A 56,659-nucleotide genomic window follows, 5' to 3' on the forward strand; every position below is an offset into this window, starting at 1 on the left:
ACATCCGCCGCCACCGTGCGCAGCAGGGCGTCGCGGCCGTCTGTGAGGGCCTCGCGGGCGGTGCGGAAGCGCAGGCCCGAGCGCTGGCACGCCAGGTCGCACAGGCGCAGGAGACGCGCGACGCCCTCCGCGTCCAGCCGCTCGCGGGTGCTGGTGAGCGGGGGCGCTTCGGCGGCGCCGGCGGCGTGCGCCTCCAGCAGCGCCTGCGTGCGCGAGAGGACGGCGGCGCGCACGTACAGCTCGATCCCCATGTCCGCGATGCGCGTGACCACGAACTGCCGGTCGACGATCTCGCGACCGTGGCGGCGGATCATCCGCTCGGTGGCAACGCGCAGGTCGCGGGTGTGGTCCACCAGGTAGTCGAAGTGGCGGCGAAGCGAGGGGTGCACCTCGCGCGCGATTTCCGGCTCGCCGCCGCCGAGAGCAAGCTTCACCCGCTCGGTGGCGAATTCGCTGAGGAGGCCGAACTGCTTCACCGGCTCGCGCAGCGCCTTGCCGATCGCCTTGAGGTACTCCCCCGGCTCCTGCATTCCGCTCAGGCCCACGAAGAGGCGCAGGATCTCGTTGGTTCCCTCGAAGATGCGGGTGATGCGCGCGTCGCGGTACATGCGCTCGTAGGGGTACGGCTTCACGAAGCCGCGCCCGCCGGTGATCTGCACCAGCTCGTCCACGGCGCGGTCCAGGGCGTCGCTGTTCCACACCTTGGCGGCCGCCGATTCCAGCGCGTAGTCCACGTCGCCGCGGTCGGCGAGGCCGGTGGTGAGAAAGGCCACGCTCTCGGCCGAGTAGGCGTCGGCGGCGATGGCGGCGAGCTTCCCCTGGATCAGCTCGTACTCGGCGATGGCCTTGCCGAACTGGCGGCGCTCCTTTGCGAACTCGGTGGCCATGCGCAGGCACTGCTTGATCCCGCCCGCCGCGCCCGCGCTCAGCCCCTGGCGGCCGGAGTTGAGGATGCGCATCGCCAGCTTGAACCCGTCGCCCACCTCGCCCAGGACGTTCTCCACCGGCACGTGCACGTCGCGGAAGTGGAGCTCGGTCTGGTTGGAGCCGCGCGCACCCATCTTGCGCAGCACCTTGCCCCGCTCGTAGCCAGGCATGTCCGGGCGCAGGATGAAGGCGGTCACGCGATCCACCGTCTTCCCGTTCCTCTCCACCGGCGTCTGCGCGAAGGCGACGATCACCTCGCTGAACGACCCGTTGCCGATCCAGATCTTGTCGCCGTTCAGCACCCAGTGCCTGCCGTCGTCCGACAGGACCGCGCGGGTGCGGATGCCGTTGGCGTCGCTCCCCGCCTCCGGCTCGGTGAGCGCGAAGGAGGCGAACCATTCCCCCGTCGCAGCTTTCGGCAGGTAGAGGCGCTTCTGCTCGTCCGTCCCCGCGAGCTGGATCCCCTTGATGCCGATCGAAAGGTGCACGCCCAGCACGATGGCGAGCCCCACGTCGTAGCCGGTGACGAACTCGAAGACGCGGCAGTACGCGCTCTGCGACAGCCCCATCCCACCGTACTCCGTGGGGAGCGAGATGCCGAAGAGGCCGATACGCTTGAGCCCCTCCATCACCTCGGCGGGGATCTGCTCGTTCTCGTCGATCCATTCGCGGTCGAGGTTGGCGTCCAGGTACGCGCGCAGCTCGTCGAGGAAGGCGGTGACCCGCCGGTCCTCGTCGTCGGTGATGCGGGGGTAGGGGAAGAGGATCGATTCGTCGATCGTTCCGGTGAAGAGCTGCCGGGTGAGCGAGGGCATTGCATCGGGCATCAGCGTCCTTCCGTGCGATGGATTCCAGCCGGGTCGGGGTTGAGTGTATCAGGCGCCGCCGCTCGGGGGAATGGACGCCGCTCTACGCCCGCTTCTTGCGTAAGCTCCGGGCGCACCCCCCTACGACCTGAAGCTACGCGCTCTCCCCCTTGATGTGACCATGGCATTACCGACCATTCTCCTGGTTGAGGACAACCCGGACAACCGCGCCATCTACGGCACGATCCTGCGCCACTTCGGCTACCAGGTGGCCGAGGCGGAGACGGGCGAGGACGGCATCCGCGTGGCGCGCGAGATCGGCCCTTCGCTGATCCTGATGGACGTGGCGATGCCGGGGATGGACGGCTGGGAGGCGACCCGCATCCTCAAGAGCGACCCGGCGACCGCATCGATCCCCGTGATCGCCCTGACCGCCCACGCCATGTCCGAGGACCGCAAGCGCGCCGAAGAGGTCGGCTGCGACGGCTACCTGAGCAAGCCCGTGGAGCCCCGCCGCGTGGTGCAGGAGGTGGAGCGGCTGCTGGCTGCCTCGGCATCGGCATCGAGCCCGGGCGAGTAAACTCGCGGCAACAAAAGCACAAAGTCCGCCTTCGCGGACTCGTGGTCGAATGCCCGTTTGCACGAGCCCACTTCAGTGGGCTTCGCGTGGTTCCAGCCGGGGGCTTCAGCCCCCGGTGATCCGGCGCCGGTGCCCGCCCCCGCAACCCGCGAAGGCGGGTTTCCCGCGTTTGTTGCAGCGGTTTCAACCGCCGGAGCCCGCCTCACCCCCTCACGGCAGCGCGAACACGAACAGCGCGCTCCCCCGCGGCGCGCCGTACATCTCCGGCGCGTAACCCTCCAGCCAGCCGCCCCATCCTGTGGGGACGGCGATGTACTGCTTGCCGCGCACGCTGTAGGTGACCGGGTTGCTGTGGATACCGTTGCCCGTCTGGTAGCTCCACACCAGGGCGCCGGTGCGCGCGTCCCAGGCGTTGAAGCGGCCGTTGGGCTCGCCCGTGAACACCAGCCCGCCCGCCGTGCTCAGCATCGACGCCACCATGGGATGCTCGCCGCGCCACGACCACACCTCGCGGCCGTTGACGTCGATCGCCTTCACGTACCCCGTCTGCTCGTAGCTGCGCACGTCCGCCTCGCCGCCGAGGTAGTACATGCTCTCGCGGAAGTGGACGGGGCCGCGCTTGAAGCGGGCGCACACGTCGATCACGGGGACGTAGAAGAGCCCAGTCTGGGGGCTGTACGAGGCGTGCGGCCACTCCTTCGCCCCCGCCGGCCCAGGGCAGATCTCCGTGCCCTCGGGCGTGGGGATCAGGCGCGGGGTGACGCGTCCCGTGGTGCCGTCGATGGTGCCCCAGGTGGCGCGGGCAAAGGGTGCGGCGCGCACGAGCTGGCCGTTGGTGCGGTCCAGGACGAAGAAGTAGCCGTTGCGGTCGAAGTGCCCCAGCAGCCGCCGCCCGCCCTGCTCGAAGAGGATGTTCTCGTTGACGCCGTCGTAGTCCCACACGTCGTGCGGCGTCCACTGGTAGTGCCAGCGCAGGGCGCCATCGTCCGGATCGATGGCGACGACCGAGCTGGTGTACAGGTTGTTGCCGGGACGCGGGCCGCCGTCGAACACCGGGCCCGGGTTGCCCGTGCCCCAGTAGAGGAGGTCGAGCTCGGGATCGTAGGTGCCGGTGACCCATGCCGTGCCGCCGCCGCGCGCCCACGCCTCCGCCGGCCACGACTCCGAGCCCGGCTCGCCTGGCTTCGGGACGTTGTACCGGCGCCACACGCGGTTGCCGGTGGCCTGGTCAAAGGCGTCGATGTGGCCGCGCACCCCGTACTCCGCGCCCGAGCTCCCCACGACCACCAGGTTCTTGACGACGAGCGGCGCCAGCGTCGCGCTCTCCCCCGCCCGAACGTCGGCGAACGCCTTCTGCCAGACGAGGCGGCCGCTGGTGGCATCGAGCGCCACCAGGTAGCCGTTGGTGGTTGCGTAGTAGACGCGCCCGCCGGCCACCGCCACGCCGCGGTTCACGTTGCCGCAGCAGAGGGGCACGTCGAGCGGGATCTCGTGCTTGTACTGCCAGAGCAGCTCGCCCGTGGCCGCGTCCAGCGCCCACACGTAGCCGTCGTAGCCGGAGATGAACATCACGCCGTCCACCACGATGGGCGCCGCCTCCCACGAGTAGGTGGCGGGGGTGGCCATCAGCCCGACCGGCGCGAACTGGAAGTTCCAGGCGGGGCGCAGGCCACGCACGTTGGAGGTGTTGATCTGGTCGAGGCTGCTGAAGCGCTGGCCGTCGTACGCGCCGTAGTACGTGAGCCAGTTCTGCGGCTCGGCGCGCGCGCGGCGGATGCGCTCGCCGTCCACTCCCTGCGTGACGGGTGGGGCCGAGCCGCGCATCGCCTCGTTGAAGGCCGTCATCGGCTTGCTGGTCTCCGTCACCGGCCAGTTGGGCGGCCTGCTGGCGCACGCGGCGGCGGCGGCGAGGGCGAGGAGCGCGGAGGCGCGTCGGAGGGTTCGGATCATGGTTCTCGCCTCAGTGCCGGGGCTGCCGGGGACGATCCAGCTTCGCTTCCGCGGGGACTTCGCCGCTCACCATGATCAGCCCCAGCATGCCGCGCGGCGCGTGGTTGGCCACGGGGCACCCGAACCAGTAGAGCCCCGGCTGGTCCAGCCGGATGCGCGCGCGCCCGTGCGAGCCCACGGGCAGGAAGAGCGCGTGGCGGTTTCCCGCGTTGGGGAGGAAGGCGGCGTGGTACGAGAAGGGGTCCTCGTTGTAGAAGTCCAGCTCCAGCTCGCCCCCGCGCGGCATCACCACGATGGCGGGGTACCAGATGTACTCGCCCTTGGGCACGCGCACGGTGGCGCGCATCACCCCGTCGCTCCCCACCTTTGCGCGGTCCAGCCCCCCATGCGCAAAGAGCCGCGCGACGGTCTCCTCGTTGGGGTCGTCCACCCGCGGAAGCTCGTTGACCAGCCGCACCACGCGCGGGTTGAGCTGCTTCAGCACGCTGGGCCTCAGCAGCTTGACGTACTCGCAGGACGAGAGGGCCGCAGCCGCCAGCAGGGGCAGCAGCGCGCGGTGAAGGCGTTTGCGCGGCATGGCGCGGCCTCGCGGTGCGCAGGATGGGATACGACGCAGCGCCGGAGCGCCCGTCCATTTTGGACCTTAATCGACGCGCATTTCACGTGCCGCAACATCAGGCGAGTTTGCCGCAGGTCCCAGCATTTTGCCGGCGCTGTAGCGCCCCCCACTAACCTCGCCGCCCCCGCCACCAAAACCCGTAGGGCGCAGCCCCGCGTGGCTGCCCGTGCCCCGCCACGCGCCGAACCCCGCCTCCTCAATCCACCGCGACCGCGATGTTGGACTGGATGTTCCAGCGGATGGTGCTCGCGCCGCTGAAGCTGAAGGGGTTGGAGAGGATGTCGCGTCCGCCATTGGGTCGGGCGAGCAGGCGGTACTGCCCGCCAACCATCGGGCCGCGGTACTGGAGGGACGCGTTCCGGTTGGGCGCCACGCTGCCGAGGAGCTGCCGCGTGCCGCTCACCCCGACCACGTACACGGTGAGGTCGCCCGACAGCGTGCCAGTGTTCTCGATCTCGATCGTCACTCCGCGCTGGCGTTCGCCCGCCGCGCCCGACTGCCCGCCGCCCGAGGTGCTGGCACACGCGCCCGCCACAACGATCATCGCGAAGGCCAGCAGGAAGCGGGGATCAAGGTACTTCTTCATCGTGCCCTCCTCGAAGCGGATGTGGATCGGTTCCAAACACGGCCGGTGCGAAACGCGCGCCAGCCTCATCGCGCGGCGCCCAGCGCCACCGCGACCCCGGTGTACAGCGCGCGCCCCGGCCCCGGCTCGTAGAAGCGCCGCCCGAACGCGTTGACCACCACCGAGGCGTTGTAGCGCACGTCGAACAGGTTGGTAACCCCCGCCGAGGGCGTCACGCGCGCCCGGCCCACGCGCAGCGCCTCCCACCCGGCGCGCACGTCCAGCAGCGAGTACGCGGGCGAGCGGAAGGCGCCCGCGCGGTCGTCGTCGCGCACGGGGATCGAGGAGACGCGGCGCGCGTCCAGCCCGGCAAAGGGACCGCGGGGGGTCGCCACGTTCAGCGTCCCCTCCCAGCGGTGCGGCGCGATGCCAGGAACGCGGATGCCCTCCAGGTCCACCGCCGCGCTGCCGGTCCCGACGACGTACTCGGTGAAGCGCGCGTCGGTGTAGCTGTACGCCGCGCGCGCCGTGACGCCGGGGCGCGGCGAGAGGGCGGCGCTCACCTCCGCTCCACGGCGCCGCGAGCGGCCGGCGTTGCGGAAGAAGGTGCGGTCCGGCGCCTCGGGAACCTGGAAGCCGATCAGCTCGTCCCGGATCCGCGCGTCGTACACGGCGGCCTCCACCCGCAGCGGCCCCGCCTGCGCCTTGCTTCCCAACTCGTACGAATCCGTCACCTGCGGCTCAAGTTCGGGGTTGAAGCCTCCCGCGCCGCCCGGCCGGTTCGCCAGCTCGGTGGTCGTGGGGGTCTCGAAGGCGTGCGCGTAGTTGGCGTACACGTTCACCCCGCGCAGCGCGGTCACGGACACCCCCAGCGTCGGGCTCCAGTGGCCGAGCGTGCGCGAACCGGAGTCGTCGGGGTTGGTGGCGCTCACCAGCCGGTCGTCGGCCGAGAAGCGGAAGCCGTCGTGGCGGAGGGCGCCCAGCACGTCCACCCGTCCGCCGAGCGAGACGGTGGCGAGCGCGAAGGCGGCGCGCGACCGCACCCGCTCCCTCTGGTCCAGGAGGAGGGCGCCGCGTGCGCCGGCCTGGTTGGCGTGGTTGCGGCGGTCGTCGCGCTGCAGCTCCGTCTCGGCGCCGGCCGTCCAGCGCAGCGACGCGGCCCCGCTCCCCGTGCGCCCCGAGAGCGACGCGCGGATGCCGCCCACGCGCCGGTCCAGGTCGATGATGCGGTCGGGGATGGGGTTGTCAAGCGAGCGTGTAAGCCCGTATGCCGCCACCTCGAGCGCACCCGCGCCCAGCGCATGCTCCCAGGTTGCGCCCACCTGGCCGTGGCGCCCCTCCTCGCCGGTGCGCTGCGCCACGTTGCGCGCGAAGGCCTGCGTGCGGTCCACGCGCAGGAGTGAGTCGCTAAGCGAGCCGGGGTTCAGCGCGTCGTAGCGCACGAAGCGCCCGGTGACGCGCAGCTCGTCGCCGCCGCGGCGGTACGACACGACGCCGCCGCCCAGCACGTTCTCCGCCGACGCGTGGGTGCGATAGCCGTCGTAGGCGAGCCGCGATGCGTCGGCCTGGTAGCGGAAGTGCCCGGCGGCGCCCCCCACGCTCCCCTGCGTGCGCAGGAGGCCGTCGCTCCCGGCCACGACGCGCCCCTCGGCCACCAGCGGCCCATCGACGGGGCGGAGCGTCGAGAGGCGGATCACGCCGCCGGACGCGTTGCCGTACAGCGCAGCCGCCGGCCCGCGGATCACCTCGGCGGAGCCCAGCGTCGCGGGGTCGACGTGGTTGAGGGTCGTCTGGCCGTCCGGCATTGTGGCGGGGACGCCGTCCACCAGCACGCGCACGCCGCGCACCCCGAACTGCGCCCGCGCGCCGAAGCCGCGGATGGAGATGCGCTCGCCGAGCGCGTAGTTGAACCGATTGTCGACCTGCACGCCCGGGATCGCCACCAGCGTCTCGTTGAGCGCCAGCCCCGGCCGCGCGCGTGTCAGCTCGGGGCCGCCCACCGCGCTCACCGCGTACGGCGCGCGGACCAGAGGGAGCGGCACGCGCAGCACCCGCACCGCCAGCGTGTCGAGCGCCACCGGCACCGTGTCGCGCCGCACCTCCTGCGCGTGCAGCGTGGAGCAAGCCAGCGCGCCCGCCAGCGGCAGCGCGCGGCGAATCATCGAGAGCATCTTTGCCTGTACGAGGGGAGGACGCAGCATCGTGCGTCCATCCCCCCGCAAGCTTCGGGCAAAGTCAGGTGTCCGGACGTATCAACGACGCCTTACTCGCGCGCCGCACTACCGGTCTGATGCTGACTGCTGAGCGCCGAGACGGTGATGCCTTAGGGGCAGAGAGACGTACGTCCGGACAAAGTCCATTTCTGCCCGCGTCAGCGGCGGTCGACGGTGCATCCCACGGCGATTTCCGTGAGATAACTTGCGAATGGCGGCTCCGCGCCCGGTGTTGGATCAGGGCCACCCGTAAGTACGAGAATTCGCCCATCCTTCAGCGGGACCGCCTTCGTAACGAAGTTCATCAGGGGCACGGCCACGGTACCGGCATCCCGGACACGGGTGTCCGCCGCAGCGTACACTCTCAGCCGTTCGCGTGAGTCCGCATCGCGCGTCAGCCACACCATTGTTCGATCACCGAGCCCGACGATCGCCGGTATGTCCCCCGGTTCCATCTGTGTAAATACTGATCGCTGACTGGTACCTTCGTCGTCAAGCGCCTCCCAAACGAGGCGTCTTTTCTCGGGCCCCCGAGCCGCTTTGAGCCACGATACCCCGCGTGCGTTTTCGCCGCCTGCGGTCTTCAAGACCTCGGGCACGTACTCTGGCGCGGGGTCGTCGACTAGGCGTGGGGTTCCCCAGCCATCGTTGTAATCGGCAGCAAATAGAGCGGGACCGTGCGGACGCCCGCCCGTGAAGTATGACTGCGCGATGAACGCACGTATGCGCCCGTTGATCACGGTGAGATGGACTGACTCTGGTGCTTCCCAGGTCCGCAGGGTATCGGCCGCCCAACCGCTCGGACGTCTGACCAACATGACCAGGCCCTGATTGCCCTCCGCGTTGGAGCGCAGCTCGGAGGAGCGGTCATAGATATAGGCGAAGGCGAGCCCCTGATCTGTTTCTATCGGACCGCTGGCGAGCCGGGGCGAAATCATCGCGGAGCGAGCTCGGGCGACACGCTGGGTTCCAGTCCACCTCCGGCCGTCATAGTGCGCGTACCAGATATCGACCGTCCCGTATGCAAAGAGGCTCCACTTAGTGCCGCGCGTGCCCGTAGCGAATAGCACATGCCAGCCACCCCCTTTTGCGGCAATCGCTTGAGCATCACGCACGCTGTCGGTGGATATCGGGGACGGAACGGTCGAGATCCTCCCGTGTCCGTTCCGCACGATCCCGATCACAGTAGCGCCCGTCGTGTTACTCGGACCATTGAATACGTAAGCAGGGGAGCCGAGAATCAACACGGAGTTCCCCTGGACAGCCATGCTGCTCGCATCAACCAGGATGCGGGAACCGTCAGGTAGCCTGACTGGGCGGGGCGGCCCCGCAGACACCCTGCACTCCTGCCCTCCCGGGTTTGGTCCCTGATTTTGCGCCGGTGCTCGCCCGCACGCTGCTCCCCCACACACCAGGAGTAGGAACGTCGCACGGAGGCGAGCGGCTAGCCCGCGCCCGCTCTTGTGCATCACTTCCCCCTCGCGTGAATAAGCGGCCAATGAACTGCCGGAGGATTGTAATGGTTGGGAACTACGGCTACCGGCATGGAACCCGGGTGGGGTAGTTCTCCTTTTCGACCACAACGTGGCTACCGCTCCGCACAGACTCACACGGGCCCGGCGATCCGCGCCCAACGATTCTCAGCGCGTCGGGCACCGATTGTAATCGGCCGGAACCAAACGGCCAAGGTTGGAGGGAAACACATGTAGTCGGCGAAACACACGTGTGACGCCCTCATTTTCGGCGCGCGGACCGTCTAAGGAGCGTGCGATGATGCGAGTGCGCAGGCGCCGATGCTACGGCGACAGTCCGTGCCGTTCTCCAGAAGCGCGGCGCGAAATCGAACGGAAGTAGCCTGGAAACGAGAAACGGCCGGACGACACGTCGTTGTCCGGCCGCACTCCGCACTCTAGGCGCAACGTTCGTCTACAGCAGGGCATTCGCCAGGCGGCATCAGAGGTCGAACGGTCGCGCGAGCAGGGCGTCGATGGCGGCGCTGGCGGCGGCGAGGCGCGATTCGAGCGGGCCGCGCAGCCGCACCACGGGTGTGGGGAGCGCGGCGAGCTGCTCCACGAACCGCCCGTGCATCCAGTCACGGATTGACTGGCCGTCGCGCCAGCCATCCTGCACGAACGGGAAATCGGGCTCCGCCAGCAGGTACAGGTCCACGCGGTCGCGGCGGCCGATGGCATCCACCTCCTCGTCGCGCCGGCCCAGATAGCGCTCGTGCCAGGTGCCCGTCGCGAACGCGTTGGTGTCGCAGAGCAGCACGCGGTTGGCGGTGCGCGCCAGCCGGTTCTCCCGCTCCTGCTGCCGGGCCGCGATGTCCCGGAACTCTTCGCTCGCCCAGTCCAGCGGCTCCGCGGGCGGCATGGGAAGCACGCCCCCGGCGCCCACCTTCGCCTGCCAGTACTCGCGCCCGAACTCCTCCACCCACGCCGTTTCGTAACGCTCGGCGAGCATCCGGGCCAGCGTGGTCTTGCCGGTGGATTCGGCGCCGATCAGCACCACTCGCCGCACCAGGTACGCGCGGACGCAGGGCTCCACCCACTCCAGGTTCTCCAGCGGCGCCGAGCGCACGGCCGTACCCGAGATGGGGAACGCGGCCCGGTCGCGGTCCACCATCACGTGCCGGCAACCCAGGAGCGCGGCGAAGCGCGGGCCGTAGTCCTCGCTGCTGAACACCACGTCCGGGGCGCGCCCGAGATGCTCCGTCGCGAAGCGCGCCCACTCCCCCAGGTCCTCGCCCAGCTCGTCGGGAACGAGGTGGATCTCGCAGTCCGGATGGATCTCCTCCAGCCAGGCCCTGCGCAGCTCGCCCGGGATCTTTTGCGACGGGTGGTGGGGGAGCAGCACTACGAGCCGGTCGCAGGCGCGGCGCGCCGTCTCTATGAGGTGCCTGTGGCCCCGGTGCGGCGGATAGAACTTGCCGACGACGAACCCCAGCGTCACGCGGCCGCCACCGGCAGCGCCCGCCAGCTCCCCCGCCAGTGAAAGAGGCCCATCGTCGCCATCACCAGGAAGACGGCGTAGAGACCGGCCGTGAGGTACAGCTCCTTGTAGGCGTAGAGCGGGATGTAGATGAGGTCGGCCGCGATCCATGCGTACCAGCTCTCGACGTACTTGCGATTCAGCATCCACTGCGCGCAGAGCGAGATGCTGGTGGTGAGCGCGTCGAAGAACGATGCGCTGCCGCCCGCGAGGCGCAGCGTGATCCAGAGCACGGCGGTCAGCGTGGCGCCCACGGCGGCCAGCCACGCCGCCTGGCGCGCGCCGATGCGGGAGATGCGGAGCGCCGTGCCCCGCTCGCCGCCGTGCAGCCACAGGTACCAGCCGATGATGGAGAGCGCGAAGTACACCACCTGCAGCCCTGCATCCGCGTACAGCTTCGCGCCGACGAAGAGGACGCAGAACAGCGACACGTTGGCGAGGCTCAAGGGAAAGTTCCAGACGCTCTCCCGCACGGTGAGCCACACGCACACGGCGCCGGTCGCCACGCCCGCCGCCTCCAGCGGGCTCGAAAGCCCCAGCCGCACGCCCACGAACGCCAGCACCGTCACGGCCGCCGTGAGCGATGCCAGCAGGGCCTGCTGTCTCGCGTTGGTGAACATGCGCGCACACGGTTGTGAGGATTCCGCCGGCTCCCGACTCTATCCTGAGACGCGAACTCCGGCAACCCGTCGGCACTCCAACGGCAGTCACTCGCGCCCGCCGCGCCGCGCCAGCATCTTGGGTGCTCGAAATCACCTGAACACGGTCGAAGATGAACAGGGAAGCAGACGCGCGGCCGCTCGTGATGGACCGGGTGTACGGGATCGTGGCGGCGGTGCTGGCGATGATGGCGCTGTTCTTTCTCCTGCGGGGCGGGCCAGCGGACGCGGGGGCGGGCAGGCCGGCCGCCGCGCCGGCCATCACGCTGATCGAGCCGCGCGAGGGGGCGGAGGTGGCGCTGCCGGTGGCGGTGGTGTTCGATGCGGGGACGCGCCTGGAGGCGGGGCCCTTGGGGTGGAACGCGGCGGGGCGGCACCTTCATCTGCGCGCGGGCGAAGCCGAGCTCATGGCCGCCCCCGGCGACGTGCAGCCGCTGGGCGGCAACCGCTACCGCTGGACCGTGCCGGCCCTCCCTGGCGGCGAGCAGACGCTCCAGCTCACCTGGTCCGACGAGCGGCACCGCCCCGTGGCCGAGGGGGCGTCGCGGCCGGTGCGGGTGCGGGTGCGCTGACATCCATCCGTTTCCGCCGAGGTTGACACCCGGCACGCGAATGGCCTAGAATGGGCGTCCTCCTGCCCTCTTACCCGCGCCCTCCCCCTCCATGAGCACGTCGCACCTCCGCCCCCTGTCTTTCGGGGAGATCCTGGACAGCGCCTTCAGCCTGTACCGCCGCCATTTCGTGCTGCTGGTGAGCGCGGCGCTGCTCCCCCTCATCCCCAGCATGCTGATGACGGGCGTCTTCACCCGCTCGGCGCTGAGCGCCAAGCCGGCGGACGCGGCCGCCGCCGTCGGCGCGGCGATGATCCCGCTCATCCTGCTGGGCTTCATCGTCCAGCTCGTGATGTGGTCCGCGCTCACGCGCATGGTGGGCGAGGCGTGGACCGGCGGCGAGGTCTCGGTGGGCGACGGCTACCGCCGCGGGCTGCGGGCCTTCTTCCCGCTCCTGCTCTCCATGATCGTGGCGTACCTGATCCTGGTCGTGAGCATGTTCATCGTCATCCTGATCGGCGCGGTGGTCGGGGGGATCTTCGCGGCGATCGGGGTGGGCATCGGGAGCCCGACCGCCACGGTGGTGCTCATGGTGCCGGTGATGATCCTGGCGATGGGGGCCATGATCGCCGCCATGTCCACCCTGTTCGCCGTGCTGCCCGCCATCGTGATCGAGAGAAAGGGGCCGATCGAGGCGATCGGGCGCTCCATCCGGCTGGCGCGGGGAGCCCTCCCGCGGGTGGCGGGGATCGTGTTCGTCACCTTCCTCATCATCGCGCTGCCCATGATCGTCGTGATGGCGGTTACGGGCGGCTTCGCGGCGTTCACCAACCCCGGGGCGGTCCCCAGCGCGGGGAGCTTCTGGACCCAGCAGGTGGCGAACTCGGTGGTGGGCGCGCTCACCACCCCCTTCATGATCGCATCGATCGTCATCCTGTACTTCGACCGCCGCGTCCGCACGGAGGCGTTCGACGTGCAGCTCGCCACCGACCAGCTCGCGGCCGACACCTTCGCGGCCCGGTGATGGAACTCGCCACGCAGGCCGGGGCCGGGGAGCTTCCCCGCCCGGCCGGCTCCACGTACCAGCCACACCTTCGGCCGCTGGGGTTCGGGGAGATCCTGGACGGCGCGTTCGTCCTGTACCGCCGCAACTTCGCCGCCTTCCTCAAGTTGTCCGCCCTTCCGCTGGCGCCCGTGCTGGCGTGCCAGCTCCTGCTGCTGGCGGCCGGCGTGAAGCAGTCCGGCGCGTGGCTGCTGCTCGCGGTCGTGGGCGGGCTCCCGGGCCTCCTGGCGTCCGGCGCGCTCATCTGCGCCACGGCGGACGCGTACGACGGGCTGCCGGTGGACGTCCGCCGCGCGTTCGCCACGTCGCGCGCACGCTACTGGACACTGCTGCGCGCGGCGATGGTGGCCGGGCTCGCGATCGCGGCTGCCCTCTTCCTGTTCATCATTCCGGGAATCATCGTCGCCGTCCGCTACTTCGCGGTGTCGCAGACGGCGGTTCTCGAAGACACCACGCCGCGTGAGGCGCGGCATCGCTCCACGCACCTGTCGCGCGGGGCGGGGTGGCTGATCCTGGGGATGATGGTGGTGCTGACCGTGATCGGGCGGCTCCCCGTCCTGGCGCAGCTCGTGTTCGGGCAGTGGCTTGGGGGCGGGTACGCGCAATCGGGGCTGCGGCCGGTCGCCGAGCAACTGATCCTGATCCTGACGCTGCCGCTGACCACCGCCGCGCAGACGCTGCTGTACTTCGACCGACGCGTGCGCGTCGACGCCATGGACGTGCAGGCGGCGGTGCAGCGGATGGCGCTGGAGGGGTGACGATGCAGCTACCCGGCGTCGAGCAGGTGGACCGCGCGCTGCGCGAGGTGTACGCGCAGCCGGACTTCGTGGCGCAGACGAAGCCGCCGGGGCTGATGGACATGATCCGCGAGCAGATCCGCAAGGCGCTCGGCTGGATCATGGACCGGCTGAGCGGCATCGCCGCCGTCGAGAAGGCGGGGCCCGTCGTCTTCTACATCATGGCCGTGCTCCTGGCCGCGGCCGCCATCGGCCTCCTGGCGCACCTCTTCTACACCAGCGGCGTCGCCTTCTCGAGCGAGCGCGGCCCCGGCCCCGGTGAGGACGGCGAGGCGCTGGGGGGCCCGCGCACCGCGGCGGACTGGGAGGGCGCGGCCCGGCGCGCCGCTGGCGAGGGGCGCCTGCGCGAAGCGTCGCTGGCTCTCTACAATGCGCTGGTGCTGCGGCTGGACGCCCGCGGCGCGCTGCGCTTCGACCCGGCCAAGACGCCGGGCGACTACCGCCGCGAGGTGAGGGCAAACCCCGAGGTGGCGCGCCCCTTCGCCGCGTTCGTGCGCGGCTTCGAGCCGGTGGTCTTCGGCGGGCGGGCGCTGGACCCGGACGGCTATGAGCGGCTCCGCGCCGCCGCCGGCGAGGCGGGCGCGCGTGGGTAGCCGCCGCGACATGCTGGTGCTGGGGCTGCTCTTCCTGGTGGTCGCCCTCCTCTCCACCCTGGCCACGCCGCAGCGGCAGGAGTCGGCCGATCCGCGCCCCTCCTCCTTCCACTCCACACGGTGGGGTACGCGGGCGCTGCACGACCTGCTGGGCCGCCTGAAGATGAAGACGGGCCGCCGCCTGACGCCCTACGTGGACGCGGACTCGCTCGCGGGGACGCTGGTGCTGGTGGATCCCAGCGAGGGCGTCTCCCCCGCCGAGATCCACGCACTGGCGCAGTGGGTGCGCGCCGGCGGCACCCTGATCTACGTCGCGGGACGGCGGGACGACGTGGCCGACTCGCTCGGGCTGCAGCTCCGCGATCTCAAGGGCGATACGCTGCGGATGTGGGGCGCGGAGACCGAGGTGCGCACGGCCCTCGCCGCGCGCCACGCGTGGACTGCCGGAGTGGTCAAAGTGGACGGATTCCGCCGCACCTTCGCGCCCCGCTCCCCCGCGCTGGCGCGGGCCGGCGCGGCGCGGCTGCTGGCGGTGGGCGAGCGGCCGGTTGCGGCCACCTTCCCTCTGGGACGCGGGCGGGTGGTGGCGTGGAGCGATCCGCGCCCGCTCGTCAACGACACGTTGCGCGGGAGCGGCGCCGCGCCGGTCTTCGCGCGGGCGGCGGCGGAGCTGGCGCGCGGCGGGCGCACGGTGTACTTCGACGAGTACCACCACGGCTACCGGGGCGGCGGCAGCGCCGTGGCGGGCACGCTGCGCTTTCTTCGCGACCGCCCGTGGGGGCACGCGGCGCTGCAGTGGTTCGCGGCGGCGCTGGGGCTGCTCCTGCTGGCGGGGCGGCGCTTCGGCGCTCCCCTGGCGCCCGCGCCCGCACTGCGGCGCTCGCCGCTGGAGCACGTGGAGGCGCTGGCCGGCGCGTACCGGCAGGGCGGCGCACGGCGCACCGCGCGCCGCCTGCTGCTGGCCGGGCTGGCGCGCCGCATGGGCCGCCGCCCGCCGCGCGAAGGCACGGGCGAGCGCGAGACGCTGGAGAAGCTGACCTCGTTCGCCTCCGCGGGTCCTGCCGCGGCGGCGCTGAGGGAAGAATGGAAGAAGGGTGACGCCGCCGACCTGGTGGCGCTCTCACGCGACGTGGACCGACTCCTGGAAGAGGCGAAACGAACGTGACGATCCTGGAAACGCCGGCCGCCCCCGGCGACCGCGCGCAGGCCGTGCTGGACCGGCTGGGCACCGTGGTGCTGGGGCAGGAAGACGTGCTCCGCCAGATGATGGTGGCGCTGCTGGCCGGCGGGCACGCCCTGATGGAAGGAGTCCCCGGCACCGCCAAGACGCTCTCCATCCGCTCGCTGGCGCTGGCGCTGGAGCTGCGCTTCGGGCGGGTGCAGTTCACCCCGGACCTGATGCCCACCGACCTGGTGGGCGTCAACATGCTGGACGAGCTCAAGCGCGAGTTCGTCTACCATCCCGGCCCCATCTTCACCGACCTGCTGCTGGCGGACGAGATCAACCGCGCCCCCGCCAAGACGCAGGCCGCCCTGCTGGAGGCGATGGCCGAGCGGCAGGTGACGGTGGACGGCAGGACGCGCGTCCTCCCCGCCTCCTTCACCGTCTTCGCGTCGCAGAACCCGGTGGAGTACGAGGGGACGTACCCGCTCCCCGAGGCGCAGCTCGACCGCTTCCTTCTCAAGATCGTCATCGGCTACCCGGGCCACGACGCCGAGCGCGCCATCCTGGACCGCTACGCCGAGGGCTTCAGCGCCGACCGTGTGGAGAGCTACGGCCTGGCGCCCATGATGTCGGCCGCGGAGCTGATCGGGCTGCGGCAGGCGGTGGCGGCGGTACACGTGGAGCCGGCGGTGCGCGACTACGTCACCCGCATCGTGCGCGCGACCCGCGAGGAGCCGACGCTGGCGCTGGGCGCGTCGCCGCGGGCGAGCGTGGCCCTCTTTCTGGCCTCGCGCGCCGAAGCCTTCCTCTCCGGCCGCGACTTCGTGACGCCGGACGACGTGAAGGCGCTCGTCCTTCCCGTCCTGCGCCACCGCGTGATCCTGACCCCCGAGGCTGAGGTGGAGGGGCAGACGGTGGACGAGCGGCTGAACGGGCTCCTGCAGACGCTTCCGGCGCCCATCCGGTGAGCCGCAAGCCCCGCCGGGAGTGGGCGCCCGGCGTCCTTCCGTCGCACCGCTTCCTCATCGTGCTGGCGGGCGCGGCGCTCCTCCACCCGCTGAGCACCGCGGGCGCGCTGGCGGCGGACGCCCTCCTCCTGGTCCTCTTCGCCGTGGATGCCATCCTGGCGCCCCGCGCGCTGCGGGTGGAGCGGCGCGCGCCCCGCCGCGTCTCGCTCAACGCCGAGGCGGAGGTCACGCTCTCGGTCCAGAACAACGGCCCCCGCCCGACCCACCTGCGCATCACCGACGACCTCCCGCCGATCCTTACCAGGCTGGACGGCGACGTGCGCGAGCTCACCATCCGCCCCGGCCACACCGAGCGCGCCACCTACCGCGTCCGCGCCGCGCGCCGCGGCGACGCGCAGTTCGGTGACGTTCACCTGCGCGTCTTGGGCCCGCTCGGCCTCGCGTGGAGGCAGCGCCGCGTCACGCGCGAGGACGCCGTGCGCGTGCAGCCGGGAGTGGCCGAGCTGCGCCGCTACCGCCTGCTGGGCCTCCACAACCGCCTGCGCGACGCCGGCTTCCGCGCCGTCCGCCAGCGCGGCGAGGGCGGCTCCTTCGAGAGCCTGCGCGAGTACGTGCGCGGCGACGACCCGCGCAGCATGGACTGGAAGGCGAGCGCGCGCCGCGGGCAGATGATCGTGCGTCAGTTCCAGGTGGAGAAGCGGCAGAACGTGATGATCGCCATCGACGCCGGCCGCCTGATGACGCAGAAGATCGGCGGCCAGGAGCGCCTCGACTATGCCCTGACCGCCGCCCTGCTGCTGGCCGACGTGGCCGCGCTGCACGGCGACCTCGTCGGGCTCCTCGTCTTCAGCGACCGCGTCACGCAGTACCTGCCGCCGAGCAAGGCCTCCCTCTCGCGCATGGCGGACGCGCTGGGCGACGTGCACGCGAAGATGGTGGAGCCCAACTACCCGGCGGCGTTCACCTACCTGGCGCACCAGCTCCGCCGCCGCTCTCTGCTGGTGATGTTCACGGACATCATCGACGCGCGAGCCTCTTCCGCGCTGGTGGCGCACCTGGGCCGCGCGGCGGAGCGGCACCTCCCCATCGCCGTCGCCATCCGCAACCCCGAGCTGGAAGCCGCCGCCACCCTCGCCGCCAAAGACGAGGCCGACGTCTTCCGCCGCGCCGCCGCCGAGGAGCTACTCCAGGCCCGCGCCGCCGCGCTCGCCGCCATGCAGCGCGCCGGCGTGTTGGTCGCGGACACCCGCCCCACGGACGCCGTGCCCTCGGCGGTGAACCGCTACCTGGACGTGAAGCGGCGGGGGTTGTTGTAGGGCCCTCACCCCCCCGGCCCCCCTCTCTCGATAACAGGAGAGGCTGGCGCCTCTGTTATCGAGAGAGGGGGGAGATCGTCCAGTCCCGGAACGCGTAGGGGCGCGATTCATCGCGCCCGTGCCCGCCCCCGCTCCGTCCGCCGCCCCACGCGCACGAATCCCGTAGGGGCAGACCTGCGTGTCTGCCCGCCCTCGCCGCCGCACCTCCCCCCGCCCCTCGCACCCCGAAACCCGTAGGGGCCGCCCCGCGTGGCTGCCCGTGCCCGCCCGCGCCCCGTCCCCGATAGCCCTGCACCAATGCACGCCAACACCCCCACCCCCAAGGCAGGTTTTGGGGGAGGGGGATGCGTCGCGGAGCGACGCTGGGGGTGGGGCCTCACGCCGCCGGCTTCCGCTCCTTCCTCTCCACCCGCTCCGTGCGCGGCCCTGTCCTCGCGGCAGCACTCACCCCCCGCCCCAGCTCCGCCACCCCCTCCACCGCACCCACGTCCTCGTCCTCCTCGGGCGGGGCGATCTGGTGGGCGACGTCGATGACCTCGTCGGCCATGCCGCGGCGGTGCGGGTCGGCGATCCAGGCGGCGAGGCGCTGCATGAACTTCCACACCCCGCCGCCCGCCGGCCGCATGTAGTCGGGCGACGTCGGGTCGGTTCCCATGCGGTGGAAGACCTGCGTCAGCCACTCCGGCCCGTGCCCACCCACCTCCAGCTCGGGCAGCCAGTTCTCCAGCTCCCCCACCGGCACCACGAAGAGGCCGTATTCCGCCAGCCCGGCCAGCAGCGCGTCCGCCTGCTGGCGTGCACCGCGCGGGAGCGTGTAGATGCCGCCCGACTTGTAGTCCTCGTTGCGCATCTCCTGGTGGAGGCGCTTGCGGCGCTCCTCCCACGGCTCCCAGAAGACGGGCGGAACGAAGCCCGCGCGCATCAGCTCGCGGAAGTCTTCCTTCCCCTTGAAGATGTCCAGGTCCACCAGCGCCACGGCGGGGATCCCCATCTCGCGCAGGGGGCGCACGATGCGGCGGATCGTCTGCTTGTTCTGCGCGTTGAGGAAGACGCAGCCGTCCGCCCCTCCGCGCCGCGCGCCCAGCAGCCGCTCGTTCATTTCGGCGTAGAAGACGCGGTCGGCGTCCGCTTCGCAGACGATGGCGCCCTCGTGGAAGAGCGCCCCCAGCACCCCCGTGGAGCGGAGGAGCGGGTCGCGCATCATCGTCTGCAGCTTGTCCGCGGAGAGCAGGCGCGCGCTGGCGACACCCGAGCGCCACGTCAGGCGCACGATGTTCACGCGCTTGCCGCTCTGGATGCACCCCATCACGAAGTCGGGCGAGTGCGTGGAGGCGAGCAGGTTGGCCCCGCGCTCGGCCGCGAGCTCCGTCAGGCGCTTCCCCAGCTTGCGGATGAGCGGCGGGTGCAGGAAGGCCTCCGGCTCGTCCACCAGCATCAGCCGGTAGTCGGCGCTCATCACCGCCGCGGTCAAGCCGGTGAAGGCGCGCACCCCGTCACTCATGGTGGCGATGTCGTGCGCGCGGCCGTGGAAGGCGCGGGCACGCTCGTCCAGCGCCTGCTCCTCCGCCAGGTCCAGCGGCGCACGCTCGGACATGCGGATGCGGAAGCGCGGGCTTCCCGTGGGATCGATGGTGAAGTACAGCCCCAGCGCATCGGCCGTGATCTCGCGGATGCGCTCGCGGGCCGCATCGTCCTTGAAGAGCGCGGCCAGGTGGTTGGCGGGATTCGCCTGCAGGTCGCGCGCGAGCCTTGGCTGCGTGAGGGCGAGGCGCGTCTGCCCGTCCAGCCGCAGGGTGAACAGCGACAGGAACTCGCGGCTCACCATGCGGAGCTCCTCGCCGCTGAGGCCGCCGCCGTGCTCCACCGCCGCCCGAAGCGCCGCCAGGTTCACGAGCTGTTCGCGCGGAGTCTCCAGCAGGTCTGTGGCGCGCTTTCCGCCCTCCTCGTCGCGCGCCATCAGCCGCAGCACGCGCACCCAGCCTTCGTCCACCGGCTCGCCCTCCACCTCGCGCGAGCGCACCATCCGCTCCACCGTCTCCGCATCGGGAAGATAGGGGGTGATGGAGCGCACGATGTGCAGGAGCGAGGGGTCGCCGCTCTCGATCAGCGCCTCCAGCTCGCGCAGCGCCAGGCTCTTCCCCGAGTTGTTGGGCCCGACGAAAACCGTCATCGGCCCCGGCGCGAAGCTGAGCGCGGGCTCGCCGGGTGCGGCACCGAAGCGAAGGGTGACGTTGCGCAGCATCGCGAGTCGGGTGCGGGCTCCGGTGCCGGCGGAAAAGCCGGGCGCCGAACGCCGGATATCCCCGCTTCAAACGCGAGAAGCGAGCCAGCCACGTGCCACCCGCCCCCCTTGCAGAACCCGCCCGCGGGCCGCACCGTCAGGCATCCGCCACCCCTCTCCGCCCTTCACCGCGACCCATGAAACACACCGTACCGGCGCTCCTCCTCGTCATCCTTGCCGCCTGCCCCACCGCCTCCGTGCACCGCCCCGAGCTGGAGATGCGCCTGGCTGCCTCCCCCGAAGTCCCCCGCGCCGGCGACACGCTGCGCCTGACCGCCACGCTGGCCAACCCGTTCGACGAGCCGATCGAGGTGGAAGCGCGCTGCACCCCCGCCGTCGTCTTCAGCGTCGTGCCCGCGGACCGCAGCCGGGTCGCGCACAAGACCTCGGAGTCGTGGCCCTGCGGGGTCGCGGGGGAGCGCTACCGCCTCGCGCCGGGCGACTCCGTGTCCTTTCACGACCGCTGGGTCGCCGATTCCGACGGCGCCTTCACCGTCACCGCGTCCATCGGCGAGCATTACGTGGTGCGCGGGGAGCGGCGCGCGTTCAAGACCGGCCACGCGTTCGCGCCCGTCACCGTGCGCGTGGCGCCGCGCTGAAAACAGCGGGTCTCACGCGGAGACGCGGAGGGCGCGGAGAATCGCGACCGCATGGCTCACACAGAGACACAGAGCCACAGAGGAAGAACAGCAAGAGGGTTCTCTGTGGCTTGCGGTTCTCTCTGTGTTCTCTGTGTGAGGCTCTTCCAGGCTGTTTCTCTCTGCGTCTCCGCGTCTCCGCGTGAGCCATTCTGTTGGAGCCTGTACGCCGCGCCGGCCTCCGCGGTACGAGGGATGCAAACGCACCGCGCACCCGGCCCCCGGACTGTTCGGAGGCCGGGCTCACTTCCGTCCCGGCATCGTCGCGTGAAGGAACGCTCCACCCACCGCTCGCTCGTATTCACCGGGCTCCTCCTGGCGATGTTCATGTCCGCCATCGAGGGGACCATCGTGGCCACGGCCATGCCCAGCATCGCGTCCGAGCTGGGCGGGTTCGCGCTCTACAGCTGGGTCTTCTCGTCGTACCTGCTGATGCAGGCCATCGCCATCCCCATCTTCGGAAAGCTCTCCGACCTGGTGGGGAGGAAGCCGGTGTTCATCTGCGGCGTGGTGGTCCTGCTCGTGGGCTCGGTGCTCTGCGGCTTCGCGCACTCGATGACGGCGCTGGTGGGATACCGCTTCCTTCAGGGGCTGGGCGCGGGCGCGGTGCAGCCCATCACCACCACGCTGGCCGGCGACCTGTACACGCTGGAGGAGCGCGGCCGCATCCAGGGCTACATCTCCAGCGTGTGGGGGATCTCGTCCATCGTGGGGCCGCTGGCGGGCGGGCTGCTGGTGCACAGCATCGGGTGGCCGTGGATCTTCTGGGTCAACCTGCCGCTGGGGCTCGCGTCCATCGGGCTGGTCGCGATCTACCTGCACGAGGGGCTCGAGCCGAAGGAGCGCAGCATCGACTACCCCGGCGCGCTCCTCCTGCTCGTCGGCGTCGGGTCGCTGATGCTGGCGCTGACCCAGGCGAGCACGTGGGGGATCGGGATCGTGGCGGGACTGCTGGCGCTCTTCGTCATCTCGTTCTACCTCTTCATCAAGCAGGAGCGCCGCGCGCCCGACCCGCTGATGCAGATGGACCTGTGGTCGAGCGGCCTCATCCGCTACGGCAACATCGCCACGCTCGGCGCCGGGATCCTGCTGATCGGCATCGTCACGTTCCTGCCCACGTTCGTGCAGGGCGTGCTGGGCGGGACCGCGCTGATGGCAGGCTTCGCGCTCTCGGCGATGACGCTGGGGTGGCCGCTCGCCGCCTTCATCGCGGGGCGGCGCATCGTGACCACGGGCGTGCGGCGTATCGTGCGCGCGGGCGGCGTCGCGGTGCTCGCGGGGACGCTGACCATCGCGCTGCTGGCGGGCTTCGGGCCGGTGCCGGCGGGGATCGGTTCGTTCGTGCTGGGGGTGGGCCTGGGCCTCCTCACCAGCACCTCGCTCGTCGCCATCCAGAGCAGCGTCCCCTGGAACCAGCGCGGCGTCGCCACCGCATCCAACATGCTGATGCGCATCCTGGGGAACGCCCTGGGCGCGGCGCTCTTCGGCGGCCTCCTCAACCTGATGATGTCGCGCTACATCCGCCGCGAGGGCCTGCAGGGACGCGTCTCGCTCGACAGCATCCAGTCGCTGATGGGCGAGTCCGCCCCCTCCGGCGCCCTGAGCCCCGCGGTGCTCGACCTCCTCCGCGCGGGCCTGTCGCAGAGCCTGCACGTCGTCTTCTGGGGAATCGCCCTCCTGGGCGTCCTCACCCTCATCGCCGCCTGGCGCATCCCCGAGATGGAGCGGGCGGCAGAAGATTGATCGCCACCTGGAGGCACAGAGACGACTTCATCTCTGTGCCTCTGTGCCTCTGTGCCTCTGTGCCTCTGTGTCTCCTGCTGGAGCGATACCGTCCCATCCGCGCCACCTACCGAACTACTTTCGCAAGATAGGGTTACGTCGCCTGGCAATGCGTCCAGCGCACGTCTACTTTCGCTCGTTAGCGCTCTGTCTTGCATAACCCAACTCGATAGGTTATCCTGGATCATGCCGGTGATCTACGTGGGTGACGGGCTCACCGTAAAGGTCTTCACGCGCGAACACCGCCCGCCGCACGTGCACGTGTTCTGCCGGGACGGCGAAGCAATCATCGTGATTGGGGCGCCCGGAGAGGACCCGGAGGTGCGGGCCGTGTACGGCCTGCGCACCTGGGAAGTGGCGCGGGCAGTGGAGATCGTGCGGGAGAACCAGGCTGCTTTCCGCGACGCGTGGAGAAAGTACCATGGATACTGAGGCAGGGGTGGACCCGGCACTGATCCGCCAGATCGCGGAAGCCCGCCGCGCTGGGCAGCGCGCGCTGAAAAACGAGCCGCGCGTCGCATTCGCCGCATACGATTCGGCTACCGGTGAGGTGCGTGTCCGGATGCACAACGGATCCTCCTTCGCCATACCCGTCCGCATGCTCATCGAGCTCGATGGGGCGGGCGATGAGGATCTTGCTGGCGTGAAGGTCCCGCCCTCTGGATGCGGTCTCAGCTGGCCCGCTCTCGACGTGGACATCGCACTGTCGGGGATTCTGGACGCGGCATTCGGAAGCGTCGTGCGAAGCGGCATCGCCCGGAAAGCCGGCTCCACCCGCAGCAGCGCCAAATCACGCGCGTCCCGCGAGAATGGGAGAAAAGGCGGCAGGCCGCGAAAGGAGTAGCGGCGGGGCTGATACAGAGGCAGAGACCAACTCATCTGGCGCCGAACCGGGTCCGTCATTGTCGAAAACGGTGACCTTCGCGTAGACGGAAGAGGCCGCGCGGAGATACGGTCGTACCCACCACGGGAGCATCGATGAGCAAGCACCTTAATCGCATCCAGATTGATCCCACGATCTGCCACGGAAAGCCGACCGTGCGGGGCCTCCGCTATCCCGTCGAGTTGATTCTGGATCTGCTTAGTGCGGGGATGACGCACGAGGAGATCCTCGCGGACTATGAGGATCTGGAGCGCGAGGACATCCTGGCCGTTCTCGAGTATGCCGCGCATCTCAGCCGCGTGAAGCGGATCGACCCGCTCGCCGCGTGAGGTTTCTGGTTGACGCGCAGCTTCCACGGCGGTTCGCGGGATGGTTGCCGGTTGCGTTAGTGACCGCGAGGTACTGAATAGAAGCCGAACAGCGCAGAAGTAAAGCAGCCGCGGGCATACTGTCCACGGCTGCCGATGTTTACGCGCTCGACCGCCGCACCACCTCCACCGCCATGCCTGGGTACACCGTCAGGCACACCAGCTCACGGCGGCACACTGAATGCGGCGCGAGCGCACCTCCACCACCTACAACTCATACTTCGAATCACGCGACATGGAAGCATCGTACTCACCGCCCGTGGCGCAGCTGCTGGAGCTTGGCGAGGAACCGGCTCGCCAGAGCCCGTGGCACGACTACCTGGCGCTGGGGCTCACGCGAGAGCACGTGCCGGAGCTGATCCGACTGCTCACCGACCCGGACGTGCAGGAATACGACGAGGAAAGCGCACGGGGGTTCTGGCCGCCGATCCACGCGTGGCGAGCGCTGGGGCAGCTTCAGGCGGAGGAGGCGCTGGAGCCGCTCGCGACGCTCCTCCAGGAGCCGGAGGACGAGGAGGACGACTGGAGGCTCACTGATATTCCGAGAGTGCTCGGGATGATCGGCCCGGCCGCGATCCCGGTAGCCCAGAGAATCGTGGCGCGGGAAGAGCTCGACGTATATACCCGCTACGCCGCCATGGCCGTCCTGAGCGAGGTGGCGACCCGCTGGCCGGAGGCGCGGGACCAGTCCGTCGAGATCCTGACCGGGTACCTCCACGACTGGGAAAACCGCGATCCCGAGTTCAACGCCTTCGTGATTTCACATCTCATGCACATCGGCGCGACGGAGGCCGCACCCCTCATCACCGACGCGTTCGAGGCGGGCGCGGTGGATCTTTCGCTGGTCGGCGACTGGGAGGACGTGCAGGTGGAGATGGGATTGCTCGCCGAACGCACCACGCCGCGCGCAGACAATTTCCCGTACAAGATGCGTAGTTCGTCGGCTCCCCCGCCGGAGGCGGCGCCCAGGCACGCCCGCTCCACCCAGAAGGCGAAGAACCGCCGCAAGGACGCCAGGGCTTCACGCAAGCGCAACCGGCGGAAGTAGGCGCCTGCGATCAGGCCAGCGATAGATCGGTTTGCGTGGTGGCGACGGGGCCCGCAGGCCGCTCATTGCGGAGGGCCTGGTCCAGCCGCTCCACGAAGCGGCGCTTCTTCATGTGCCGCTCGCGAACGGCGACGGTGCGCGCATCCGACTCGTCTTTTCGGCCGTCTCGCACCGCGATCTCGCGGAGGTCGATCAGGAGCCGCACGGCCTCGTCGTAAGCCCCGGCGTTCTTTTGAGCGGCGAGCTCGTCCACCCGCGCCCAGGATTCCTCCTCGCGCTCCGCGATCGCGTCCAGGCGGCGCTCGCGGGCGGCGGCCTCCGCGCGTTCGCGCCGCGCCAGGTCCCGCGCGGCCTCCAGCTCCTCGACGCGGACCCGCTCCGCCGCGATCCGCTCCGCCGCCTCGAGCAGATCCGCCACGGTGCGGGGCTCCGCCTGCTCCGGCCGGACTCGGCCTGCGCCTCGCGGAAACGGCGCAGAAGCTCCGCGCGCACGGAGGCGGGGTCGCGCTCGGCCACCTGCGCGAGAAGGTCGGCGGCTTCGGCGGCGGGGAGCGCGGCGACCCAGGCCCGTACCGCCGCCGGGTCATCGGCGGGAACGGTGCTGGCGCTGCCCTCCGCCGCGGCCGCGATCAGGTCCGGATCGATGCGCAGGAAGTCCGCGAAGGCGTGCTGCGCGGGCGTGAGATCGCCGAGCCCCGGCGGAACCGGTGGCTCCAGCTCCTCGTCCGCCACCTCGCCGGAATAGACGCACAGGAGCCACCCGAGATACAGCGCCCGGTGGTCCCCGCTCGCGATCTCGCCGCGCACCGCGACGATGGATGCAAGCAGCCCCGACGGCTCCAGCCATTCGTCGTCCCCGCCGTCCAGCTCACTGGTGAAGCAGAGGATCACGGGCTCGCCATCCGCCGACGCCGGAGGGCCGGGGCAGTACGGGTGGGCGGTCTCCAGCGCCAGCGAACCGGGTGGAAGGCGCAAGAAGATCTCGCGCGTTCCCCAGTTCGCCAGGTACAGGAAGGCGTCGAAGTACTGCTCCACCCAGGCGAACGCATCTCCCTTGAAGTCGCCCCAGTGGTACTCGTTCACGAACCGCGTGGGCGTGATCTCGGCGCGCGTGGAGACGGCGCGCAGCTCGCGCATCTCGGCCGGGGAGAGCTTCCGGTCGATCGCCAGGAACTCGTAGTACTGGTATTCGCTCATCTGGATCGTTTTCTTCTGGATGATGCGCCGCGCCGCGGACGGAGCTACCGCGCGGCGTGCACGGAGCGAGCGGTGCCTGGATCACCACCGCGCCGGGGCGGCGGTTCGCCGCGGAGGACGAACCGGTCCAGATCGGCCTTGAGCGAATCGATGAGACCCTCATGGTGGGCGGCCTGGCGGAGAACGGACATCTCGGCGACCAGGCCCGGGAAGAGGCGTGCGGAAGTCTGAACGGCGGCAGGGTCGAGCGCCGCGCTGCCGGCGCGCACTGCCGCCCGGTAGTCTTCCGGCTCCATGCGCCACGGGCTTGCGGACGCGGCATAGCGGTCGAGCACCGCCGCGGCGATCTCCAGCCCTCCAGCATCGAAGTCTCCGCTGTAGAAGAGATGGACCCCGGTTTCCGTGAGAAGCCGGAGCAGCTGATGGTCGGCGGTGTTCAGGTTACCGTTGGTGCAGATGAGCGTGGGGTGGTGGTCGGCACGATAGTGGGCGTTCACGTGCCGTACGAGCGCCGCGAAGACGGTGGGGTTCTCCACCACGAAAGCGACATCCCTCCAGGCGCGCACGTCTCCGCCCAGCTCAGCCAGGGAGTAGAGCGTCAGCGGACGATCCACCCCCTTTTTGCGAAGCACCCTCAGGTATTCGTCGTCCCCGCACAGGCCAAAGGTGTCCACGCGTACGGAGACCGGATCGCGCGCGATCCCCGCCTCGGACAGCAGAAGGGTCCGCCAGGCCACGGTACGACGCTCCTCGCGCCGCGCCGCTTCCGGGAAGGTGAACTCCAGTGCCCGCAGGAGGAGCGCGCCGGCGGGGCGGTCGGCGTCCAGCCCATGCGCGTTTCCAGTGACCTCGTTCGCCAGCTCCGCCAGGTAGATGGGCGGCGAGGCGCTCCCCGGCATGCAGTCGAACACCCGCGCGACGGCACGCACGGCGTCCAGCAGCGTCGCCTCGCCCCAGCGGTGGAAGTCCGCGCGGAGCGCCGACTCACCCGCGTGCAGCCACGTCATCATCCGGGTCTGCGCGCCCATGGAGAGCCCTAGCGAAGGGAGCATCTGGAAACAGCGGCTGATGGCGCGCTCCCTCGCGGCCAGCGCACGCTCCTCCCCTTCCTTCTTCCAGACGATGGGCGCACCGAGGTGAAGCTCCAGCGCTTCGCGGAGCGAACACCGAAACCGGGTCCTCTCCCGAAGGATCCGGTCGATCTCGGCCACGCGCATCGTGCCACCCGGACGCAAGAGCCTGCCGACCAGGTCGTGCAGCGCATCGGCCTGATCCGGCGTCTCGATGGTGAGCACCCCCTTTGGCGCGCCGTGCCGCTCCAACGAGCGGTGCAGCGCATCCAGCAGTGGAGCAAAAGCGGGGTTCCGCAGGAGCGTGAGCAGATCCTCGACGACGTCACGTCGCACGCTCCACCTCCCGGGCCCGCGGGGTCTCGACGCCGAGGAGCTCGTCGCCGATGAAGTCGAAGCGGCGCTCGCCGTCCCACACGGAGAGGGTGGGGGCGACGGTGATGCCGTCCGAGAGCATCTCGTAGGTGGCGGAGCCGCGCACGCCCGCGCCGAGCCCCGCGGCCTTTTCCGTCGCCATGATCCAGCAGAAGCCCAGCTCGGTGAGAAGGGCGTAGATCTCGCCGGCGTTGCGGTCGTCCACGCCCGCGAAGGCCTCATCGAAGCCCACCAGGCGGGGCGCCGCGCGGTCCGCGGTGGCGAGGCGCGCGGAGACGGCCGCGATCAGCGGAAGGAGGAGGTCCAGCGTGCGCCGCCCGCCGCTCCCCTGGCCGTACACGCGCTTCGTCAGCGGCATCCAGCGCCCGCTCTCGTCGCGCCGCTGCACGGACAGGGTGTACCACTGCTGGTACGCCACCATCTCGCGCAACGCGGTGGCGTAGTCCACCAGCAGCTCGCGCTCGCGGCTCCTGCGGCGGATGTCGGACACCATCCTGCGGAAGATCTCCATCAGCTCGTCCCGCCGCGACTCGTCCAGCGCGATGCCCCGCTGCGAGAGGAGGTCGTCCAGCCGCCGCGGGTCGAAGGCGTCGGCGGTCTCGCGCGGGCGCACCTCCCAGTGCAGGCGCATGATCCCGCCCTTGAAGAGCTTCATGCGGCCCAGCGTGGCGTTGATCTCCTCCACCCACCGGCGCGTGCCGCGGATGGCGTCGCGGATGGCGTCCACCACGTCGCGCAGCATCAGCTGCTCGATGAGCTTCCGGTCCTCCTCCTCCAAGAGGTTCTCGTTGCGCACCTGCAGCGCTTCGAGGACGCGGTAGAGCTCGTACAGCGGCATCTCGCCCTGCTCGTGCGTGAAGCGGAGGATGTCGCCGTCGAGCGTGGGGCTGAGCTCCTCGAAGGTGCTGCTGGCCTGCGCGAACGCGCGATGGAGGTCGTCGCGCGCGGCCTTGGCTTGCCCGTCCACTTCGCGGATCTCCACCCCGGTCAGGATGAGCTCGCCGGCGCGGCCGAGCCCCGGACCGCGCGCGGCCTCCACGTACTCTTCGAGCGTGGGATACGCTTCCAGGCGGGTGCGGAAGGCGGCCTCGTCCCCCTGCAGTCGTATCGCGGCGGAGCGGAGCTGGTCCGCGTAGTCCGGCTCCGACTCCGAGAGCTGGGTCACCTTGCCCGTGTTCTGCGCGATGGAGTCCCTCGCCGCCTCGTCCGCGCGGGCGATGTCCGCCAGCCTGTCCTGGAGCACGCGGATCTCCGCCGCCAGCTCTTCGCGGCCGATGCTCGCCTGCGTGAGCTGCTCTTCGAGGGTGCGGAGCTGCGCGTCCAGCGTGCGCACTCGCGCGTCCGATTGCGCGATGCGCGGCGCCAGCTCCTCCAGGCTCGTACGAAGATCCTCCAGCCTTCGAACCCGCGCGGCGTGCGTGCGGCGGATCTCCTCCAGCCGCTCCACGTCCTCTCCCACCGCGCGCGCCAGTGCCGATACTTCGCGGAGCGCGCCCGCCACCGCTTCGACCTCGGCCTTGGAGCGGTCCTTGAGGTAGGGTGCCGCGTCGGTGGCGCGGTCGAGCGCCGCGGTGCGCTCCTGCACGTCGCGCGTGTCCGTCTCCACCGTTTCCGCGGCGAGCTCAGCGCGCTTGCGGCGGCGCTCGCGCTCCTGCTCCTCGCGGTGGACCGCCAGGAGGCTGTCGTGGAGCGCCTGCAGGGCGCGCAGCTCCTGCGCATCGCGCCACTCGCGGCCCAGCGTGCGCTCGCGGGCGGTGAACGACTCGATCTCCGCGGTCAGCGTCGCCAGGGTGCCGCGCAGCTCTTTCAGTCTGGCGCGTGCCTCGTCCATGCGGCGGCGGCGCTCTTCGCGGCGGGCCGTCTCGCCCAGGAAGCGGACGCGCGCCTCGGCCGGTGCGGCGGTGTGGCCATGGAGCGGACCCAGGCGCCAGCCACCGTCCGGCTGCACCACCCCGCCCTCTCCGCCCAGCCCCAGCGTGCGCAGCGCGGCGCGAACGTCTTGCTCCGTCACTCCCGAAAGCGCGACGGGCACCAGCCACTCGTCCGCCACCGCCACGGAGTCAGACGGCGCGATCCAGCGGTCGCCCAGTCCGTGTGCATCCAGCAGCGTGCGCACCCGCTCCGCCTCATCTACCGGGACGATGAGCGCATCGAGGAGCCCGGAGTCGTGGAGTGCGGCCTCGACTCGCGCAGCCAGCTCCGCGTCCTTCGCCAGCGGGTCCGCGAGGTCGCACGCGGCGAAGAGCGGGACGTGCGGGATGCCGTGCTCGCGCAGGAGGCGCCGCGCGGCGGCCTGTGCCGGGGTGCGGTCCGGCTCCACGTCGCGCTCGGTCGCGAGCCGCTTCAGCCGCGCCTCCACCTCCGACACCTCGCCCTGCACCCGGCCGCGCACCGTCTCCAGCTCCACCGCCAGCGCGCGCAGCTCGTCGCGCGCTTCGTCGTGCGCGGGGTGCAGCGGCGCGAGCATGGCGGCGGGGCGATGCCCCCGCGGATCGTACGCTTCGAGCCGCGCGAGCACTTCGCCGAAGGCCGCGTCCGGCACGCGCAGCTCCGTCGCCGCCGCCCGCCACGCCTCCAGCGCCGCGGCGGCCCCGGCGCGGCCCGCCTCCGCCTCACGCGCCGCGGCGCGGAAGCGTTCGTCCGCCTCGCCGAACTCGCGGCGCGCGAGGTCGCTGGCCCTGCGCGACAGCTCCAGCCGCCCGTTGGCCGCTGCGAGCGCGTCGTGCGCCGCGCCGATCGTGGCGAGCACGCGCCGCCGAGCCTCCACCTCGTCATCGATGGAGGACCGGGCGAGCTCCGATCCCGGCGCCGCACCGGCCTCGACGCCGATCCCTTCGAGCGCATCGCGGGCCCGCTCCACGCGCGACGACAGCGGCACCCAGAACGCGCGCCGCGCCGCGCCGGCCAGCTCCTCCAGCCGGCCGGCGAGCCGCCCCCGCTGGCGCGTCCAGGCCGCCGCATCGCCCTTGAGCTGCTCCTCCTCATGCGCCAGGACCGACTGCGCCCGGCGCCGGTCGTCGCGGAGCGCGTCGAATGCCGCCGAGGATTCACGCTGCTCGCCCCGTACGGCGTCCAGCCGGGCCTCCAGGTCGAACGCGCCGTGCTCGCGATACTGCGCCTGCCGCACGGTCAGCCGCCCCTCGATCTCCGCCCGGTCCTCGGCGAGGCGGTCGCGCTCCGCCGTTCGGCCGGCGATCTCGTCGCGGGCCGCCGCCAGTTGGGCGAGGAGCTTCGCGTGTGCCTTCTGCCGGCTGGCGTGCTCCGCCGACGACGCCTGGTACGCGACCGCCGCCTGCCGCGCCGAAGCGAGCACGGCCTTCTCCTGCGGCTCCTCCAGCGAGCGGATCGTCTCGAGCTGGCCTCGCACGTGGTCGAGCTCGGCCTCGATGGTGTCCAGCCGCGAGAACACCTCCGACGCACCCTCGATGGCGGCGCTCTGGATGGGCGGCAGCGATTCCTTGAGGTACGCCTCCACTTTTCGCGGGTTGAGCCCCTCCCCGAGCTTGGGAGTGCGCACCACGTGCAGCATTTCCAGGAAGCTCTCGTACTCCTTCACCGACCTGAACTTGAAGAGCGCCTCGTTGACGGCGGCCTTGTACCCCTGCTGGTCCGTGAACACCTGGCCCGTGTGCCCCAGCCGGTCGCGCAGCTCGCCGGGACGGAGCGGGCGCGTCGGCTGCTTCCCGTCGTGGAGGTGGAAGTCGATGGCCACGCGGCGCGGACCCGACATGACGAAGCCCCACCGTTCCACCTTTTGATTGGCCCAGTCGCGCGAGGAACGGAGGCCGATCCCGATGGTCTGGAACACGCCGGAGCCGCCGCGCTCGAACTCCAGCGCGATGTAGGCGGTGCGCTCGCGGTGGTAGGTAGGCGCGTCGGGCGATGCGTCGTCCTTGCCGATCAGGTAGTAGCGGATGGAGCGGTCGTTGCTCCCCATGGTGTCCACCCGGTCAGGGGTGAGCATCATGTCGAGCACCAGCGTGATGGCCGTTACGAGCACCGTCGACTTCCCCGACTCGTTCTGCCCCGTCAGCATCAGGTTGCCGCGCGCGAAGTGGAATACCTCCGCCTCTCCGAACAGCCAGTAGTTCTGCAGGATCAGCCGGCGAGGAATCCAGCGGTCCCCGTCCGATGCATGCATGGCGGCGAGCACGTCCAGCATGCGCGCCGGGGTACCGGCCAGGCGGAAGAATTCGGGTTGTGTCATGCTGATGCCATGCGTATGAAAAACCAGGTCTACCGTTATTCCGCGCCGGACCGTCCCAGTGACTCCAGCCTCTCGACCCACCGGGAAAAGTGCGGACACCGCTCCCGCAGCCGGACGATGCCGATCTGCCGCGCGATCTGAGGTCCGACGCTCGCCTTCTGGAAGGCGTATTCGGGAATCTCCGCGATGATCCGCTTGGATGGAGCCGTGTCCGGGCCGTCGTCGATCAGCTCCGGGCTCTCGTACCCGCTCGCGAGCTCGACCAGCCGCGCAATCGGACGGGGGTGCTCCAGGTACTCCCAGTCCAGCTTCGCCGGATCGGCGAACAGGAGTGCCTCGAACTCGTGGAGCTGGATGTAAGGGGTGAGCCGCCAGTCTCCGACGTCGGCGGCCATCGCCGATTCGAGCGTGCGAACGCGATCGTACGGATCCGTCAGCCGTGCGGCGCTCTCGTACCCGGGGAAGTCCGCCGGCAGCGCGTACAGGTCGAACATCGTGGTGAACGACGCGCTTCCATCCTCCGCCATCCACCGCTGAAGGTCCCGGCGGGCCTTGCCATAGTCCGGCAACCCGCCACGGTGGACGACGTCGGGGCGCCTGCGGTCGCGGCGCGTCGTCACACAGCGCACCGAGGTCACCACACCGTAATCCGCGAGGTGGGGAGCCAGAACCTCGTTCACGAACGCTTCCTCCGTCTGACCCTCCGCCAGCACGTTTAGACGGCGCATCAGCGGGGCCTTCCACCCAGAACGTTCTTGTCCCACAGCTCCGACAACGTGTACTCCTCCAGCCAGGACGAGAGCTTTTCGGCGTCGAGGCGCCGGAACACGGACTCCGCGCCCTCGCGCTCGGCCACGATCACTTGACCAGGCTCGAAGTGGTCCAGCAGCACGGGCGACTGCGTTGCCACGATAACCTGACTGTGGCTGGACGCCCCCTGAAGCAGCCCCGCAAGGATCGAGATCGCCCGCGGATGCAGACCCAGCTCGGGCTCGTCCAGGATGATCACCGCGGGCAGCTCCTCCCTCGGCTGAAGCAGCAACGCGACAAGCGCCATGGCTCTGAGGGTGCCATCGGAAGCCTGGTGCGGCCCAAAGACCGCGTCATTGCCGAACTCTCGCCATCGCAGGAGGAGCGTGGCATTCTCCGGCTCCAGGACGAAATCGGCGAAGAAGGGGGCAATCTGGCGTAGCGTACCGGTGATGCGCTGGTAATGGGCAGGGTGCTGCTCACGAATACGCAGCAGGAACGGCGCGAGGTTGGCGCCATCCTCCTTAAGATGCTGGCTATCCGTAACACTCCAACGCTGTCTTATGCGAGCCGTCTCGGAGGTATTGTGGAACTGGTAGACGGCGCAATCCCGCAGGAAGCTCCAGAAGGTGCGGATCGTTTTAAGAATATTATTTTCTCGCGCAACCCCCATGAGCCTCGTCTCCTGCTGCCCTGCTCCCAGCTTGACCCACGTCTCGACCTGTTCCGAACGCGTACTCTGAGCGATCCCCAGCTTCTCCTCGGCGAACACCAGTGTGTCCTGTGCGGCGTGGGACAGCCGGAAGGAGTAGCCACTGGCCCCACCGTGGGTCCTGAAGGTAAGTGCCGCCTCGATTTCGGGAGAAATGGCGGGTCCGCTGTGAAGCAGTGTGCTACCTCCACCCGACTTCGCCACGTACAGCTGAAGGCCGCCGGGCGGTGTCATCATCCGGTTCAACATCCGGAAGAACGACACGAAGTTCGACTTGCCGGCCCCATTCGGTCCGATCAGCACGTTGACGGGCCCCAGCTCGAGCTCCTCCAGCCTGCGGATCGTCTTGAAGCCGTTCAGCGTAAGCCGGTGCAGCATCAGGTTAGGTTCTTTCATGCTCGCCGTGCGTGGGCTGACTCGGCTGGGTGCGGAATTCGTTGACGGCGCCAAGATAGCTCGCCACCACCCGCGGGTGCGAGCAACTCGCATCAACCATCTTCACCGACAACCACATCGTCTTCGTAATGCGCCGTCAATCGCCCGGCCGTGGGAAGGATGAGATACTGCCCATCCTCGCCGGTGCGGCGCAGCATCCCCCACGCCTCCATCTCCACGATCAGCTCCGCGGCGAGCGAGCGCACCGGCTGCTCGCGCAACGTCTTTCCCCACTTCGCGCCGAAGCGCGACTGCAGCTCGGCCACGTCCTGCTCGATGCGGCCTACGTCAACCAGGAACGCGTCACCACCGCCTGGCGCAGGCACCAGCCGCTTCTCGGCGAACCGGTCGCGCAGGAGTCCACAGAAGCAAAGGAGTACGTGGGCGATGCCCGCGGCGAGCGGGATGGGCGTCTGGATCGCGTCGGCGGAGCTGGCGGGGCGCAGCACGCGCGCGTACTCCGGCGTGACTTCCAGCTCCCAGTGGGTGAGCTTCTTCAGGTTGCTCCGCACCATCTCGCACTGGGCGGGGACGTCCAGCAGGCGGAAGGCGGCTGGGTCGTCGCGCCGGAAGAGGGCCGGGTTGAGCAGGAGGGTCCGGTACAGGCGGATCTCGTCCGTTCCCTCGGGCACGACGATGGGCGGTGCCGCGCGGCCCTCGGCGAGCGCCTCCAGCTCCGCGGCGGGGATGCCGACGTGGAGCCGCCACCCCGCGTCGCCCCAAGCGTACAGCGCGTCCTCCTTGCCGTTGCGGTCCGCCCACTCGTCCACGCTCCCGTCCTGCAGCCGCAGGACGCCCATCTCCTCCAAGCCGCGGAAGACCCGGCGGGCGGCGAGACGCTGGTCGCGCCGGCTCCAATCCACGGCGGCGACACCCTCTTCCCCGCTGCGCAGGCGGATCTCTTCGGCGATCTGCGAGACCGTGAACTTCCGCCCGCTGGTGTGCTCGCCATACCAGAGCACCCATGCGAGCAGCGCGTAGTCGAGCGAGCCGCGGGCCCACGCCAGCCCGTGCGACGCCTCGGCGCGGGCCGGCGTCTTCACCAGCCGCGCGAACTCGGTGTGCGTCTGCAGCCGCCAGCCGGTGAAGCGGGAGAAGGCGTTCTGGAGAGCGGGTCCATTGCGGCGGATCTTCTCCAGGAGCGGCCGGTCGTCCGCCGCGGCGATGATGGGCCGGTCGATCAGCGCCTCGGCGCACGCCTTGACGTCGTCTTCCAGCGCGTGGGAGGTGATCACCGCGCCACCTCCGTGCGGCGCAGGCGGAAGGCGCGCAGGTACAGGTAGCCGTCCGGCGCCGCCACCTCGGCCACCGCCGCCGGGTCTGCGGGCGGAAGGATCTGCACGCGCGACCCATCCGTCAGCCGCACGTGACGGTCGGGGGAGCGAAGGCAGTCGCGCACCAGCCGCACCACGCGCGAGCGGTCGCCGGGGGAGCGCAGCACCAGCCCCTCCAGCGCCAGCTCGCCCGTGCCGAAGAGGTCGTCCCAGAAGCGGGCCTCCTCCCTTCGCTCCTCCTGCATCCGCGCGCGCAGCTCCGCGCGCTCCAGGCTCGCGTCGCGCAGGGCGGTGACGGCGCGGAAGCTGGGGTTGCCGCGCACGCGGGGGTGCAGCTCCACGTCCCAGGGCGGCTGATGCCAGACGGACGCGCGCTCCAGCAGCTCGGGGGCAGCGCTGGAGCTGTAGTCGCGCGTGTGCCGCGGGGTCCCCCACCCGAAGGCGCGCGACGCCAGGCGATGCGCCTCGTCGTTGCTCGACCGCTGGAACGCCTGGGCCAGCAGCCGCAGGTCACGTCCGCGATTCAGCGCGTTCCGGCGCTCCGTCACCACCCGCTCGATCTGCTCCACCAGCGCACGGACGCGCGCTGTGGTCTTGGCGTGCAGGATCTCCGCGTCGCCGCCGCGCGCCGAGAAGCCGCGGAGGGCGCGGAGCTGACCCTCGAACCCGGCGAGCAGCTCTTCCTCCGTGCGTAAATCGCCCTTGCGCTCGCGTTCGTTCCGGGCGAGAAGCGTCACCAGGCGCGCATCGGTCCCCGCCGCGGCCCAGTCCTCGAAGAGGTCCCGGGTGCGCTCCACGAAGTCCTTGAGCCCGAGCGCGAACTCGTCCAGGTAGTCGCGGAGCATGCGCTTGTACTGGAGGAAGACCACCAGGTCCGCCGCGGACGGCATGCGGTCGTGGTCCAGCTCGCGCAGATAGCGGCCGGCCTGCTCGCGGATCTCCTGGCGCGCGTCCTCCGCCGCGTTCCAGGCGCCCTCCAGCGCGCGCAGCGTGTCGGCGGTGGCGTGTTCGACCGAGACGCCGGCGAGGAGACGGTCCAGCTCCAGCAGCGCCTCGCGCAGGCGGTGCAGCCGGGTGGTGTCCAGCGAACCGCGCGAGCCCTCCTGCCCGCTGAGGCGGATGAGCATCTCCTCGATCATCCGCGCGCTCTCGCTGATCTGGTAGCGCCGCGCGGCGCGCACGAACTCCTCTATGGTGCGCGCCTGGTTCACGTCGTGCTCGGAGACGACGACGCGCCAGCTCTCCAGCTGCCGCAGGTGCGCCTCGCACGCCTCCTCCGTATACGCATCATGATGCGGGTGATGGGCGCGTACGAACGCAGCCACCTCGCTCGGCCAGAGCCACCCCGTCTCGCCCGACTCGTACCGCTGGTGGAAGAAGCGCACGATGGGGCGGTACAACGCGGCGTTCTCGGCGACCAGATAGCTGACTTCCTCCACTTTTCGCATGAGGAGGTCGTCAACAATTAACCGTTCGGTGCGGTGCATGGCGATTGGTCCACAGCGAGTCGCCGAAACAGCCCGGGCAGGAGCGAGCAAGATAGGAAAGGTACGCAGGCAAGCACAACTATTCCGAGTCAGTAAAGCCCCGACCGCAGTCCCAGAAAGGGCTGAGCCGATCGAACCTCTTGCGACACGCATGCGCGCGAAGCAGTTTGACACCGCCACCGAACACACGCCGAATCAGGTGGCGTCCGCAGACCTTGAGCTTCCCCAGATTCCACCGAGGCACCCCATGTCCGACGATTCCGCGCCGTCCACGCAGGTCATCACACCCGAAGCGCTGCTGGAGCACTGGCAGGGCCACCGCCGCCTCACGCGGCGCGTGATCGATGCGTTCCCGGAGGACCAGCTCTCTACCTATTCACTGGCCGGGATGCGCACCTTTGGCGAGATGGCGATGGAGCTGCTCGCCATCGCCGTGCCGATGGTGCGCGGGGTGCTAAGCCAGGAGTGGGACACCTCCTTCGACCGCACGACCGTCGCCAAGGACGAGATCCTCCGCCAGTGGGACGCCGCGACGGAGGAGATGAACACGCTCTGGCCGCAGATCCCGCTCGAGAAGTTCAGGGAGCAGATGACGGCGTTCGGCATGTACCCTGGCCGCGCATCGGACCTCATCCTGTACGCGATCGACAACGAGATCCACCACCGCGGCCAGGGCTACGTTTACCTGCGCTCGCTCGGAATCGAGCCGCCGCCGTTCTGGGAGCGCTGACGAACGCGCGCCGATAAAGATCTAGAAGGGGAACTTCCAACATCCTGCGAAGCTGGTCGCCCAAGGAGGCCCGGCTGGTATGAGTCCGTCGAAGAAGCTTCCCAAGCGCGAGACCGCCATCGCGGCACCGGTCACACTGGGTGAGGAGGTCCGGGAGTTGATCCGGACCGCCCGGCAGCAGGTGGCGCAGGTGGTGAACGCTGGCCTCACGCTCCTTCACTGGCGGATCGGCGACCGTATCTTGCGGGAGATCCTGCGGGGCGAACGCGCCGAGTACGGGGCGGAGGTCCCGCGCTTTCGCGCGATCTCCAGGCGGAATTCGGCCGTGGCTTTGGACCGCGCAACCTGTTCAACATGATCCGCTTCGCGGAGGTGTTCCCAGAACCCGAAACTGTGCAATCACTGATTGCACAGTTGGGGTGGACCCACTTCCTCCACCTCATCGCAATCGAGGACCCACTGAAGCGAGACTTCTACGCCGAGATGTGCCGCGTCGAGCACTGGAGCACGCGCACACTGGCCGCGAAGATCCAATCGATGCTGTACGAGCGCACCGCCCTCTCGCGAAAGCCAGACGCAGTCATAAGGCAGGAGCTGGACCAACTGCGGTCTGAGGGAGCGCTGACGCCCGAGCTCGTCTTCAAGGACCCTTATCTGCTCGATTTCCTCGGACTGGCGGACCACTACAGCGAACGTGACCTCGAGGCGGCCCTCCTGCGAGAGATCGAGCGCTTCCTTCTCGAGCTCGGTTCGGGCTTCGCATTCGTTGAGCGGCAGAAACGCATCACGCTCGACGGGGACGACTACTACATGGATCTCCTCTTCTTCCACCGGAAGCTGAGGCGCCTCATCGTAATCGAACTGAAGCTGGGTGCGTTCAAGCCGGCCGACTCCGGGCAGGTGGAGCTTTATCTTCGCTGGCTTGATCGCCACGAGCGCCAGCCTGGCGAGGATACCCCGCTCGCGATCATCCTGTGCGCGGGAAAGAAGCAGGAGACGGTCGAGTACCTCAATCTCGGCCGCAGCGGAATACACGTTGCCGAGTACATCACGGAGCTGCCGCCGCGCGAGTTGCTGCGCGAGCGGCTTCACCAGGCGGTCGCCGCCGCACGCTCTCGCCTGGAACATCGGAGCGTGAATGGCGATGCGCCTGCATGAGGCTCATCGGCCGTGCCGCGCCGCGCCGTGCACCGGAGGGAGTTCCAGCGTGGCCTTGAAGACCTCCAGCTCGGGATCGAGCGGCTCGGCGTGGCCGGGGCGGTCCAAGAGCCGCGCGAGGTCGGGGGGGACGGAGACGGGCCGGCCGATCAGCGGCTCCACGACGGCCTCGAACTTGGCGGGGTGGGCGGTGGAGACGACGATCCAGTGCGGCGCATCGAGCCGCTCGAGCACGGCGATGGCGACGGCGGTGTGCGGGTCCCAGATCTCGCCCCAGGAGGCGGGGCCGTCGCGGATCACGCGGCGGATCTCGTCGTCGTCCACGAGAAAGGCGCGGAGGGCGGAGCGCGTCCCGGCCTCGCCGCCGAACAGGTGGAGGAGGCGCTCCATGTTGCTGGCGCTCCCCACGTCCATCGCCGTCGCGAGGGTGGCGAGGGTGGGGTGCGGGGTCCAGGGGGCGCCGCCGAAGAAGGCGGTGACGGCGGGGTTGGCGTTGGTGGCGAGCACAACTTCGCGCACGGGCAGGCCGCAGCGGCACGCCCACATCGCGGCGGCCGCGTTCCCCAGGTTGCCGGAGGGGACGACGAAGCCGGGCGCGACGCCGTGCAGCGCGCGGTACTCGAGCGATGCCCACGCGTAGTAGGCCATCTGCGGCAGGAGCCGGCCCACGTTGATGCTGTTGGCGGACGACAGCCTGCGGCGCGCGCGCAGCTCCGGATCGGCCATGGCGCCCTTGACCAGCCGCTGACAGGCGTCGAAGTCGCCGCGCACGGCGAAGGCGCGCACGTTGCCGCCCCACGAGGTGAGCTGCTTCTCCTGGCGGGGCGACACCATCCCCGCGGGGAATAGGACGGCCACCTCCACGCCCGGCCGCCCGTGGAAGGCGGCCGCCACCGCGCCCCCCGTGTCGCCCGAGGTGGCGACGAGGAGGGTGAGCGGGCGCGCGTCTTCGGCGGCGATGCGCGACAGGCACCCGGCCAGGAAGCGCGCGCCCACGTCCTTGAACGCCGCCGTGGGCCCGTGGAAGAGCTCCAGCACGGCCGTGCTCCCGCGCAGCTCCTTGAGCGGCACGGGAAAGTCGAACGCCTCGCGGCAGATTTCGCCCAGCGCCGGGGCGAGCGCGTCGCCCGCGAAGAAGGGCGCCAGGAGCCGCGCGGCGACCTCGGGGAGCGTGTCGGCGCCCGCGAAGTCCGCGTCGCTGAACGACGGGAAGGACTCGGGCACGTAGAGGCCGCCATCGGGAGCCAGTCCGCGCGAGATCGCCTCCGAGAGGGTGGCGGAGTGGGCGGGGTCGCGCGTGCTGTGGTACCTCACGCCCACTCCTCCACCTGGGCGCCGGGTCCGTTCACGGGGCAGGTCCACCCCTCGGCGGGGAGGCCGTGGCGCGCGAAGCCGTCCACCATCGCGGCGCGCACGGCCTCGGCGGCATCGTCGCCGTCGCACCAGGCGACGAGGGCGGGGCCGCCGCCGGAGATGGAGCATCCCAGCGCGCCCGCCGCCATCGCCGCGCCGCGCACGTGGGCGAAGCCAGGGATCAGCGACGCGCGGTGGGGCTCCACCAGCACGTCGCGCATCGAGCGGCCCACGAGCGCGAGGTCGCCGGTGCAGAGGCCGGCCATCACCCCCGCCAGGTTCGCGGTTTGCTCGATGACGGTGTGGAGCGGGTAGCTCGCGGGGAGCACCGCGCGCGCCGTCCGCGTGTCCAGCCGCATGCGCGGAAGGGCCATCGCGCAGCGGAGCGAGGGCGGCACCGGCAGCGCCGCCACATCCGCGGGCTCGGCGGAGCGCACCAGGACGAGGCCGCCGAAGAGCGACGGCGCCACGTTGTCGCCGTGAACCGCACCGCTCGCGACGGCCTCGCCCAGCAGCGCGTAGCGGAAAAGCTCGATGCGCGGGAGCGGCTCGGGGAGGAGCGCGTTGAAGGCGACCACCCCCGCCACCGCCGACGCCGCCGACCCGCCGACGCCGGAGCCCAGCGGGATCCCCTTGTGCACGTGCACCTCCACGCCGAACCCGGGGCGCAGCTCCTCCAGCATGCGCAGCACGCCGACGGTGGCGGTGTTGAGCGCCGGATCGGTGGGGAGCGCGCCCGTGACGCCGGCCACCCGCACGCCGGGCTCGTCGCTGCACACGACGGTCACACGGTCGCCCATCGGCCCCACGGGGTGTCCCAGAATGTCGAAGCCCACCGCCAGGTTCGAGGTGCTGGCCGGCGCAAAGGCGGTGGCGCGGGTCGGCATCGTCATCCACCCCCTCGCGTGGGTGCGGGTCCGGGTGACATCGTGTGCATGTGCGAATGCGCGGCGTGCATGCGACCAGGATGTCCGACAGGATAGGACATCGGTCCCGTCCCGCGCGAGGGGACGCGGTAAAAAGGGCGAGGCCCGGCGGGGATCTCCCACCGGGCCTCGCGCATCGCCAAGCCTACACCTCAGCCCTCGACGGCCGCCCAGGGATCGCGCTTCATCCAGTTGCGGTCCAGCGGCGAGAAGAGGAAGACGAGGCTCCCGTTGGCGAGCTGCGGAAGGAGCCAGCGGGCGCGCGACTGCTCCAGCGCCGGGCATCCCTCGCTGCGGCCGGCGCCCAGCCGCGTGACGTACGGCGCGCCGTGCACCACCACCCCGCGCTCCCGCGCCGTGCTGTTGAACGCCCCCGACAGCCCGCTCAGCCGCAGCCCGATGGAGCGGTAGCGGCTCCCGTTGTTGCTGCCGCTGAACGAGTACGTCTCCCCCGCCAGGAAGAGGCCCAGCGAGGTGGCGTTGCTCCCGTGCCGGTTGGAGAAGCGCCGCGGAACCCCCGCCCGGTCCGGCGCCGACCCGCGCCCGTGCGCCACGGTAAAGGGCCCGTCCACCACCCGCAGCTCGTCCATGTCGAAGACGTAGCCGCGCGGCGTCCGCGCGTCCAGCCCGTAGTCCACGTAGTACAGGTACGGCTTGCGGACGTCGTCCGGGTGCGCCGCCTTGTAGTTGTAGTACGCGCGAAAGGCGAAGCGCAGCGCATCCGGGTCGCTCTGCCGCCGCACTCGCGAGCGCAGCGCGGTGAGGGCGGCGCGCGTGCGGGCCGTGGTGGTCGCGCTCTCGAGGCCGACGCCGTTCAGCACCGCGCGCGCGGCGCTGCGTACCATGCGCGCGCTAGTGGGGAGCGTGTCGGTCGCTTCGATGCGGGGAGCGGACGGGGCGCGCGGCCCTGCGGGGGCGTCACCCGCGGAGAGGGTGGCGGCGAGGATCAGCAGGTCGAAACGCATTTCTCTCTGGATGGGGAGCGACGCGCGTGGCGGCGCTCGGGTGGGCCGAGGCGGGGTTCCGCGTACGCCGCACGACGCCGGGGGAGGCGGTCGCGGGCGGTGTTATGGGGGTGTGAACCGAATATGTATTCGGTCGGCGGGGGATGCAAGGGTCTCGTTCGCGGCAGCCGTTCACCGCATCTGTCGTGTGCTTCTCAGCTGCTAGAGCCGCTCCTGCAGCATTTCGGCGCTCCACTGGGCGTAGATGCGGGTTTCCGTGAGCACGCGCACTCCATCCGCGAGGGTGTAGAAGTTTCCGCTGTACGACGCGCTGCTCTTCGCGCTCAGAATCCCGCGAAGGCGCCTCACCTGGTCCGCATCGGCCCTGTGGCCCATGGCATGGACGAGGAGATCCGCCGCACGGGTGTGGTCCCCATCCGTGGACTTCAGCTCACGGTACTTCACGGTAAGCGCGTCCGTGAACGCGATGGCTGCGTGGATGGCGATGATCGCCAGTGCGTTTCCATACCGGGGATCGGCCAGCGCGTCTAGATCGCCCGCCGTCTGCAGCAGCGCCTGGCCGATCTCGTGGTATCTCGCTGCCCGTGTGCGCTCCTCGCGTTTCGACTTCCCGATGCTCACCATTTCCCTACCACCTCAGAGAATGGCTCGCCAGAAGTTCCCGGCCTTCGGTCCGGATCGCTTCCATCAGGGGATCGCCCTGCCTCGTGCGCTCGCGCACCTGTTCGGCGGGGATGACGATCCCAGCGAGGCGCAGCCCGAGACGGTTCTGTATCTCACCGGAGGCATCGATGATCGCGCGCTCCACGTCCGCAACCCTCTCAGCGGCGCAGGCGACGAACAGGACATCCAGATCGCTGTCGGCGCGCGCATCGCCACGTGCCTGGCTGCCGAACAGCACGGCGGAGCGGATGCCATCGAGCACACCGGCGCGTGTCAGCGCATCGGTCAGAGCCGCCTTCAGGATTGCGATCCGCCGTCCTTCGGCGTCGAAGAGCGCGCGGAGCGCCGGCTCTAGATGGTGGTCCCGGTTGACGCGATACTGGTGCGTGCTCGAGGTCCCGCCGCGCATCAGAATCCCGAGGGCGGTCAGCTCGTTGAGTGCCGTCGCGGCTCCAAGAGTTGAGCGCACTCCTCCCAGCCGCTGCGCCTCCCGCCCGGTGACAGGCGATTCGAGAGGCATCAGCGCGCGAAGGATCTGGATCTTGGCCGTAGTGGCCAGGACCGCGTCGAGCGCATGAAAGAGCATGTGCGATCCGGTGCACGTGCACCAGATTTGGTACGGTTGCACCAAATTTGGTACAGACGCACCAATAGTAGCGCACCGGCTCGTCTGTCGGCAAGATTCATGTCGTCCTCTGGGCTTCTGCGGTCACCGTCCTGGCCCACAGCTCTCGGTTCGCCAGCTAGATCCTTCGATCGCCGCCGGAGGCTGAAGAGTGCTGCTGAGATCGGTGTGGCGGCTCTCTCAAAGATGACAGAAGAAGGCGCGCGCTTTCACCAAGGAGCGCGGCGCTATCTGGATGCGCTCTCCACGTCCAGTGCGTTGAGGAAGCGTTCCAGGCGCTCAAGGCTGAAGCGAGCCAGCTTGCCAACCGTGAGGTCGGAGACGTCCAGCGGGCTGATGCCGAGCAGCTCGGCCGCGGACGGCTCGTCGAGGCCGAGTTCTTCGAGGGCCTTGCGGATCGCGCGGGCGAGCTCAGCTTTGGCAAGGCGAGTCTCCGCATCCGCGAGGCCCATGTCCGCGAAGACGTTACCGGTGCTGTCGTGGACCATCGTGTCATTGCTCATCGTCATTCCCCCAGGGGCGGTAGTGTTCCTGGTAGTGCTCCGCGGCGGTGCGGAGGCGGTTGCGGAGCAGCTCGATCTCCGCGAACGGAGTGCGGCTCCCCCTGACCGACTTCTTCTTGAAGGCGTGGAGGACGTACACCGCCCTCGGGAACTTCTCCGTGCAGGCGAGGCGGTAGGTATCTCCATAGTGGTCCACGGCCAGCTTCAGCACCCGGCCAGGCAACCCCTCCCCAAACGCACGCGTGTTGGGAGACGATTCGCCATGCTGCGCATCCAGCAGCGCCGCGCCAAAGACGTCCTGCACATCCTCAGGCATTGCCCTGAGATCCTTGTGGCTCGATCCTACGAAGTGAAGGGGCTTCCGTGCGGCGACGGGCATCGGTTTCAGTATCGCTGTTCGCTGGTTGGGCCGAACACCGAAATCGGCCGGGGATAAGAGGAGATACCCCGGATTCGGCCCAGCGCGGCTGTCGTTTGGAAACTGGTCCGTCCGATGGCAGGTAACGACCGGGAGCGCTCCCTGGGCGCAGTTCCGGCACGCGATTTGGGGGGACGGCGACGGCGGATGGCTCGTGAAGAGCGGGAGACACTACTTCGAGAGCGGGTCACGGTTCGGGGCCGCGCGTGCTGACGGTGAGGAGGGTTGTCTTCTTGCGGTGCTTGCTGGGAGAAAGGTACACTCGTGGTTGTCCGAATCGCCCGCCAGGAAGGTGGATTTTGAACGCATCAGAACCACTCCGCATCGATCAGCGTGGCGCACTCGTTCTACCGGCGGAGCTCCGGGAGCGCTTCGGCATCGAGGGAGGCTCCACGGTGCTGGCGGAGGCCACCGCGGAGGGCATCCTGCTGCGCCCCGCCGTGGTCCTTCCCGTGGAGATCTACACGCCCGAGCGGCGCGCGGAGTTCCTTCTCAACAGCGCCTACGACGCGGACAGCCACCAGTGGGCTTTGGCGGAGGTGCGGGCATTGGGGCTCGACTCCGACGCGATACCACACGAGCGCCCGGCGGCCTCGTGAACGTGGATCTCCTATCCTCATCGCTCAGGGTGTTTGGGCGTGGAGGGGGCGGGCTGATCACGTCCGCCTGACCGCCGCGATCGCGTCGCGGGCCACGCACCTGGTGACTGGCGACAGGAGGCACTTCGGCGCGCTGTACGGGCGTACGAGCATGGGCGTGACAGTGACCGCCCCGGCGGGCTATCTTGCCCAGCGCGGCAGACGATAAACACGCTCTGGCGCGCTTCCGCACTGTGACGCTCCGCGGCGTGGTTCCTGCTTCGCGGCACGGGCAAGAGCGTGCGCGCGCCGGAGCGTGGCACGCGGCGCACAGGCCAACCGAGCATGCCCGGCAAACCAGACGACGATCCGATTCTCGGGGGCGAGTCCGAGACGCTCCTGGCGCGCGGCAGGCCCGTGCGGCGGGAGGAGGGGCGCCGGCCCGAGAGCCCGCCGCCACGCCCGCCTGCATCCGTTCGCCCAGCGGCCGGCGGGGGGCGCGTGCGGGGGTTCATGGAGCGCATCTCCGAGTCGCGGCGCGCACCCTTTCTGCGGCTCGTGGGTTACTACGTGCTGCTCATCGGCGTCATGGGCGCGCTGGTGTACTGGGTGCCGATGGTGCGCGACGCCTTCATCTCGCCCGTGGTGCTCCCCGACCTGGGGAGAGGAGGGAGCGGGTCTGAGCTGCTGACCCGCGCACCCACGCTGGGCGACTACGGCGCGCGGCTGTCGCTTGGGGAGGCGCTGCACCGCGCGCTGACGACGCTGCTGGTGATCGCCGGCGCGATGTCGCTGGTGATTCCGGTGGCTTGGGTGTACATGTTCACCAAGCGCTTCCGCTACGATCCCGCGCTCGTTTCCTCGGTCATCATTCTGCCGATCGTGGTGGCGGGGATCGCGCTGGTGGTCAAGAACTCGCTGGCGCTGGCCTTTTCGCTGGCCGGGATCGTGGCGGCGGTCCGCTTCCGCAACACGCTCAAGGACCCGCGCGACGCCGTCTACATATTCCTGGTGATCGGGATCGGGCTGTCGGCGGGGGTGCAGGCGCTGGACGTTGCGCTCGCGATGTCGCTGGCCTTCAACTTCGTCGTGCTGCTGGTGTGGAAGTACAACGTCGGGTCGATCTACAGCGGGAGCTACGGGCGGACGGGGATCCTGTCGGTGGGCGATCCGGAGCTGATGATCGCCGACGATCCGGCTGCGCAGCGCGACATCCGGCGGCGGATGCTGGAGCACGACGGCGACATGCGCACGGACGGCATCCTGCTGGTGCACTCGAGCGCGCCGGACGTCGCGCGGCTCACGGTGCAGGAGGCGCTCGGCGACACCGCCAGCGACTGGCGGCTGGTCAACGTGCGGCGCGAGCCCGAGCGCCCCGCGGTGCTGGAATATCTCGTGCGGCTCAAGACGGAGATCACTCCGGCCGAACTGGTGGGCGCGCTGGACGAGCGCTGGTCCGCCCAGGTCACGGCCGCGGAGTACGTGCCCTTCCGGACGCGGAAGAAGAAACGCAAGCGGGATTAGAGGACTACATCGGATGAAGACGAATCGACATCGCTGGACGACCGCCGCGGCCGCGCTCCTCCCCTGCGCCCTGCTGCTGGCCGGGTGCTACAAGTCGGCCTTCAACGTGGGCAAGGTGATCGAGGCGGTGCAGCGCGACTCCATCGCCTACACGCTGCTCCTGATCGGCGACGCGGGGCTCCCGGAGCCCACCCCCCAGGGCGACCCGGTGATCAACGCGCTGCGCCAGGCCATCAAGGACGACGACCCGGGGCAGACCTTCGTCGTGTACCTGGGCGACAACGTGTACCCGCGCGGGCTCGTCGACTCCACGCAGGCCACGGAGCGCGCGGTGGGCGAGGGGATCCTGAACGAGCAGATCGACGCCATCCTGGAGAGCGGCGGGCGCGGGGTGCTGATCCCCGGCAACCACGACTGGGAAGCGGGCGGCACGGAGGGGTGGCGCTACATCCGCCGGCAGGACCTGTACGTGGACGCACGCGGCAAGGGGCGGGTGGCGATGCTCCCCAACAGCGGGTGCCCCGGGCCCGAGGTGCTGGACCTGAACCCCACGCTGCGCCTCATCATGATCGACACGCAGTGGTGGCTGCAGGCCGGCGGCTCGCGGCCGGAGGGGCCCGGCTCGGAGTGCGCGGTGAAGTCCGAGCGGCAGGTGGTGGACTCCATGCGCGCGGCGCTGGCCAGCGCCGGCGGGCGGCGCACGGTGGTGGTGGGCCACCACCCGCTGGTGAGCGGCGGCGAGCACGGCGGCTACTTCGACTGGCCCACGTACCTGCAGATCCACCCGTACGTGCGCAACGCCGGCTTCTTCGCCCGGCAGGACGTGAACGGGGTGGAGTACACCCGGCTGCGCGTGAACATGGCGGGAGCCTTCCAGCAGCACCCGCCGCTGATCTACGCGGCTGGGCACGAGCACAACCTGCAGGTGTTCCGCCGTGCGCCGGCGCGCTACCAGGTGGTGAGCGGCGCGGGGATCTACGGCCACACCACCACGGTGCGGAGAATCACCGGGTCGCAGTACACGCGGCGGGCGAGCGGCTTCCAGCGCATCACCTTCCTCAAGGACGGACGCGTGCGCCTGGCGGTGCTCGTGGTGGACCAGACCGGGAAGGCGACCGAGGACTTCTCCATGTTCCTGGACACGCAGGGTCTGCCGCCGGTGCAGTCCACCGAGAGCGAGCTTCCCCCGGCGGGCACCGACACCACGCGTCTGAACCCGGCGGGCCCCGTGCGCCCCGCCCCTCCGCGGCCCAGCACGCCGGCGGGCAGCCGGCCGGTGGCTCCGTGAGGCTCGCGCGGCGGGTCCTCGCGGCGGCGGCGGTCGCCCTCCTCCCGGCGCTTGCCGCCGCGCAGGAGCGGGTGGCAGCCGGGGCGCAGTACGCGCATCCGCCGCTCCCCGAGTCGCTTCTGGGGGAGTCGTACCGAAACCTGTGGACGACGCCGGTGCAGGTGCCGGTGCTGGACCTGCGCGGCTACGCGGGCGGGCTGACGCCGACGGGCACGGGAGGCGGCAACCAGACCGAGTCGGTCCGCTTCCGCGGCGCCAACGGGCGCGAGTACGCCTTCCGGCTGGTCAACAAGAACCAGACGCGCGGCCAGTCGCCGGACATCCAGGGGACGATCGTAGGCGAGGTGGTCCAGGACCAGGTGTCGTCGCTGCACCCCGCGGCGGCGCTGGTGGCGGACCCGCTGCTGGCCGCGGCCGGCGTGCTGTACGTGCCGCCCACGCTGTACGTGATGCCTGCCAGCGGTCTGCCGCAGCAGCACGCCTCCTTCCACGGCAGGCTGGGGCTGCTGGAGGAGCGCCCGCGCGCCGGGAACAGCGAGGTGGCGGGGATCGCGGCGGCCAGCGCGATCGAGGACACGGAGGACTTCCTCAAGGCGCTGGAGTCCGCCCCGTCGCACCGGCTGGACACGCGCGACTACCTGGCCGGCCGGCTGATGGACATCTACTTCGGCGACTGGGACCGGCACGAGGACCAGTACAGCTGGGCGCGATACGACCGCGGCGGCGAGCAGCTCTGGAGGGCCGTCCCCCGCGACCGCGACTACGTCTTCGCGGACTACGACGGGCTGGCGCTGGACGTGGCGCGCGGGCAGCTCCCCAAGGCGGTGCGCTTCCAGGAGGACTACGAGGGGCAGCTCTTCGGGCTGGTCCAGAACGCGCAGCTCCTGGACCGGCGCCTGCTGGGCGACCTGGACCGCGCCGCCTGGGAATCGGTGGTCTCGACGCTCCAGACGCGCCTCTCGGACGCGGTGATCGACGGCGCAGTGGCACGCATGCCGGCCGAGTACCGGCCCCTGAACGCGGACTTCCTGCGCACCATGCTCCGCGCCCGCCGCGCGCGGCTGCGCGAGGTGGCGATGACGTGGTACGGGTGGATGGCGGCCGAGCCCGAGATCCACGCCCGCGACGAGCGCGACGTGGCCATCGTGCAGCACGCGCCGGACGGGAGCGCCGAGGTGCGCATCCACGCCGGCGGCGAAAACGTGGCGCCCTACTTCCGCCGCCGCTTCCTGCCGGACGAGACGCGCGAGATCCGGCTCTTCCTGCACGGCGGCGCGGACCGGGCGTCCGTCCGCGGCGGGCCGGGGCGCATCACCACCCGCGTGATCGGCGGCGCTGGCGACGATGCGCTGGCGGACTCGTCGAGCGGAGCGCGGGTAAGGTTCTACGACGACCGGGGCGACAACGGCTTCGTGCGCGGCACGCGGACCCACGTGGACACGCGCGAGTACTCGCCGCCCGCGTACGAGCGCGGCGCCGGCGTGAGCCCGCCCCAGGACTGGGGGCGCAGCCGCAGCCTGTTCGCGCCGTACGCCGGATGGCGCTCGCGCATCGGCGTGGTGGTGGGCGGCGGGCCGGCGTTCAAGACGCACGGGTTCCGGCGCTTCCCCTTCGCCAGCGAGGGGCACCTGCGCGTGCTGTGGGCGCCGCAGTACACCCGCTTCGGGGCGGAGTACAACGCGGAGTACCACTTCGCCGGCACGCGCCGCTGGCTGCTGACGGACGTGCGCGCCACCGGGCTGGCGGCCACGGACTTCCACGGCTTCGGCAACGAGACGCCGGAGGTGGAGGACCGCGAGGTGCGCCGCGTGTGGGAGCGCCAGCTGCTGGTGCAGCCCACCTGGTTCTTCCCCCTCTCGCGCCGCAGCTGGCTCACGGTGGCGCCGGTGGGACGCCTCACCGACCCCGGCGTCCCCGACGGATCGCCCGCGGAGCAGCCGGGGGTGCGCGGCACGCGGACGTGGGGAGCGCTGGGCGCGCGCACCGGCCTGCTGGTGAACAGGGTGGACAACGCCACCTTCCCGCGCCTGGGCTTCGCCCTCTCGGCGGACGCGAGCGCGTTTCCGGCGGTGTCGCGGCTGGACGGGCCGTTCGGGAGCACGGGAGCGCAGGCGAGGGCGTACCTCGGAGGGAGCGCGGGCCCGGTGCTGGCCCTGCGCGGCGGGGTGCGCCAGGCGTGGGGCGACTTCCCGCTCCAGGAGGCCGCCTTCATCGGCGGCGGCAACTCGCTGCGCGGCTCCAGCACCCAGCGCTACGCCGGCGACCGCGCGGTGCACGGGAGCGCGGAGCTGCGCCAGCCCCTCTTCCGCGCGAACCTGGGGGTCCGCGGCACGGTGGGCGCCTTCGCGCTGGCCGACGCCGGGCGCGTGTACGTGGACGGCGACTCGCCCGGCGGATGGCACACCGCCGCGGGCGGCGGCCTGTTCTTCATCTTCCTGAACCGCGCCGTGAGCGTGTCATACGCGGCGGGCGAGAAGGGGCGGGTTTACTTCGACATGGGGCTGCCGTTTTGAACTGCGGGGAATGGGGAATGGGGAATGGGGAATGGGATGATTTCGGCGCGGTGCAGAGGCTCCGTCGGCGCGCGCCGTCTTCGGTGGGGCGCGGGCGTGCGCGCGCCGGGGACGCGGTGAGCCTGGCCGCGCCCTGTCACGACTCCGTACGGGGAGCTCCCCTTACGCTCGATTCCCCATTCCCCATTCCCCATTCCCCCCGTTCCCCCCGATGACCGCCCAGCCCGGGGTCCGCTTCACCGCGCGCGGACGCGACGTGCTGGACCGCATCGCCACCGAGACGCTGCCGGACGGGCTGCGCGGCGGCCAGGCGGAGACCTCCTTCTTCCGCGAAGTCTTCTTCGACACCCCCGAGGGCGACCTGGAGCGGCGCGGGGCGTGGGTGCGCGTGCGCGTGGAGGAGGACGGCACGCAGTCGCTCGCTGTCGAGGTGCATGATGGCGGGGACGATGGCGTCCTGCCGGAGGCGCCGCTGCGGCGGGCGCTGGAGGTGGGGCCGGACGTGGAGCCGCGCGACCTCTTCGCCGCCGACACGGAGCACGGGCGGCTGCTGCGCGCGCTGGTGGAGCCGGACCGCCTCGTTCCCTGGATGGAGGTGGAGACGCGCCGCCGCATCCGCCGCGTGCGCCGCGACGACCAGGCGCGCGCCGAGGTGCTCTGCGACGACATGACCGTGCGCGAGGCCGACCTCTCCGCCGAGCTGGCGGAGGTGGAGATCCGCGTGGACCGCGACGCCAAGGGGCGCAAGAAGCTGCTGCGCGCCCTGGAGCTGGAGTACGGCCTCGATCCCGTCACCGATCCCCTCCCCACCCGCGCGCGCCGCACTCTGGCCGAGGAGGAGGTCGACTGGCTGGAGGAAGCCGTGCGCGCATCACGGCGGGTGGCGGTGGTGGCGTTCGACGAGGGGCGTGTGGCGCTGCGCAACGAGGGCCGCCTGCTGCGCCTCCCCACCGGCGAGGGGACGGGAGAGGAGACCTGCCGCCGCGTGCTGCGCGAGACCTTTGACCACCCCGCCGCGCGCGTCCGCCTGGTGGGCACGGCGCCGGGATCGGTGCGGCGCCCCGCCACCGAGGTATGGCTGGCGGAGGGGCTCGCCGGGCCGCTCCCCGCGCTGGGGACGGGGGTGCTGCACCTGCCGCTCGGCGAGCTGCTGCAGATGGTGGGCTCCCCCGCCCTGCGCGACGACGCCACGCTGGCCGCCCTGCACGTCCTCGCGCGCAGCGAGCTGCCGCTGGAGGCGGAGATCCGGCGCACGGAGGCCGCGGCGCCGCACATCCTGCGCTCCATCCCCGACGTGGAGATGGAGCTGGAGACGGGGAACCCGGCGGAGCTTCCCACGGGCGCGCTGCTGAACATGGAGCTGAGCCTCCTCGCCTTCAACCGCCGCGTGCTGGCGCTCGCGATGGACGAGCGGGTGCCGCTGATGGAGCGCGTGCGCTTCGTCTCCATCTTCGGCGCCAACATGGACGAGTTCTTTCGCGTCCGCGTCTCCGGCTTCAAGCGCCAGCTCTCCGAGGGAAGCACCAAGCGCACGATGGACGGCGTCACGCCCGAGCAGCAGCTCGACGCCATCGGCATCCGCGCGCGCCGCCTGGCGGAATCGTCGTACCGCGTGCTGCACACGGAGCTGCTGCCGGCGCTGCGCGAGCACGGCGTCGTCATCGTGGAGCCGGACGCGCTGACGCCCGAGGACGACGACTTCCTGCGCGGCTACTACGAGGGGAGCGTGCACGCCGTGCTCACCCCGCTCGCGGCCGGGCCGGGACACCCATTTCCGCACATCCGCAACCTGCGCCCCGCCGTCGCCGCCATTCTGCGCGAGCCGATGACGGGAACGGAGCGGCTGGGGATCGTGGAGCTCCCGGACGGCCTCCCGCGCTTCATCCCGCTCCCCGGCGATGGGCGCTTCCTGCCGCTGGAGGCGCTGGTGCGCGGCGCCCTTCCGCGCCTCTACCCCGGCGTCGAGGTAGAGGTGGCATCCACCTTTCGCGTCACGCGCAGCGCCGAGCTCAACCTGCATGACCGCTCCGCGGCCGACCTCCTGAACGCGGTGCAGGAAGAGGTGAGGCAGCGCCGCTTCCGTCCCGTGGTGCGCCTGGAGGTCGAGAGCGAGATGCCACCGCGGATGCGCGACATCCTCCTGCGCGAGCTGCAGTACGAGGTGCCGGAGCGGGTGAGCGCGCTGGGCGAGAGCGACCTGTACTCGCTTCCGCAGCCCATCGACCTGCGCGCCGTCCGCGAGCTGGACGTGGTGGACGAGCCCGGGCTCCACTATCCGCCCGCCCCGGAGCACACCTCGCCGATCGCCGCGGACCGGCCGATCTTCGACGTGCTCAAGGAAGGGGAGGTGCTCGTCTCCTTCCCCGAGGACTCGTTCGAGGCGACGGTGGAGCGCTTCGTCCTGGAGGCGGCCGAGGACCCGGACGTGCTGGCCATCAAGCTCGCGCTCTATCGCACCAATCGTAAGTCGCGGCTGGTGGAGGCGATGCGCAAGGCCAGCGCGCGCGGCAAGCAGGTGGTGGCGCTGGTGGAGCTTACGGCGCGCTTCGACGAGGAGAGCAACATCGAGTGGGCGCGCCACCTGCGGCAGCACGGGATCCACGTGATCTACGGCATCCCGGGGCTCAAGGTGCACGCCAAGGTGGCGCTGGTGGTGCGGCGCGAGACGGCGGGGGTGCGCCGCTACGCGTACGTGGGCACCGGCAACCTGAACGCCACCACCGCCGCCGCGTACACCGACCTCGGCATCCTCTCCGCCGACCCGGGGCTGGGCGAGGACGTCAACGAGCTCTTCAACATCCTCTCCGGCGCGGGCGGCACGCCGGTCTTCAAGCACCTGCTGGTCGCGCCCTACAACATGCGGCGCCGCTTCCTGGAGATGATCGCGCGTGAGGCGGAGCACGCGCGGGCGGGCCGCGGCGGGCACATCCAGGCCAAGTTCAACGGCTTGGCGGACCGCGAGATGATCGCCGCCCTCTACCGCGCCTCGCAGGCGGGGGTGCGGGTGGACCTCATCGTCCGCTCCCTCTGCTCGCTGCGGCCGGGGGTGCGGGGGCTGTCGGACAACATCCGCGTCTTCAGCATCCTGGGGCGCTACCTGGAGCACGCGCGCATCTTCCGCTTCGCCAACGCGGGCGAGCCGGAGTACTACATCGGCTCGGCGGACTGGCGCACGCGCAACCTGAGCCGCCGCGTGGAGGTGGTGGCCCCCATCCGCGACCCGGCGCACCGCGCGCGGCTGGACGCCATCCTCGCCGCGCAACTTGAAGATCCGTACGCCTGGGAGCTGGGGCCGGACGGCACCTACTACCAGCGCCCCGACACCCCGCCGCGCGACGCGCGCCCCGCCTCCGGGCGCGTCGCCATCCTCACCGAATGATGCCCCTTTCGCGGCGGACGATCCCCCTGCTCGCCGTCCTCGCCGCCTGCTCGGGAGCCGGCGGCGGCGCGGAGGAGAAGGCGCCCGAGGAGGGCTGCCGGATCGAGGCGCGCGGCCTCACCCTTCCCGAAAACGTGAAGGAGGCGAGCGGCGTCGCGTTCAGCCGAACCCTCCACGGCGTGCTCTGGACGCACAACGACAGCGGCCACGAGCCCGAGCTGTTCGGGCTGGACGCCACGGGGCAGGAGCTGGCCAACTTCCCCGTCGGCGTGCCCATGCGCGACTGGGAGGACATCGCGGTGGGCCCCTGCGCGGAGGGGAGCTGCGTCTACATGGCCGACATTGGCGACAACAGCCGCGGCAGCGAGCCCCTGGCCCTTTTCGTCGCCCCGGAGCCGAGCGCCGCGGGCGAGCGGGTCGGCCCGGTGCGTACCTACACCGCGCGCTTCCCCGACGGCCGCACGCGCGACGCGGAGGCGATCTTCGTGCTCCCCGGCGGCGAGGTGTACCTGATCAGCAAGGGAACCCGCACCCCCGTGGACCTCTTCCGCTGGCCCACCCCGCTCCGCGAGGGCGCCCCCGCGACGCTGGTGCACGTGCGCCAGCTCGCCCCCACCCCCGCGCAGCCGGGCGACCGCGTGACCGGCGCCAGCGCTTCGCCGGACGGGCGGTTCGTGGCGGTGCGCACCTACAGCCTGCTGAACGTGTACCGCACCACGGACCTGGTGGGCCCCTCGCCCGCCCCGCCCGCCCCCCTGCGCCGCACCGACCTCATCCCCCTCGGCGAGGCCCAGGGCGAAGGCGTCGCCCTCGCGGACGACGGCACGGTGGCGCTGGTGAGCGAGGGGCACGGCCGGCACGTGCCGGGGACGCTGGCGTTGTTGAGGTGTCCGTTGAAATGAAAGGAAGTGCCAAGTGCTCAGTGCCGAGTGCCGAGTTGAACAGCGGTGCGTGAGTGCGTAAGTGCGTAAGTGCGCTGTTGTTCGGCAGTTACTTACGCACTCACGCACTAACGCACTAACGCACTTCTTCCTACACGAGGGGGAGCGATGAGCGATGAGAAGCTGGAAGGCAGTGTCCCGCTCACGGACGCCATCATCCAGGAGATCGTGGAGAAGGGGCTGGCGAAGCAGGAGGCGCTGGTCGAGGCCAAGTCGTTCGGCGCGCGTTATCACCCCGTGCGCAACTCCCTGATCTTCCCCTTCGATCCATCCGAAGGCGCGGAGGACGACGACGAGGTCGATGATGAGGACGTGGCGGAGGCATGACGCGCCACCGTGAGACACGAGGCCCCTCCCGCGTAGGCGCGGGAGGGGCCTTTGTGCAATGCGGAGCAGGCGTTGGCGGCGCAAGGCGTCGGAGCCGGGGCGAGCACGGGCAGCCACGCGGGGCTGCCCCTACCGGGATCCGGGTCAGGGGCGGAGGTCCCGTTGGCGGTGAACCGCGCAAAAGGTCCCCGATCCAACCTCCCCCTCCCCCAGGCAGTTTTTGGGGGAGGGGGATGCGTCGCGGAGCGACGCTGGGGGTGGGGGCCCCCTACGCCTCCTCCTCCTCGTCCCACTCCACCGCCGCATCCAGGTCGTCGAACACGAACGTCGTCTCGCCGCCGCGGGCGCGGGCGGCGGCGATCTCGAGCGTGTCCAGGAGCGCGTCCTGCGCGGGGGAGCGCTCCAGGCGGTACTCGCGCTTCTCGTACTCCCCGGCCAGGAAGCGGGCCATGAACTCGTACATCGCGAGCTGGTCCGTCTCGAAGACCCCCGGCGCACCCTCCGTCTCGCTGGAGTCCAGGACGAAGTGGTGGAGCTCGCCCTCGCCGTCGAGCGCGTCGCGGAACTCGAAGTGCCCCAGCGCGAACAGGTGCCGCGTACCCGCCTCGCACGCCTGCTCGTACTCCTCTTCGCTGCTCTGTCGGAACATGGCTGCCCCCCGGGTGGATGCGCTTTGCCGGCCGCTCCCCGGCAGAAATCGCTCCGCGGCGGAGTTAGCGACCGTCCAGCGGAAGGCGGTACGCCATCACCAGCTCGGCGCCGGGGGGGCGGAAGTCGTGCTCGGGGGCGCGCTCGAAGCCCATCCGCTCGTACATGCGCACGGCTGCGCGCAGGCTCTCGGAGGTGTGGAGCCCCAGCTCGCGGGCGCCGGACTCGCGGGCGCGGCGCACGCACACGTCCACCAGCGCCTGGCCCACGCCGGCTCCGCGCGCGGTGGGCGCCACCGCCAGCAGCCGCAGCTCGGGCCAGCTCGCCCGCTCCGCCAGGCCGCCGTAAGCATCCGCGGATGGCGCGAAGAGCATCACGCTCCCCACGATCTCGCCACCCCGCTCCGCCACGATGCGCTCCACGCCCTCCCCCTCCACTTCCAGCGCGGCGCGGACGGCGCCATCGAGCCCCGCCCACGCGTCCGGCGCCATCACGCTGGCGAGCTCCGAATACGCGGTCAGCGTCAGCGCTTTGATCGTCTCGCGGTCGGCAGGGCGCGCGTCACGGATGGAGACGCCGCTCACGCGCCGAGCCCCTCGCGGCCGTGCGGCGTCGTCCAGTCGACGAGCGGCCCGGCCGGCACGATGCGCGACGGGTTGAGCTGCTCGTGCGTCATGTAGTAGTGGCGCTTGATGTGGTCGAAGTTCACCGTCTCGCCGAACGCGGGGCGCTGGTACAGGTCGCGGGCGTACCCCCACAGGTTGGGATAGTCCACCAGGCGGCGCAGGTTGCACTTGAAGTGGCCCACGTACACGGCGTCGAAGCGCGCCAGCGTCGTGAACAGCCGCACGTCCGCCTCGGTGAGCTGCCCGGCGACCAGGTAGCGCTGCCCCGCCAGCCGCTCCTCGAGCCAATCCAGCCGCGCGAACAGCGTGTGCACGGCCGCGTCGTACGCCTCCTGCGACGCCGCGAACCCGGTGCGGTACACCCCGTTGTTCACGTCCTGGTACACCACCTCGTTCACCCGGTCGATCTCATCGCGCAGCGCGACAGGATACAGATCCGGCGCGTCCTGCTTCTGGAACGCGCCGAACTGCGTCTCGAAGTCGATGGTGATGTCCGGGTAGTTGTTGGTGACGAGGCGCTTCGTCACGCGGTCCCAGATGCAGGGCACGGTGTAGCGCCCGGTGTACTCCGGATCGGTGAGGAGGTACGCCTCCGACAGGAACTGGAAGCCGCACACCCCGTCCGCCGTGTGGTCCGGCCCTTCGCGAAAGGCCCACCCCCGCTCGTCGCGGACCGGATCGACCACGGTCATGGAGATGACGTCTTCCAGCCCCAGCAGCCGGCGCACGATGATGGCCCGGTGCGCCCACGGGCACGCCAGCGACACGTACAGGTGGTACCGCCCCGCCTCCGCGGGAAAGCCCGACGATCCATCGGCCGTGATCCGGTCGCGGATCGAATACTTCTGCCGCACGAACTCGCCGGTCGCGCTCGTCTCAGCGGGAAACTGCCCGGTCACGCTCATTTCGTTGATCCACGTTGAAGGCACGGCCGCCCCGCCGCCTGGTCCGCGGCGCGGCGGGCCAGCTCGTTGGCGTTGGCGCTGGGAGCGATGCGGTCCGTCACGCAGCTCCCCCGCGCCGACACCCTGGCGACGGCGAGGTACGAGGTGGTCCGCCCCGGGTTCGACGGGTCTTCGCTGGCGTTCACCCGCACGATCAGCGCGATGGGCCGCTCGCCGCGCATCCGCCACTCCGCGCGCGGCCCCAGGCTGGAGAAGTTGCCGGTGATGACGCCCCAGTAATTCAACTCGTGCACCCGCCCCGCCGGCGTGACGACGTTCA

The 56,659-nt window shown here is 70.6% G+C and carries 52 protein-coding genes (2 of these 52 only partly in view); 24 read left to right on the forward strand and 28 right to left on the reverse strand.

Annotated elements, in window-relative coordinates:
* On the reverse strand, nt 1–1,754 hold the 5' portion of the coding sequence (locus VF647_20290; GenBank protein HEX8454431.1) for an acyl-CoA dehydrogenase family protein. Its footprint begins 10 nt before the window's first position; the window shows 1,754 of its 1,764 coding nt (coding positions 1–1,754); its start codon is at nt 1,752–1,754; its stop codon lies off the left edge, out of view.
* 160 nt (nt 1,755–1,914) lie between these two features.
* Here VF647_20290 and VF647_20295 point away from each other — a divergent pair, with 160 nt between their 5' ends.
* Nucleotides 1,915–2,313, forward strand: coding sequence for a response regulator (locus tag VF647_20295; GenBank protein HEX8454432.1), 399 nt, complete (start codon nt 1,915–1,917; stop codon nt 2,311–2,313).
* Nucleotides 2,314–2,523: 210 nt separating this feature from the next.
* Here the strand turns inward: VF647_20295 and VF647_20300 are convergent, their stop codons facing one another.
* The 7 genes from VF647_20300 to pnuC form a co-directional block, all read right to left on the reverse strand.
* Nucleotides 2,524–4,263, reverse strand: a complete 1,740-nt coding sequence (locus VF647_20300; GenBank protein ID HEX8454433.1) for a PQQ-dependent dehydrogenase, methanol/ethanol family — start codon at nt 4,261–4,263, stop codon at nt 2,524–2,526.
* Between the two features lie 10 nt (nt 4,264–4,273).
* Nucleotides 4,274–4,840: an MSMEG_3727 family PQQ-associated protein gene (locus VF647_20305; GenBank protein HEX8454434.1), complete on the reverse strand. Its 567-nt coding sequence runs from the start codon at nt 4,838–4,840 to the stop codon at nt 4,274–4,276.
* Nucleotides 4,841–5,078: 238 nt separating this feature from the next.
* Nucleotides 5,079–5,468, reverse strand: coding sequence for a hypothetical protein (locus VF647_20310; protein ID HEX8454435.1), 390 nt, complete (start codon nt 5,466–5,468; stop codon nt 5,079–5,081).
* Nucleotides 5,469–5,533: 65 nt separating this feature from the next.
* Nucleotides 5,534–7,648, reverse strand: coding sequence for a TonB-dependent receptor (locus VF647_20315; protein HEX8454436.1), 2,115 nt, complete (start codon nt 7,646–7,648; stop codon nt 5,534–5,536).
* A 170-nt stretch (nt 7,649–7,818) separates the two neighbouring features.
* Nucleotides 7,819–8,598 (reverse strand): hypothetical protein, encoded by a 780-nt coding sequence (locus tag VF647_20320; protein HEX8454437.1) that lies wholly within the window; start codon nt 8,596–8,598, stop codon nt 7,819–7,821.
* Nucleotides 8,599–9,613: 1,015 nt separating this feature from the next.
* Nucleotides 9,614–10,612 carry an AAA family ATPase gene (locus tag VF647_20325; protein HEX8454438.1) on the reverse strand — a complete coding sequence of 333 codons (999 nt, stop codon included), beginning with the start codon at nt 10,610–10,612 and terminating at the stop codon, nt 9,614–9,616.
* On the reverse strand, nt 10,609–11,271 hold the full coding sequence (pnuC, locus tag VF647_20330; protein ID HEX8454439.1) for a nicotinamide riboside transporter PnuC: 663 nt from the start codon (nt 11,269–11,271) through the stop codon (nt 10,609–10,611). Before pnuC ends, VF647_20325 begins: the two co-directional genes overlap by 4 nt.
* Nucleotides 11,272–11,423: 152 nt before the next feature.
* Between pnuC and VF647_20335 the strand changes: the two genes are divergently transcribed.
* From VF647_20335 to VF647_20365, 7 genes are all read left to right on the forward strand, one after another.
* Complete coding sequence (locus VF647_20335) at nt 11,424–11,882, forward strand: hypothetical protein (GenBank protein HEX8454440.1); 459 nt, start codon at nt 11,424–11,426, stop codon at nt 11,880–11,882.
* Nucleotides 11,883–11,973: 91 nt separating this feature from the next.
* Nucleotides 11,974–12,885: a hypothetical protein gene (locus VF647_20340; protein HEX8454441.1), complete on the forward strand. Its 912-nt coding sequence runs from the start codon at nt 11,974–11,976 to the stop codon at nt 12,883–12,885.
* On the forward strand, nt 12,885–13,682 hold the full coding sequence (locus VF647_20345; GenBank protein ID HEX8454442.1) for a hypothetical protein: 798 nt from the start codon (nt 12,885–12,887) through the stop codon (nt 13,680–13,682). The genes VF647_20340 and VF647_20345 overlap by 1 nt, the downstream gene beginning before the upstream one ends.
* A gap of 2 nt (nt 13,683–13,684) precedes the next feature.
* Entirely contained in the window at nt 13,685–14,314 is a 630-nt protein-coding gene (locus tag VF647_20350) for a DUF4129 domain-containing protein (protein ID HEX8454443.1), read from the forward strand.
* Nucleotides 14,268–15,479 (forward strand): DUF4350 domain-containing protein, encoded by a 1,212-nt coding sequence (locus tag VF647_20355; protein ID HEX8454444.1) that lies wholly within the window; start codon nt 14,268–14,270, stop codon nt 15,477–15,479. Before VF647_20350 ends, VF647_20355 begins: the two co-directional genes overlap by 47 nt.
* Nucleotides 15,476–16,447, forward strand: coding sequence for a MoxR family ATPase (locus VF647_20360; GenBank protein HEX8454445.1), 972 nt, complete (start codon nt 15,476–15,478; stop codon nt 16,445–16,447). The genes VF647_20355 and VF647_20360 overlap by 4 nt, the downstream gene beginning before the upstream one ends.
* Nucleotides 16,444–17,763, forward strand: a complete 1,320-nt coding sequence (locus tag VF647_20365; protein HEX8454446.1) for a DUF58 domain-containing protein — start codon at nt 16,444–16,446, stop codon at nt 17,761–17,763. The genes VF647_20360 and VF647_20365 overlap by 4 nt, the downstream gene beginning before the upstream one ends.
* 376 nt (nt 17,764–18,139) lie before the next feature.
* Here the strand turns inward: VF647_20365 and VF647_20370 are convergent, their stop codons facing one another.
* Nucleotides 18,140–20,005, reverse strand: a complete 1,866-nt coding sequence (locus tag VF647_20370) for an ATP-binding protein (GenBank protein HEX8454447.1) — start codon at nt 20,003–20,005, stop codon at nt 18,140–18,142.
* Between the two features lie 176 nt (nt 20,006–20,181).
* Between VF647_20370 and VF647_20375 the strand changes: the two genes are divergently transcribed.
* The 6 genes from VF647_20375 (at nt 20,182) to VF647_20400 (ending at nt 24,763) form a co-directional block, all read left to right on the forward strand.
* Nucleotides 20,182–20,643 carry a hypothetical protein gene (locus tag VF647_20375; GenBank protein HEX8454448.1) on the forward strand — a complete coding sequence of 154 codons (462 nt, stop codon included), beginning with the start codon at nt 20,182–20,184 and terminating at the stop codon, nt 20,641–20,643.
* A 306-nt stretch (nt 20,644–20,949) separates the two neighbouring features.
* A complete protein-coding gene (locus tag VF647_20380; protein HEX8454449.1) occupies nt 20,950–22,425 on the forward strand; it encodes an MFS transporter in 1,476 nt (491 codons plus the stop codon).
* Between the two features lie 225 nt (nt 22,426–22,650).
* Nucleotides 22,651–22,896, forward strand: a complete 246-nt coding sequence (locus VF647_20385; GenBank protein HEX8454450.1) for a DUF4160 domain-containing protein — start codon at nt 22,651–22,653, stop codon at nt 22,894–22,896.
* On the forward strand, nt 22,886–23,308 hold the full coding sequence (locus VF647_20390; protein HEX8454451.1) for a DUF2442 domain-containing protein: 423 nt from the start codon (nt 22,886–22,888) through the stop codon (nt 23,306–23,308). Before VF647_20385 ends, VF647_20390 begins: the two co-directional genes overlap by 11 nt.
* Before the next feature lie 134 nt (nt 23,309–23,442).
* Nucleotides 23,443–23,676: a DUF433 domain-containing protein gene (locus VF647_20395; protein ID HEX8454452.1), complete on the forward strand. Its 234-nt coding sequence runs from the start codon at nt 23,443–23,445 to the stop codon at nt 23,674–23,676.
* A gap of 220 nt (nt 23,677–23,896) precedes the next feature.
* Nucleotides 23,897–24,763, forward strand: coding sequence for a DUF1186 domain-containing protein (locus VF647_20400; GenBank protein ID HEX8454453.1), 867 nt, complete (start codon nt 23,897–23,899; stop codon nt 24,761–24,763).
* Nucleotides 24,764–24,773: 10 nt separating this feature from the next.
* Here VF647_20400 and VF647_20405 read toward each other — a convergent pair whose 3' ends face one another.
* From VF647_20405 to VF647_20440, 8 genes are all read right to left on the reverse strand, one after another.
* Complete coding sequence (locus tag VF647_20405; GenBank protein HEX8454454.1) at nt 24,774–24,968, reverse strand: hypothetical protein; 195 nt, start codon at nt 24,966–24,968, stop codon at nt 24,774–24,776.
* On the reverse strand, nt 24,956–25,960 hold the full coding sequence (locus VF647_20410; GenBank protein HEX8454455.1) for a hypothetical protein: 1,005 nt from the start codon (nt 25,958–25,960) through the stop codon (nt 24,956–24,958). The genes VF647_20405 and VF647_20410 overlap by 13 nt, the downstream gene beginning before the upstream one ends.
* A 44-nt stretch (nt 25,961–26,004) precedes the next feature.
* Nucleotides 26,005–27,366 carry a TIGR02679 family protein gene (locus tag VF647_20415; GenBank protein HEX8454456.1) on the reverse strand — a complete coding sequence of 454 codons (1,362 nt, stop codon included), beginning with the start codon at nt 27,364–27,366 and terminating at the stop codon, nt 26,005–26,007.
* Nucleotides 27,356–31,612: an SbcC/MukB-like Walker B domain-containing protein gene (locus VF647_20420; protein ID HEX8454457.1), complete on the reverse strand. Its 4,257-nt coding sequence runs from the start codon at nt 31,610–31,612 to the stop codon at nt 27,356–27,358. Before VF647_20420 ends, VF647_20415 begins: the two co-directional genes overlap by 11 nt.
* 35 nt (nt 31,613–31,647) lie before the next feature.
* Nucleotides 31,648–32,340: a DUF4276 family protein gene (locus VF647_20425; protein ID HEX8454458.1), complete on the reverse strand. Its 693-nt coding sequence runs from the start codon at nt 32,338–32,340 to the stop codon at nt 31,648–31,650.
* On the reverse strand, nt 32,340–33,470 hold the full coding sequence (locus VF647_20430) for an AAA family ATPase (GenBank protein ID HEX8454459.1): 1,131 nt from the start codon (nt 33,468–33,470) through the stop codon (nt 32,340–32,342). Before VF647_20430 ends, VF647_20425 begins: the two co-directional genes overlap by 1 nt.
* A 92-nt stretch (nt 33,471–33,562) precedes the next feature.
* Nucleotides 33,563–34,744, reverse strand: coding sequence for a TIGR02678 family protein (locus VF647_20435; GenBank protein ID HEX8454460.1), 1,182 nt, complete (start codon nt 34,742–34,744; stop codon nt 33,563–33,565).
* A complete protein-coding gene (locus VF647_20440; GenBank protein HEX8454461.1) occupies nt 34,741–36,270 on the reverse strand; it encodes a TIGR02677 family protein in 1,530 nt (509 codons plus the stop codon). Before VF647_20440 ends, VF647_20435 begins: the two co-directional genes overlap by 4 nt.
* Before the next feature lie 247 nt (nt 36,271–36,517).
* Between VF647_20440 and VF647_20445 the strand changes: the two genes are divergently transcribed.
* From VF647_20445 to VF647_20455, 3 genes are all read left to right on the forward strand, one after another.
* Nucleotides 36,518–37,000: a DinB family protein gene (locus VF647_20445; GenBank protein HEX8454462.1), complete on the forward strand. Its 483-nt coding sequence runs from the start codon at nt 36,518–36,520 to the stop codon at nt 36,998–37,000.
* Between the two features lie 79 nt (nt 37,001–37,079).
* Entirely contained in the window at nt 37,080–37,358 is a 279-nt protein-coding gene (locus tag VF647_20450) for a DUF1016 N-terminal domain-containing protein (protein HEX8454463.1), read from the forward strand.
* Complete coding sequence (locus VF647_20455; GenBank protein ID HEX8454464.1) at nt 37,346–38,158, forward strand: YhcG family protein; 813 nt, start codon at nt 37,346–37,348, stop codon at nt 38,156–38,158. Before VF647_20450 ends, VF647_20455 begins: the two co-directional genes overlap by 13 nt.
* A gap of 3 nt (nt 38,159–38,161) precedes the next feature.
* Here the strand turns inward: VF647_20455 and thrC are convergent, their stop codons facing one another.
* From thrC to VF647_20490, 7 genes are all read right to left on the reverse strand, one after another.
* Nucleotides 38,162–39,472 carry a threonine synthase gene (thrC, locus tag VF647_20460; protein ID HEX8454465.1) on the reverse strand — a complete coding sequence of 437 codons (1,311 nt, stop codon included), beginning with the start codon at nt 39,470–39,472 and terminating at the stop codon, nt 38,162–38,164.
* Nucleotides 39,469–40,404 carry a homoserine kinase gene (locus tag VF647_20465; protein HEX8454466.1) on the reverse strand — a complete coding sequence of 312 codons (936 nt, stop codon included), beginning with the start codon at nt 40,402–40,404 and terminating at the stop codon, nt 39,469–39,471. The genes thrC and VF647_20465 overlap by 4 nt, the downstream gene beginning before the upstream one ends.
* 185 nt (nt 40,405–40,589) lie before the next feature.
* A complete protein-coding gene (locus VF647_20470) occupies nt 40,590–41,402 on the reverse strand; it encodes a murein L,D-transpeptidase catalytic domain family protein (GenBank protein ID HEX8454467.1) in 813 nt (270 codons plus the stop codon).
* Between the two features lie 201 nt (nt 41,403–41,603).
* Nucleotides 41,604–42,026: a hypothetical protein gene (locus VF647_20475; GenBank protein HEX8454468.1), complete on the reverse strand. Its 423-nt coding sequence runs from the start codon at nt 42,024–42,026 to the stop codon at nt 41,604–41,606.
* Nucleotides 42,027–42,030: 4 nt separating this feature from the next.
* On the reverse strand, nt 42,031–42,651 hold the full coding sequence (locus tag VF647_20480; GenBank protein HEX8454469.1) for a nucleotidyltransferase domain-containing protein: 621 nt from the start codon (nt 42,649–42,651) through the stop codon (nt 42,031–42,033).
* 266 nt (nt 42,652–42,917) lie between these two features.
* Nucleotides 42,918–43,193 (reverse strand): helix-turn-helix transcriptional regulator, encoded by a 276-nt coding sequence (locus VF647_20485; protein ID HEX8454470.1) that lies wholly within the window; start codon nt 43,191–43,193, stop codon nt 42,918–42,920.
* Nucleotides 43,183–43,572, reverse strand: coding sequence for a type II toxin-antitoxin system RelE/ParE family toxin (locus tag VF647_20490; protein ID HEX8454471.1), 390 nt, complete (start codon nt 43,570–43,572; stop codon nt 43,183–43,185). The genes VF647_20485 and VF647_20490 overlap by 11 nt, the downstream gene beginning before the upstream one ends.
* 338 nt (nt 43,573–43,910) lie before the next feature.
* Between VF647_20490 and VF647_20495 the strand changes: the two genes are divergently transcribed.
* The 7 genes from VF647_20495 (at nt 43,911) to VF647_20525 (ending at nt 54,161) form a co-directional block, all read left to right on the forward strand.
* Entirely contained in the window at nt 43,911–44,210 is a 300-nt protein-coding gene (locus tag VF647_20495; GenBank protein HEX8454472.1) for an AbrB/MazE/SpoVT family DNA-binding domain-containing protein, read from the forward strand.
* 324 nt (nt 44,211–44,534) lie between these two features.
* Nucleotides 44,535–45,713: a DUF4956 domain-containing protein gene (locus tag VF647_20500; GenBank protein HEX8454473.1), complete on the forward strand. Its 1,179-nt coding sequence runs from the start codon at nt 44,535–44,537 to the stop codon at nt 45,711–45,713.
* Between the two features lie 13 nt (nt 45,714–45,726).
* A complete protein-coding gene (locus VF647_20505; GenBank protein HEX8454474.1) occupies nt 45,727–47,001 on the forward strand; it encodes a metallophosphoesterase in 1,275 nt (424 codons plus the stop codon).
* A complete protein-coding gene (locus tag VF647_20510) occupies nt 46,998–49,514 on the forward strand; it encodes a BamA/TamA family outer membrane protein (GenBank protein ID HEX8454475.1) in 2,517 nt (838 codons plus the stop codon). Before VF647_20505 ends, VF647_20510 begins: the two co-directional genes overlap by 4 nt.
* 211 nt (nt 49,515–49,725) lie before the next feature.
* On the forward strand, nt 49,726–52,893 hold the full coding sequence (gene ppk1 / locus VF647_20515; protein ID HEX8454476.1) for a polyphosphate kinase 1: 3,168 nt from the start codon (nt 49,726–49,728) through the stop codon (nt 52,891–52,893).
* Nucleotides 52,890–53,795 carry a hypothetical protein gene (locus VF647_20520; GenBank protein ID HEX8454477.1) on the forward strand — a complete coding sequence of 302 codons (906 nt, stop codon included), beginning with the start codon at nt 52,890–52,892 and terminating at the stop codon, nt 53,793–53,795. Before ppk1 ends, VF647_20520 begins: the two co-directional genes overlap by 4 nt.
* A 147-nt stretch (nt 53,796–53,942) precedes the next feature.
* On the forward strand, nt 53,943–54,161 hold the full coding sequence (locus VF647_20525) for a hypothetical protein (protein HEX8454478.1): 219 nt from the start codon (nt 53,943–53,945) through the stop codon (nt 54,159–54,161).
* Between the two features lie 268 nt (nt 54,162–54,429).
* On the opposite strand, the gene VF647_20530 is transcribed toward VF647_20525, so the two are convergent.
* From VF647_20530 to VF647_20545, 4 genes are all read right to left on the reverse strand, one after another.
* On the reverse strand, nt 54,430–54,810 hold the full coding sequence (locus VF647_20530) for a hypothetical protein (GenBank protein HEX8454479.1): 381 nt from the start codon (nt 54,808–54,810) through the stop codon (nt 54,430–54,432).
* Between the two features lie 64 nt (nt 54,811–54,874).
* Nucleotides 54,875–55,393, reverse strand: a complete 519-nt coding sequence (locus VF647_20535) for a GNAT family N-acetyltransferase (GenBank protein ID HEX8454480.1) — start codon at nt 55,391–55,393, stop codon at nt 54,875–54,877.
* A complete protein-coding gene (locus tag VF647_20540) occupies nt 55,390–56,340 on the reverse strand; it encodes a glutathione S-transferase family protein (GenBank protein HEX8454481.1) in 951 nt (316 codons plus the stop codon). Before VF647_20540 ends, VF647_20535 begins: the two co-directional genes overlap by 4 nt.
* Nucleotides 56,337–56,659: the 3' portion of a hypothetical protein gene (locus tag VF647_20545; protein ID HEX8454482.1), read on the reverse strand. The gene runs 214 nt beyond the window's last position; 323 of the gene's 537 nt are visible here — the last part of the coding sequence; its start codon lies off the right edge, out of view; it ends in the stop codon at nt 56,337–56,339. The genes VF647_20540 and VF647_20545 overlap by 4 nt, the downstream gene beginning before the upstream one ends.

The sequence above is a fragment of the Longimicrobium sp. genome (assembly GCA_036387335.1).
GTDB lineage: Bacteria > Gemmatimonadota > Gemmatimonadetes > Longimicrobiales > Longimicrobiaceae > Longimicrobium.

What these genes read in the sequence shown, in the direction of transcription:
- ppk1 (HEX8454476.1), top strand. Translation starts at nt 49,726, where the DNA reads ATGACCGCCCAGCCCGGGGTCCGCTTCACCGCGCGCGGACGCGACGTG.
- VF647_20390 (HEX8454451.1), top strand. Translation starts at nt 22,886, where the DNA reads ATGGATACTGAGGCAGGGGTGGACCCGGCACTGATCCGCCAGATCGCG.
- VF647_20410 (HEX8454455.1), bottom strand. Translation starts at nt 25,960, where the DNA reads ATGAGCGAATACCAGTACTACGAGTTCCTGGCGATCGACCGGAAGCTC.
- VF647_20445 (HEX8454462.1), top strand. Translation starts at nt 36,518, where the DNA reads ATGTCCGACGATTCCGCGCCGTCCACGCAGGTCATCACACCCGAAGCG.
- VF647_20400 (HEX8454453.1), top strand. Translation starts at nt 23,897, where the DNA reads ATGCGGCGCGAGCGCACCTCCACCACCTACAACTCATACTTCGAATCA.
- VF647_20385 (HEX8454450.1), top strand. Translation starts at nt 22,651, where the DNA reads ATGCCGGTGATCTACGTGGGTGACGGGCTCACCGTAAAGGTCTTCACG.
- VF647_20465 (HEX8454466.1), bottom strand. Translation starts at nt 40,404, where the DNA reads ATGACGATGCCGACCCGCGCCACCGCCTTTGCGCCGGCCAGCACCTCG.
- VF647_20340 (HEX8454441.1), top strand. Translation starts at nt 11,974, where the DNA reads ATGAGCACGTCGCACCTCCGCCCCCTGTCTTTCGGGGAGATCCTGGAC.
- VF647_20355 (HEX8454444.1), top strand. Translation starts at nt 14,268, where the DNA reads ATGAGCGGCTCCGCGCCGCCGCCGGCGAGGCGGGCGCGCGTGGGTAGC.
- VF647_20520 (HEX8454477.1), top strand. Translation starts at nt 52,890, where the DNA reads ATGATGCCCCTTTCGCGGCGGACGATCCCCCTGCTCGCCGTCCTCGCC.
- VF647_20440 (HEX8454461.1), bottom strand. Translation starts at nt 36,270, where the DNA reads ATGCACCGCACCGAACGGTTAATTGTTGACGACCTCCTCATGCGAAAA.
- VF647_20345 (HEX8454442.1), top strand. Translation starts at nt 12,885, where the DNA reads ATGGAACTCGCCACGCAGGCCGGGGCCGGGGAGCTTCCCCGCCCGGCC.
- VF647_20310 (HEX8454435.1), bottom strand. Translation starts at nt 5,468, where the DNA reads ATGAAGAAGTACCTTGATCCCCGCTTCCTGCTGGCCTTCGCGATGATC.
- VF647_20530 (HEX8454479.1), bottom strand. Translation starts at nt 54,810, where the DNA reads ATGTTCCGACAGAGCAGCGAAGAGGAGTACGAGCAGGCGTGCGAGGCG.
- VF647_20420 (HEX8454457.1), bottom strand. Translation starts at nt 31,612, where the DNA reads ATGACACAACCCGAATTCTTCCGCCTGGCCGGTACCCCGGCGCGCATG.
- VF647_20335 (HEX8454440.1), top strand. Translation starts at nt 11,424, where the DNA reads ATGAACAGGGAAGCAGACGCGCGGCCGCTCGTGATGGACCGGGTGTAC.
- VF647_20500 (HEX8454473.1), top strand. Translation starts at nt 44,535, where the DNA reads ATGCCCGGCAAACCAGACGACGATCCGATTCTCGGGGGCGAGTCCGAG.
- VF647_20525 (HEX8454478.1), top strand. Translation starts at nt 53,943, where the DNA reads ATGAGCGATGAGAAGCTGGAAGGCAGTGTCCCGCTCACGGACGCCATC.
- VF647_20305 (HEX8454434.1), bottom strand. Translation starts at nt 4,840, where the DNA reads ATGCCGCGCAAACGCCTTCACCGCGCGCTGCTGCCCCTGCTGGCGGCT.
- VF647_20350 (HEX8454443.1), top strand. Translation starts at nt 13,685, where the DNA reads ATGCAGCTACCCGGCGTCGAGCAGGTGGACCGCGCGCTGCGCGAGGTG.
- VF647_20485 (HEX8454470.1), bottom strand. Translation starts at nt 43,193, where the DNA reads ATGAGCAATGACACGATGGTCCACGACAGCACCGGTAACGTCTTCGCG.
- VF647_20540 (HEX8454481.1), bottom strand. Translation starts at nt 56,340, where the DNA reads ATGAGCGTGACCGGGCAGTTTCCCGCTGAGACGAGCGCGACCGGCGAG.
- pnuC (HEX8454439.1), bottom strand. Translation starts at nt 11,271, where the DNA reads ATGTTCACCAACGCGAGACAGCAGGCCCTGCTGGCATCGCTCACGGCG.
- VF647_20300 (HEX8454433.1), bottom strand. Translation starts at nt 4,263, where the DNA reads ATGATCCGAACCCTCCGACGCGCCTCCGCGCTCCTCGCCCTCGCCGCC.
- VF647_20480 (HEX8454469.1), bottom strand. Translation starts at nt 42,651, where the DNA reads ATGCTCTTTCATGCGCTCGACGCGGTCCTGGCCACTACGGCCAAGATC.
- VF647_20425 (HEX8454458.1), bottom strand. Translation starts at nt 32,340, where the DNA reads ATGCGCCGTCTAAACGTGCTGGCGGAGGGTCAGACGGAGGAAGCGTTC.
- VF647_20475 (HEX8454468.1), bottom strand. Translation starts at nt 42,026, where the DNA reads ATGGTGAGCATCGGGAAGTCGAAACGCGAGGAGCGCACACGGGCAGCG.
- VF647_20295 (HEX8454432.1), top strand. Translation starts at nt 1,915, where the DNA reads ATGGCATTACCGACCATTCTCCTGGTTGAGGACAACCCGGACAACCGC.
- VF647_20505 (HEX8454474.1), top strand. Translation starts at nt 45,727, where the DNA reads ATGAAGACGAATCGACATCGCTGGACGACCGCCGCGGCCGCGCTCCTC.
- VF647_20370 (HEX8454447.1), bottom strand. Translation starts at nt 20,005, where the DNA reads ATGCTGCGCAACGTCACCCTTCGCTTCGGTGCCGCACCCGGCGAGCCC.
- VF647_20320 (HEX8454437.1), bottom strand. Translation starts at nt 8,598, where the DNA reads ATGATTTCGCCCCGGCTCGCCAGCGGTCCGATAGAAACAGATCAGGGG.
- VF647_20315 (HEX8454436.1), bottom strand. Translation starts at nt 7,648, where the DNA reads ATGCTGCGTCCTCCCCTCGTACAGGCAAAGATGCTCTCGATGATTCGC.
- VF647_20470 (HEX8454467.1), bottom strand. Translation starts at nt 41,402, where the DNA reads ATGCGTTTCGACCTGCTGATCCTCGCCGCCACCCTCTCCGCGGGTGAC.
- VF647_20490 (HEX8454471.1), bottom strand. Translation starts at nt 43,572, where the DNA reads ATGCCCGTCGCCGCACGGAAGCCCCTTCACTTCGTAGGATCGAGCCAC.
- VF647_20430 (HEX8454459.1), bottom strand. Translation starts at nt 33,470, where the DNA reads ATGAAAGAACCTAACCTGATGCTGCACCGGCTTACGCTGAACGGCTTC.
- VF647_20395 (HEX8454452.1), top strand. Translation starts at nt 23,443, where the DNA reads ATGAGCAAGCACCTTAATCGCATCCAGATTGATCCCACGATCTGCCAC.
- VF647_20375 (HEX8454448.1), top strand. Translation starts at nt 20,182, where the DNA reads ATGAAACACACCGTACCGGCGCTCCTCCTCGTCATCCTTGCCGCCTGC.
- VF647_20450 (HEX8454463.1), top strand. Translation starts at nt 37,080, where the DNA reads ATGAGTCCGTCGAAGAAGCTTCCCAAGCGCGAGACCGCCATCGCGGCA.